This window comes from Collinsella sp. AM29-10AC (assembly GCF_003469085.1).
Taxonomy (GTDB): Bacteria; Actinomycetota; Coriobacteriia; order Coriobacteriales; family Coriobacteriaceae; genus Collinsella.
Genome location: NZ_QSKB01000001.1, coordinates 1 through 57,671, shown reverse-complemented (window position 1 = coordinate 57,671; position 57,671 = coordinate 1). Strand labels below are relative to the sequence as shown.

Annotated in this window: 48 protein-coding genes and 2 tRNA genes (1 of these 50 running past the window's edge); 7 read left to right on the top strand and 43 right to left on the bottom strand. The window is 58.8% G+C overall.

Features of this window, described 5'->3' with window-relative positions:
* Positions 1 to 4, bottom strand: partial view of an isoleucine--tRNA ligase gene (gene ileS, locus DW754_RS00265; protein WP_369832156.1) — the beginning only. The gene continues 2,774 nt to the left of window position 1, outside the view; only the first 4 of its 2,778 coding nucleotides appear in the window; its start codon is at positions 2 to 4; its stop codon lies off the left edge, out of view.
* 510 nt (positions 5 to 514) lie between these two features.
* On the opposite strand from ileS, the gene DW754_RS00260 reads away from it, so the two are divergent.
* On the top strand, positions 515 to 1,597 hold the full coding sequence (locus DW754_RS00260) for an iron-containing alcohol dehydrogenase family protein (protein WP_117758152.1): 1,083 nt from the start codon (positions 515 to 517) through the stop codon (positions 1,595 to 1,597).
* A gap of 514 nt (positions 1,598 to 2,111) precedes the next feature.
* The gene (locus DW754_RS00250; protein WP_117758153.1) at positions 2,112 to 2,714 is read left to right on the top strand and encodes a Type 1 glutamine amidotransferase-like domain-containing protein; all 603 of its coding nucleotides are present in this window, start codon (positions 2,112 to 2,114) and stop codon (positions 2,712 to 2,714) included.
* Positions 2,715 to 2,829: 115 nt separating this feature from the next.
* On the opposite strand, the gene DW754_RS00245 is transcribed toward DW754_RS00250, so the two are convergent.
* The 3 genes from DW754_RS00245 to ftsH form a co-directional block, all read right to left on the bottom strand.
* A complete protein-coding gene (locus DW754_RS00245; protein WP_099431656.1) occupies positions 2,830 to 3,018 on the bottom strand; it encodes an IS3 family transposase in 189 nt (62 codons plus the stop codon).
* 246 nt (positions 3,019 to 3,264) lie between these two features.
* Positions 3,265 to 3,726 (bottom strand): DUF523 domain-containing protein, encoded by a 462-nt coding sequence (locus DW754_RS00235; RefSeq protein WP_117758155.1) that lies wholly within the window; start codon positions 3,724 to 3,726, stop codon positions 3,265 to 3,267.
* A gap of 76 nt (positions 3,727 to 3,802) precedes the next feature.
* Positions 3,803 to 5,695 carry an ATP-dependent zinc metalloprotease FtsH gene (gene ftsH / locus DW754_RS00230; RefSeq protein WP_199411423.1) on the bottom strand — a complete coding sequence of 631 codons (1,893 nt, stop codon included), beginning with the start codon at positions 5,693 to 5,695 and terminating at the stop codon, positions 3,803 to 3,805.
* A gap of 92 nt (positions 5,696 to 5,787) precedes the next feature.
* Here ftsH and DW754_RS00225 point away from each other — a divergent pair, with 92 nt between their 5' ends.
* Positions 5,788 to 6,273 carry a cob(I)yrinic acid a,c-diamide adenosyltransferase gene (locus tag DW754_RS00225; protein WP_117758157.1) on the top strand — a complete coding sequence of 162 codons (486 nt, stop codon included), beginning with the start codon at positions 5,788 to 5,790 and terminating at the stop codon, positions 6,271 to 6,273.
* Between the two features lie 85 nt (positions 6,274 to 6,358).
* On the opposite strand, the gene DW754_RS00220 is transcribed toward DW754_RS00225, so the two are convergent.
* From DW754_RS00220 to thyA, 4 genes are all read right to left on the bottom strand, one after another.
* Positions 6,359 to 7,708 (bottom strand): MATE family efflux transporter, encoded by a 1,350-nt coding sequence (locus DW754_RS00220; protein ID WP_117564142.1) that lies wholly within the window; start codon positions 7,706 to 7,708, stop codon positions 6,359 to 6,361.
* A 125-nt stretch (positions 7,709 to 7,833) separates the two neighbouring features.
* On the bottom strand, positions 7,834 to 8,748 hold the full coding sequence (locus DW754_RS00215; RefSeq protein ID WP_117758158.1) for an RNA methyltransferase: 915 nt from the start codon (positions 8,746 to 8,748) through the stop codon (positions 7,834 to 7,836).
* Between the two features lie 109 nt (positions 8,749 to 8,857).
* Positions 8,858 to 9,376, bottom strand: coding sequence for a dihydrofolate reductase (locus DW754_RS00210; protein WP_117758159.1), 519 nt, complete (start codon positions 9,374 to 9,376; stop codon positions 8,858 to 8,860).
* A gap of 9 nt (positions 9,377 to 9,385) precedes the next feature.
* A complete protein-coding gene (thyA, locus tag DW754_RS00205; protein ID WP_117758160.1) occupies positions 9,386 to 10,234 on the bottom strand; it encodes a thymidylate synthase in 849 nt (282 codons plus the stop codon).
* 223 nt (positions 10,235 to 10,457) lie between these two features.
* Here thyA and DW754_RS00200 point away from each other — a divergent pair, with 223 nt between their 5' ends.
* Entirely contained in the window at positions 10,458 to 11,222 is a 765-nt protein-coding gene (locus tag DW754_RS00200; protein ID WP_117655406.1) for a DUF134 domain-containing protein, read from the top strand.
* Between the two features lie 120 nt (positions 11,223 to 11,342).
* Here DW754_RS00200 and ffh read toward each other — a convergent pair whose 3' ends face one another.
* The 27 genes from ffh to DW754_RS00065 form a co-directional block, all read right to left on the bottom strand.
* Positions 11,343 to 12,818 carry a signal recognition particle protein gene (ffh, locus tag DW754_RS00195; protein ID WP_117655405.1) on the bottom strand — a complete coding sequence of 492 codons (1,476 nt, stop codon included), beginning with the start codon at positions 12,816 to 12,818 and terminating at the stop codon, positions 11,343 to 11,345.
* A 10-nt stretch (positions 12,819 to 12,828) separates the two neighbouring features.
* Entirely contained in the window at positions 12,829 to 13,746 is a 918-nt protein-coding gene (gene ftsY, locus DW754_RS00190) for a signal recognition particle-docking protein FtsY (protein WP_117758161.1), read from the bottom strand.
* On the bottom strand, positions 13,746 to 17,282 hold the full coding sequence (smc, locus tag DW754_RS00185) for a chromosome segregation protein SMC (RefSeq protein ID WP_117758162.1): 3,537 nt from the start codon (positions 17,280 to 17,282) through the stop codon (positions 13,746 to 13,748). Before smc ends, ftsY begins: the two co-directional genes overlap by 1 nt.
* Positions 17,283 to 17,292: 10 nt before the next feature.
* A complete protein-coding gene (gene rnc / locus DW754_RS00180; protein ID WP_089571704.1) occupies positions 17,293 to 18,018 on the bottom strand; it encodes a ribonuclease III in 726 nt (241 codons plus the stop codon).
* A gap of 3 nt (positions 18,019 to 18,021) precedes the next feature.
* Positions 18,022 to 18,264: an acyl carrier protein gene (locus DW754_RS00175; protein WP_055309519.1), complete on the bottom strand. Its 243-nt coding sequence runs from the start codon at positions 18,262 to 18,264 to the stop codon at positions 18,022 to 18,024.
* 124 nt (positions 18,265 to 18,388) lie between these two features.
* Positions 18,389 to 19,408 carry a phosphate acyltransferase PlsX gene (plsX, locus tag DW754_RS00170; protein WP_117758163.1) on the bottom strand — a complete coding sequence of 340 codons (1,020 nt, stop codon included), beginning with the start codon at positions 19,406 to 19,408 and terminating at the stop codon, positions 18,389 to 18,391.
* An 87-nt stretch (positions 19,409 to 19,495) separates the two neighbouring features.
* Complete coding sequence (gene rpmF / locus DW754_RS00165; RefSeq protein ID WP_022094017.1) at positions 19,496 to 19,675, bottom strand: 50S ribosomal protein L32; 180 nt, start codon at positions 19,673 to 19,675, stop codon at positions 19,496 to 19,498.
* 64 nt (positions 19,676 to 19,739) lie between these two features.
* Positions 19,740 to 20,294 (bottom strand): DUF177 domain-containing protein, encoded by a 555-nt coding sequence (locus DW754_RS00160; protein WP_055309521.1) that lies wholly within the window; start codon positions 20,292 to 20,294, stop codon positions 19,740 to 19,742.
* Positions 20,294 to 20,791 carry an ATPase gene (locus tag DW754_RS00155; RefSeq protein WP_040358176.1) on the bottom strand — a complete coding sequence of 166 codons (498 nt, stop codon included), beginning with the start codon at positions 20,789 to 20,791 and terminating at the stop codon, positions 20,294 to 20,296. Before DW754_RS00155 ends, DW754_RS00160 begins: the two co-directional genes overlap by 1 nt.
* A gap of 68 nt (positions 20,792 to 20,859) precedes the next feature.
* The gene (gene coaD / locus DW754_RS00150) at positions 20,860 to 21,357 is read right to left on the bottom strand and encodes a pantetheine-phosphate adenylyltransferase (RefSeq protein WP_117564151.1); all 498 of its coding nucleotides are present in this window, start codon (positions 21,355 to 21,357) and stop codon (positions 20,860 to 20,862) included.
* A complete protein-coding gene (rsmD, locus tag DW754_RS00145; protein WP_117583420.1) occupies positions 21,350 to 21,994 on the bottom strand; it encodes a 16S rRNA (guanine(966)-N(2))-methyltransferase RsmD in 645 nt (214 codons plus the stop codon). The genes coaD and rsmD overlap by 8 nt, the downstream gene beginning before the upstream one ends.
* A complete protein-coding gene (recG, locus tag DW754_RS00140) occupies positions 21,991 to 24,168 on the bottom strand; it encodes an ATP-dependent DNA helicase RecG (RefSeq protein ID WP_117583419.1) in 2,178 nt (725 codons plus the stop codon). Before recG ends, rsmD begins: the two co-directional genes overlap by 4 nt.
* A gap of 10 nt (positions 24,169 to 24,178) precedes the next feature.
* Positions 24,179 to 25,840: a DAK2 domain-containing protein gene (locus DW754_RS00135; RefSeq protein ID WP_117583418.1), complete on the bottom strand. Its 1,662-nt coding sequence runs from the start codon at positions 25,838 to 25,840 to the stop codon at positions 24,179 to 24,181.
* 27 nt (positions 25,841 to 25,867) lie between these two features.
* Positions 25,868 to 26,257: an Asp23/Gls24 family envelope stress response protein gene (locus tag DW754_RS00130; protein WP_187361832.1), complete on the bottom strand. Its 390-nt coding sequence runs from the start codon at positions 26,255 to 26,257 to the stop codon at positions 25,868 to 25,870.
* A 161-nt stretch (positions 26,258 to 26,418) separates the two neighbouring features.
* Positions 26,419 to 26,493 (bottom strand) — tRNA-Asn (locus DW754_RS00125).
* A 34-nt stretch (positions 26,494 to 26,527) separates the two neighbouring features.
* Positions 26,528 to 26,602 (bottom strand) — tRNA-Asn (locus DW754_RS00120).
* 188 nt (positions 26,603 to 26,790) lie between these two features.
* Positions 26,791 to 28,140, bottom strand: a complete 1,350-nt coding sequence (gene rpoD / locus DW754_RS00115; RefSeq protein WP_055286388.1) for an RNA polymerase sigma factor RpoD — start codon at positions 28,138 to 28,140, stop codon at positions 26,791 to 26,793.
* A 110-nt stretch (positions 28,141 to 28,250) separates the two neighbouring features.
* Positions 28,251 to 30,359, bottom strand: coding sequence for a DNA primase (gene dnaG / locus DW754_RS00110; RefSeq protein WP_117583417.1), 2,109 nt, complete (start codon positions 30,357 to 30,359; stop codon positions 28,251 to 28,253).
* On the bottom strand, positions 30,352 to 31,359 hold the full coding sequence (gene ribF, locus DW754_RS00105; protein WP_233508815.1) for a riboflavin biosynthesis protein RibF: 1,008 nt from the start codon (positions 31,357 to 31,359) through the stop codon (positions 30,352 to 30,354). Before ribF ends, dnaG begins: the two co-directional genes overlap by 8 nt.
* Positions 31,356 to 32,288 (bottom strand): tRNA pseudouridine(55) synthase TruB, encoded by a 933-nt coding sequence (gene truB, locus DW754_RS00100; RefSeq protein ID WP_117583416.1) that lies wholly within the window; start codon positions 32,286 to 32,288, stop codon positions 31,356 to 31,358. The genes ribF and truB overlap by 4 nt, the downstream gene beginning before the upstream one ends.
* Positions 32,289 to 32,303: 15 nt before the next feature.
* A complete protein-coding gene (locus DW754_RS00095; protein ID WP_099431635.1) occupies positions 32,304 to 33,347 on the bottom strand; it encodes a bifunctional oligoribonuclease/PAP phosphatase NrnA in 1,044 nt (347 codons plus the stop codon).
* Positions 33,340 to 33,750: a 30S ribosome-binding factor RbfA gene (rbfA, locus tag DW754_RS00090; protein ID WP_117629486.1), complete on the bottom strand. Its 411-nt coding sequence runs from the start codon at positions 33,748 to 33,750 to the stop codon at positions 33,340 to 33,342. The genes DW754_RS00095 and rbfA overlap by 8 nt, the downstream gene beginning before the upstream one ends.
* 11 nt (positions 33,751 to 33,761) lie before the next feature.
* Positions 33,762 to 36,476 carry a translation initiation factor IF-2 gene (gene infB / locus DW754_RS00085; RefSeq protein ID WP_117758164.1) on the bottom strand — a complete coding sequence of 905 codons (2,715 nt, stop codon included), beginning with the start codon at positions 36,474 to 36,476 and terminating at the stop codon, positions 33,762 to 33,764.
* A 91-nt stretch (positions 36,477 to 36,567) separates the two neighbouring features.
* Positions 36,568 to 37,815 carry a transcription termination factor NusA gene (gene nusA / locus DW754_RS00080; RefSeq protein ID WP_117758165.1) on the bottom strand — a complete coding sequence of 416 codons (1,248 nt, stop codon included), beginning with the start codon at positions 37,813 to 37,815 and terminating at the stop codon, positions 36,568 to 36,570.
* Position 37,816: 1 nt separating this feature from the next.
* Positions 37,817 to 38,311 carry a ribosome maturation factor RimP gene (gene rimP / locus DW754_RS00075; protein ID WP_022094168.1) on the bottom strand — a complete coding sequence of 165 codons (495 nt, stop codon included), beginning with the start codon at positions 38,309 to 38,311 and terminating at the stop codon, positions 37,817 to 37,819.
* 256 nt (positions 38,312 to 38,567) lie between these two features.
* Positions 38,568 to 41,144 (bottom strand): leucine--tRNA ligase, encoded by a 2,577-nt coding sequence (gene leuS, locus DW754_RS00070; protein ID WP_117758166.1) that lies wholly within the window; start codon positions 41,142 to 41,144, stop codon positions 38,568 to 38,570.
* Between the two features lie 262 nt (positions 41,145 to 41,406).
* Positions 41,407 to 42,918: an IMP dehydrogenase gene (locus tag DW754_RS00065; RefSeq protein WP_117758167.1), complete on the bottom strand. Its 1,512-nt coding sequence runs from the start codon at positions 42,916 to 42,918 to the stop codon at positions 41,407 to 41,409.
* Positions 42,919 to 43,111: 193 nt separating this feature from the next.
* On the opposite strand from DW754_RS00065, the gene DW754_RS00060 reads away from it, so the two are divergent.
* Positions 43,112 to 43,459: a winged helix-turn-helix domain-containing protein gene (locus DW754_RS00060; protein WP_117758168.1), complete on the top strand. Its 348-nt coding sequence runs from the start codon at positions 43,112 to 43,114 to the stop codon at positions 43,457 to 43,459.
* A 225-nt stretch (positions 43,460 to 43,684) separates the two neighbouring features.
* Here DW754_RS00060 and DW754_RS00055 read toward each other — a convergent pair whose 3' ends face one another.
* The 7 genes from DW754_RS00055 to DW754_RS00020 all read right to left on the bottom strand — a co-directional run bounded on the left by DW754_RS00055 (position 43,685) and on the right by DW754_RS00020 (position 52,445).
* A complete protein-coding gene (locus DW754_RS00055) occupies positions 43,685 to 44,677 on the bottom strand; it encodes a PLP-dependent transferase (protein WP_158561595.1) in 993 nt (330 codons plus the stop codon).
* A gap of 147 nt (positions 44,678 to 44,824) precedes the next feature.
* On the bottom strand, positions 44,825 to 45,331 hold the full coding sequence (locus tag DW754_RS00050; protein WP_117758170.1) for a hypothetical protein: 507 nt from the start codon (positions 45,329 to 45,331) through the stop codon (positions 44,825 to 44,827).
* A gap of 478 nt (positions 45,332 to 45,809) precedes the next feature.
* Positions 45,810 to 46,118, bottom strand: a complete 309-nt coding sequence (locus tag DW754_RS00045; protein ID WP_117758171.1) for a hypothetical protein — start codon at positions 46,116 to 46,118, stop codon at positions 45,810 to 45,812.
* Positions 46,115 to 46,504, bottom strand: a complete 390-nt coding sequence (locus DW754_RS00040) for a helix-turn-helix transcriptional regulator (protein ID WP_117758172.1) — start codon at positions 46,502 to 46,504, stop codon at positions 46,115 to 46,117. Before DW754_RS00040 ends, DW754_RS00045 begins: the two co-directional genes overlap by 4 nt.
* Positions 46,505 to 47,630: 1,126 nt before the next feature.
* Positions 47,631 to 49,226 (bottom strand): SIR2 family protein, encoded by a 1,596-nt coding sequence (locus tag DW754_RS00035; RefSeq protein WP_117758173.1) that lies wholly within the window; start codon positions 49,224 to 49,226, stop codon positions 47,631 to 47,633.
* 507 nt (positions 49,227 to 49,733) lie between these two features.
* Complete coding sequence (locus DW754_RS00030; protein WP_117758174.1) at positions 49,734 to 51,143, bottom strand: hypothetical protein; 1,410 nt, start codon at positions 51,141 to 51,143, stop codon at positions 49,734 to 49,736.
* A 483-nt stretch (positions 51,144 to 51,626) separates the two neighbouring features.
* Positions 51,627 to 52,445, bottom strand: a complete 819-nt coding sequence (locus DW754_RS00020; protein ID WP_117635105.1) for a hypothetical protein — start codon at positions 52,443 to 52,445, stop codon at positions 51,627 to 51,629.
* A 208-nt stretch (positions 52,446 to 52,653) separates the two neighbouring features.
* On the opposite strand from DW754_RS00020, the gene DW754_RS11205 reads away from it, so the two are divergent.
* Positions 52,654 to 52,785 (top strand): hypothetical protein, encoded by a 132-nt coding sequence (locus DW754_RS11205; RefSeq protein WP_255413169.1) that lies wholly within the window; start codon positions 52,654 to 52,656, stop codon positions 52,783 to 52,785.
* A gap of 224 nt (positions 52,786 to 53,009) precedes the next feature.
* Here DW754_RS11205 and DW754_RS00010 read toward each other — a convergent pair whose 3' ends face one another.
* Entirely contained in the window at positions 53,010 to 54,464 is a 1,455-nt protein-coding gene (locus DW754_RS00010; RefSeq protein WP_147336405.1) for a reverse transcriptase domain-containing protein, read from the bottom strand.
* A 789-nt stretch (positions 54,465 to 55,253) separates the two neighbouring features.
* Here DW754_RS00010 and DW754_RS00005 point away from each other — a divergent pair.
* Positions 55,254 to 56,813 (top strand): transglutaminase domain-containing protein, encoded by a 1,560-nt coding sequence (locus DW754_RS00005; RefSeq protein WP_117759881.1) that lies wholly within the window; start codon positions 55,254 to 55,256, stop codon positions 56,811 to 56,813.
* The last annotated feature ends 858 nt before the right edge of the window (positions 56,814 to 57,671 follow it).

The window sequence follows — 57,671 nt, the reverse complement described above, 5'->3', positions numbered from 1 at the left end:
TCATCGTCTGCTTGTACTCGTTTGCCACGGTACCCCTTTCATGTCGTGGGCGCGCACGCCCGTTGGGCACCAAAAAAGCGCCCGTCCCTGCAAGCTGGGACGAAGCGCCACAAAACGGGCCGTGTGCCCGCAAAAGCTCTTCGCTTAACCACCCAGCTTAGATGCCCTCGCCCGCATTACAGCGCGCTCGCATCCGTTACTCGGCTGGCCTGTATCGACGACCATCTCGGCGATGTCTACTAAGACGAACCTGCGCGGCACGTCCGTTGGGACCGCAGCTCCGGGGTGATTTTCATCGGTCGCATGCACGGGCTCTCAGCGCTCCCCGTTCTCTGTAGCACACGGACGGCCGACTACTCGTCCCCATCAACGCTTATGCGCTGTATGGTAGCACGGTCAACGCCGGCGAAAAACCCTCAACATCGGTTTCATACTTTAGAAATTTCTCACGGTCGCAAGCACTCACTTGGAGCAAAATACCTGAAAGCACTTTATCGAAGGAAAGAAGGTACCTATGCGCACAATTGGAATGAGCGACTATACCGTCGGCGAAGACTGCTTTGACGAGCTACCCGGCGCGCTGGCCGAGTACGGAGCGACCAAGGTCGCGATCATCGGTGGCAAGCGGGCACTGGCCGCAGCACTTCCAGGTATCGAAGCTGCGCTGGCAGGTACCGACGTCGAGATTCTGGAGACGCGCGTCTATGGCACCAACAGTACGCGTGCCAATATCGCCAAGGTCGTGAACTCCCCTGCCTGCCAGGAAGCTGACGTGCTTATCGCATGCGGCGGCGGCAAAGCGCTCGACACCGTCAAGACGGCGGCCATCGAGCTCAAGAAGATCGTCTTTACGGTACCGACGATCTGCTCCAACTGCTCGGCCGCGACCGCCATTGCCGTTGTCTACAACGACGACGGCTCTCTCGAGGGCTATTCGTACCCCAACCGCCCCGCGCACATCTTCATCAACCCCAAGATCATCGCCGAGGCTCCGGCGGAGTACTTCTGGGCGGGCGTGGGCGATGCCCTGTCCAAGCAGCCCGAGGTCGAGTACGCCACGAGCGCCGGCAACCTGGAGCACACCGCAGGTCTTGGCCTGGCGCTCGCACACACCTGCTCCGAGCCGCTGTTTACCTATGGTGTGCAGGGTCTTGAGGACGTTCGCCAGAACCTGTCGACCGAAGCCGTCAAGCAGATCGCGCTCGATATCGTGGTCAACACGGGCTATGTCTCGAACCTGACCAACCAAAACGATTACTACTACAACTCGAGCGTGGCGCATGCGTTCTACAACGCCACCTGCAGCATTCCGCGCGAGGGCACCTACCTGCATGGCGAGGTCGTGAGCCTGGGCGTGCTGGTGCTGTTTGCCTACACGGGCGATACCGAGAACCTTGAGCGCTACGCAGCCTTTAACAAGGAGATGGGGCTGCCCGTGACGCTTGAGCAGGTCGGGCTTTCCGAGTCCGATATCCCCGCCCTGTGCGAGTATGCGCACGCCACCAACGAGTGGAAGCAGGGAAACCCCGAGCCCTTCACCGACGAGAAATTCGCCGCCGCCATCAAGGCCGCCAACGCCTACGGCCACACGCTCTAGGACTGGCCCAAAACCACCACAAAGGGGACAGGCACCTTTCTGGTGGTTTTTTATTGCTCCAGCATTCAGTTCGTACTCGAACCCGATTCTTTACGAGAAAGGGTTCGGGTACGTTTTTTGTTTATCGGAAATTCTGCGGAAGGACTACTCGGAACGGTAAACAGAAACGAACAGAGGCAGGGTATCATCGTGGTGATGGTATCCTGCCTTTTGTTTTGCGGGATCAAGGTCGCTTTATGCGAACTTGATCGCCACTTATATGGCGCATTGATGGCAATTGCTTCGTACGTGCATACCGGGAGCCTGTACACCTCTGACAAGGCGTAACACACTAGACTTTGTTCCAAAGTCCGTGTGCTAAGGGGGCAGGCCCCTTAGAATTCCTGTGGAGTGTGTACGCACGTACGCAGGAAAACGGCAAAATTTCGCTATATCAGGGCGTTCTTTCATTGGAGAGTATGGTATACACGGCTTAGTTCAACAAATAAGAATTTATATATAAAGGAGAATATTGATGAAACTGTTTTTATGTTCTCACTTTTCAAGTGTAGGAAGTCTGATAAAGGAAGAAATTGAAAATAAAAAAGTCGCATTTATTCCAACAGCTTCGCTGCGTGAAGGCTACACCGGTTATGTCGGCTCGGCTCGAAAATTATTCAAAAAGTTGGGAGCAATCGTAACTGAAATTGATATTTCAACGGAGGCTTATTCAACGATACAGTCTCTTTTTGAAGATGCGGATGTGATCTATTTTACCGGCGGAAATTCTTTTTTCCTTATAGACCAGCTCCGTAAAACGGGAACGGATGAGCTGTTGAAGAAAGAATTGGAAAAGGGAAAACTGATGATTGGTGAATCGGCAGGTGCGATTGTATGCGCTCCAAGCATCCAATATATCGAGCAAATGGATGAAAAGCCGGAGGACTACTCACAAGAAGATGATTCAGGGCTTAATTTGATTGTTTTCTATGTTCTTCCGCATTTTCTTACAGCACCATTTAAGAAAGTTACCGAGAAAATAATGACTGAGTTTTCGGATTTGAATCTATGCCCAATTAACAACCGTCAGGGAATTGTAATTGATGGTGAAGGTTCAAAGGTAATTTGCAAAGACTAATTTGAAAATTCCAGTTTGCTGTACTCGTTCCTAGCAGGGCTAGGGGCAGGCACGCCCCAACAAGAAGCTGTCCCAAAGGGGCAAGAATGGGGACTGCGGACGATTTCTTGGACCGTTACGCGGCCCTTCCCAGCGCGGAGCGGAACTCGGCCGGCGTGCGGCCACCGAGCGCATCGCTGCGCCTCTCCGTATTGTATCGACCGATCCAGCCCCCGAGCTCCTCGATGAAGCGGGCGGGGGTCCAGTCCGACCAGTCCCTGCCGTGCCAGAACTCCTTCTTGAGCAGGCCGAAGAAGCCCTCCATCGCCGCGTTGTCCGGGCTTCAGCCCTTGGCGGACTGAATTGGCTACACTGATGTGGACAGTTCCAGGAGGGGCGCAAGAGACGGGAAGGCCGTGTGCGCGTTCCTGCGCGAGGGCCGCGGGGAGGGGCTGCCTGGGTACAGCGCCTGTCAACTCGGTCTACGTCTTTGATGACCGGGTCGTACTCAATATCAACTTCACGGATGATGCCAAAACGGTCACCCGTGAGGAAGTGTTGGGTTCGAGTGCTATGGACAATGTTCCAGCATGCTGGGATCGAATTCGCTTGCCGGGATCACGCGGTAGCCGTGGCGCAGGAGCAGGTCAACGAAGACACCGTTACCCGTTGTGAGCGTGCCGCTGAAGGATCCGTCGTAGATATGGCCCACGCCGCACGACGGACTGCGATCCTGCAAAATGCACGCAGCAATCTCGGACGGGCCGCCCGCCTGTTCGCACATATCGAGCGCACGTTGGGCACCCAGGCGAAACTCGCGATCGACCGAAATGCCCTCGCAGGTACGGACCTCGCCGTTCACAATCTCGGACGGCTTGCGCGGCGTGGGCAGGCCGCCAAAGACCTCAGGGCACACCAAGAGTACCTCGGTCCCCGTGCATTCGCACGCTTCGACCAGCTCGCGATGGTAGTTATCGAGCCCGTTATACTTGCAGCTCTCGCCCATCAAGCAGGCACTTACCACGATTTTCATATTCAACTCTCCCCACGCAAAACACCCCATTTGAGATGGACACTCAAATGGGGCGATAGACACTGCGCAACCAGTATTACTGCTGCTTTGGCATCAGCGGATTCTCGCGCGTGAGGAGATTCATGAACTCCTCGCCCGTGATCGTCTCCTTCTTGTACAGATAACGAGCCAGCTCATGGAGCTTAAACTTGTTCTCCTTGAGGATCTGCAGAGCGCGGTCGTGCGCATCCTCGATCAGCTTGGCGACGATCGCGTCCACGCGTTCGGCCGTACCGGGGGCGCAGGTGAGCGACGTATCCTGGTTGAGGTACGCATTCTGAACGGTACCAAGCGCCATCATGCCAAACTCATCGGACATGCCAAAGCGCGTCACCATGTTGCGGGCGAGCTTGGTGGCCTGCTCGATATCGTTGGCGGCACCGGTCGTCATCTCGCCAAAGATAAGCTCCTCGGCTGCACGGCCACCGCAATAGACAGCGAGCTTGTCCAGGACTTCCTGGCGCGTGGTCAGGAAGCGCTCATCCTCCTCGACCTGCATGGTGTAGCCCAGAGCACCGCTCGTACGCGGCACGATGGTGATCTTGGTAACCGGCGCAGAACCCTTCTGGCGGGCGGCAACGATGGCATGGCCGATCTCGTGATAGGACACGACCTGTTTCTCGTGGTCGGACAGAACCGTGGACTTACGCTGCTGGCCGGCGATGACGACCTCCACCGACTCCTCAAAGTCATCCTGAGTCGCGCGCTTGCGACCCTCGCGGACGGCACGCAGCGCGCCCTCGTTGATGATGTTGGCCAGGTCGGCGCCCGAGGCACCGGGCGTGGCGCGGGCAATCGCGGTCAGGTCGATCGGCGGCTCCGTCTTCACGCTCTTTGCATGCAGCTCGAGGATGTTCTTACGTCCGGTCAGGTCGGGCAGCTCAACGGGGATGCGACGGTCAAAACGACCGGGGCGCAGCAGGGCCGGGTCAAGGCTGTCGGGACGGTTGGTAGCAGCAAGAACGACGATACCCTTGTGGTTATCGAAGCCGTCCATCTCGGTCAACAGCTGGTTGAGCGTCTGTTCGCGCTCGTCGTTGCCACTAAAGCCGCCGCCATCGCGCTTCTTACCGATGGTATCGATCTCGTCGATAAACACGATGCACGGGGCCTTTTCCTTGGCCTGCTTAAACAGATCGCGAACCTTAGCGGCGCCGCGGCCAACGAACATCTCAACAAACTCAGAACCAGAAATACTAAAGAACGGCACGCCCGCCTCGCCGGCCACAGCCTTGGCGAGCAGGGTTTTACCGGTACCCGGAGGGCCGACAAGGAGAGCGCCGCGTGGCAGTTTGGCGCCGATCTCCTCGTAGCGCTGCGGCTTCTCCAGAAAGTCGACGACCTCCTTGAGGGACTCCTTGGCCTCTTCCTGGCCGGCGACATCCTTAAAGGTCACGCCCACGTCCTTGGAGGCGATCACGCGCGCGCCGGACTTGCCCAGTCCACCGCCGCCAAAACCACCGCCGCCAAAGTTCATCGACGGACCGTCATCACCCATGGCCTTCTTCATGCGTCGGTTGAGCCACCAGCCAATCAGGAAGAAAATCGCCATGGGAAGAATGAGGGTGAGCAGGTAGTAGGTCATCAAACCCGAGTTCTTGTCGGGAACGACCGATTCCAGGGACGCACCGGATTCAAGCACGCGATCGGTAAAACCCGCATCATTCGGCAAACCGGTCGTCTTGTAGGCGATGTTCTCGTCCTCGCCCTTCTTGGTGTAATAAATCGTGTAATCGTCCGTGTTGTACTCGACCTTGTTGACGCTCTTCTTATCGAGCGCTTTGACAAACGTCGAGTAATCGGTCTTCGTAATCTGCTGCGTGTGACCGATGTTGGGGAACAGAACGGTCGAGAGCACGAGGTAGACGACGAAGGCGATGAGCACGTAGAGGATCATATTCCGTCTACGTTTGTTGTCATCCATCTCCATCTGCTTGAACTCCATCTACTGGGGTTGATAATGGTTTCTAGAATACCCAACCCGAGCGACGATAAACCGACGCCGGGCACGAAAGGACAGAGATGGCATCACTGGAAGTCGGCAAGGTTCAAATCTATACGGGCGACGGCAAGGGCAAGACGACGGCTGCGCTGGGGCTCGCGCTGCGCGCCACGGGCTATGGACTTAACGTACTCATGCTTCAGTTTGCCAAGAAGCTGCACTGCGCCGAACATGACGCAGCGCCTCGATTGGGGCTACGCATCGTACAAGCCGACCGCGACACGCCCGAGGCTTGCGCCGCGCAGATCATGGAGCTCGCACGCGAGCAGATATCACAGGTCGACGTTCTGATTTTGGACGAACTCGGCGAGGCCATGCGCCGAGGCTTTGTGACGCGCGATGATGTCGAGGCGCTCATTGCGACAAAGCCCGCCACCACAGAGCTCGTACTCACCGGCCGCGATCTTCTCCCGCTCGCCGATCTAGCGGACCTGGTCACCGAAATGCGCCCCGTAAAACACTACTTCGACGAAGGCCTCCTAGCCCGCCAAGGCATCGAATACTAAATGATCCGAAGGGGACGGAGGAAAACGGATCATTTTGCCTTATCGCCAGGTCAATGATCCGTTTTCCTCCGTCCCCTACGGATCATTAGGCGGTGGCGCGGCCGAGCCAGTTGCCGCTGTGGTGGTAGATGGTAAACATCGTGGCCGTGATGAGCCAGGTTACGGGGTAAACCAGCAGCAGATGCTCAAGCGACGGATCGAACGGCATAATCGCAAACACCCAGATCACCCTGAGCACGACGGTGCCAAAAATCGTGAGCATCATAGGCTGGAAGCTCACGCCAGCGCCGCGGATGGAGCCGGACGCGTTTTCGATAATCGAGAAGATCGCGTAGAACGGCGCGATGAAATGAAGAATCGTCGTGGTGTAGGCCGAAATCGAAGCATCGTCGACAAACAGACGCGACAACGGACCCGAGAACACCAGTAGCACGGCAGACAGGCCACCAATGAGCATAAACGACAGCACAAGCGACGTATGGTAGCCCTTGCGCATGCGCTCGTAGTTGCGCGCGCCAAAGTTCTGTGCCGAGAACGTGGTGATCGAAACGCCAAGCGCCTCGGTAACCATCCAGACAATGCCATCCAAACGGCCCGAAAGACCCCACGCCGTGGTGACATCGGCACCAAACGAGTTGACCGACACCTGAATCAAAACGTTGGAAATCGAATACGCAGCAGACTGAAAGCCAAGCGGCAGACCACACGAGATCATGCTCTTACAAATGCCAGGATCAATGCAGAGTTTGGACAGTGAAAGCCGCCACGCACCCGGAGCGTGCATCATACGAATCACGATCATCGTGGCGTTGGAGCAAATGGTCAGCGCCACCGCGATGCCGCAGCCCAGAGCCTCCATATGAAGCACGGCAACGAAGATGACATCCAGCACCGCATTAACAAGGCAGCCGGAAGCAATGATCACAGCAGGACCGCGTGTGTCGCCCACGGCGCGCAGCAGCGCCGTTCCCATATTGAGCAGCAGCGCCGCAACCATGGCGGCAAAATAGCAACGAGCATAGGCCACGCCCTCGGCCAATAGTTCATGCGGCGTGTTCATAAGTACCAGCATGGGCTCAACGAACACTATGCCAAGAATCGAGAAAACGATACCGCCCACCAGCGCGAGCGTCATGGCCGTATGGACCGAACGACTCAATCGCTCATCATCGTGCTGACCAAAATACTGACCGGTAATGACCGCGCAGCCAGCGCCAACGCCAACGCAAAAGCCGATGCAGAGCTCGGTGAGCACCATCGTGGCCTGAATGCCACCCAGCGCGAGCTTGCCGCCAAACTGACCGACGATATAGGTACCGATAAGCGTGTAAGCCTGCTGAAAAAACGAGCTAAAGAAGATAGGGACGCACAGCGAAAGCAGTTGCTGCCAAATGACACCCTGCGTCACATCGATAGCCGTAGATTTCTTAGCCACACGCCCTCCCCAACAGCGTACATCAAACAACAAAACGGCAATTTAAGACCAAAGCCAATACCAGCTTAGCACCGACCGGTATCGGCCGAAACGCCCCGAACCAGAGCCCAGTGCGAAATAATTGCCTAGTGATACAGCCCCGGCTGGTAGTGGTACTCGTTGCTCACATGCGGGCACAGCTGCCAAAAGGCGACAGCACTTGCCGCGGCCACGTTAAGCGAATCGACCCCGTGCGCCATCGGAATACGCACGGCGCGGTCGCAGCCCGCAATGGTCTTGGCGCCCAAGCCAGCACCCTCGGTGCCCATAAAGATTGCCAGGCGGTCAATCTCCTGCAGCGCGGGATCGTCCAGCGACACCGAATCATCCGTCAACGCCATAGCGGCACACGAAAAGCCGGCATCGTGTAGCGCCGCCAGCCCATCATGCGGCCATACGCGCGCTTCGCTGCCAATGCGTGTCCAGGGCACCTGGAACACCGTGCCCATGCTCACGCGGGCAGAACGACGATACAGCGGATCACAACACGTAGGACTGACCAAAATGCCGTCGACGTTGAGCGCGGCCGCCGAGCGGAATATTGCGCCCACATTGGTATGGTCGACAATGCCCTCGAGCACGCACACGCGCACCGGGCGCTCCCCCGCCGCCTCGACGACGCCGCCCAAGAACTCATCAACCGGAATCTGTCGCGGGCGACGAAATGCCGCGAGCGCACCGCGCGTCACGTTAAAACCCGTCAGCCGCTCCATAAGCTCCATCGAGGCAACGAACACGGGAACCGGACCCGCGCCCTCGCGTACCGCCAGGCGCTCAAACAGCGGCATCATCTGGTCGAGCCAGCGCTCGCCCAAAAGAAAGCTCACCGGCTCGTATCCGGCGCGAACCGCACGTTCGATGACCTTGGCACTCTCGGCGATAAAAATGCCCTTCTGCGGCTCCAGCACGCAGCGCAGCTCACGCTCGGTCAGTCGCACGTAGGCATCAAGCCGCTCGTCCTCGAGCGAATCGATTCGCAGCAACTCAACGGCATCAGTCATAGCAGCCAGCCCGCACCTTTCTTTACAGCGCATCTATACCAAACGAGGCGACGCTAAGCGCCGCCCCATGCATTCAAACAATCCGATGATACCGTTCACGCCGGACGATTTACGCCTCAACGCGACGATACGTTACGAACTCATAATCGACACCCTCGTCGTCCTCGCCCGAGGCAATCGTGGCAACACCGCCACGCCGCGCAATCTCCCACGCGGGATCGGCATCCAGATCGGGAAAATACGTATCCACGTCATGCACGCAATGGTTATGCGTAACCTCGGCCTCGGCGCAATACGGCAAAAACTGCCGATACACCTCGCCGCCACCGATCACCCACGCAACGGGCTCATCGGCTACCGCGGCGAGCGCTTCGTCGATGCTATGCACCACGTCGACGCCCATGGGAGCAAAGTCCCCATCGCGCGTGAGCACGATATTGCGTCGATTCTTAAGCGGGCGCCCGCCGGGAAAACTCAGCAGCGTCTTGCGTCCCATAATGACCGGACAGCCTTTGGTGCACGCCACAAAATGGCGCATATCGGAGCGATTGGACACCACCATGTCGCCCTCGCAACCAATGCCCCAGTCGTCACACACGGCGACAATGGCAGAAAGCTTACACGTCATGCGCGTCACCTACACCGCAATGGGGATGTTCTTGACCTGAGGGCCGTGCTCATAGCCCTCGACGATCAGATCATCGGTCGTAAACGCATAGAAGTCATGCACATCGGGGTTGAGCGTTACCTTGGGCGCAGCAAACTGCGGACGCTCAATAAGCTCGCGAACGATATCGACATGACGGTCGTAAATGTGGGCATCGGCAATCACATGCAGCAGCTCGCCGGGAATCATATCGACCGACTGCGCGACCATCATCAGCAAAATGGCGTACTGGCACACATTCCAGTTGTTCGCAGCCAAAATATCCTGGCTGCGCTGGTTGAGAATCATGTTGAGCGTCGGTTTGTCATCCTGCGGGCGCTGCGTGACGTTATAGGTCACGCTGTAGGCGCACGGATACAGGTGCATCTCGGACAGGTCGCTAAACACGTAGGTATTCGTCATAATGCGACGGCTATACGGCGTGTGTTTGAGGTCGTACAGCACGCGGTCCATCTGGTCGAAATCGCCCTCGGCGTAATGGCTCTTCTGACCAATCTGGTACCCGTAGGCCTTGCCGATGGAGCCGGTCTCGTCGGCCCACTCATCCCAAATATGGCTGTTGAGGTCATGCACGTTATTGGACTTCTTTTGATAAATCCACAGGATCTCATCCATGGCAGATTTGAGGGCCGTACGACGCAGGGTGAGCGCCGGGAACTCCTCGCGCAGGTCGTAGCGTGCCGTAACGCCAAAGTTTTTAATCGTATAGGCAGGGGTGCCGTCCTCCCACACCGGGCGGACCTTTTGGCCCTCGGTCGTGGTGCCATGGTACAAGATATCGCGGCACATGGTTACAAACTGTTGATCAGCTTTGCTCATTGACCCTCCTGTCAGTCGCCTATAGGCTATTTTTTATTCTAGCCCAGGCGCGCGAGTGTCGGATTGGACACTTGGGCCGGCACACGCAATGCACGGCAGCACCGCACCGCACCGCCTACGCCAACGAAACACCTTTGCTTTTTCTGACATATGCCAATAGTTCCTTGCTCTGCGGCGCACACGCGTTATTCTATTGTTGACATATGTCAGATATGGAGAGTGTATGGCAGGAAGACGTGAAAAATTGCGCCGCGTCGGGATCATCCCCGAATATCGCGGTTTTACCCCCGATGGCCTTGCCAGCGGAGAGGCCATCGACATGACGGTCGACGAACTCGAGGTCCTGCGGCTATGCGACCTGGAAGGCCTCAATCAGGAGGCCGTCGCAAAGCACATGGGCATCGCGCGCGCCACGGTGGCGGCAATTTGCAGCCGAGCGCATCGCAAGGTGGCAAATGCGCTGGTCAATGGTCGGGCGCTCATCATCGAGGGCGGCAATATCGCGTACTCCCCCATCACCACAACGACGGCCGTATGGCCAGCAAAGGAGATCGGCACCATGAGAGTGGCAACCACGTATGACAACGGCAACATCTTTATGCACTTTGGCCGCAGCGAGCAGTTCAAGATCTACGACATTCAGGACGGCAAGGTGCTCAGCGAGCAGGTCGTGGGCACCGGCGGCACCGGCCACGGTGCCCTTGCGGGCCTGCTCGCCAACGGCGGCGTGGACACGCTCATCTGCGGCGGCATCGGCGGTGGCGCTATCAACGCGCTTGCCCAAGCCGGCATCACGGTATACGCGGGTGCCCAAGGCAGCTGCGACGCTTGCGTCGAGGCCCTTATCGCCGGCACGCTCGCACAGAACGGCGAGGCCACGTGCGGCTGCCACGGCCACGACCACGAGCACACTCACGAGCATGGCGATTCCTGCGGCTGCCACGGCCATCACGAGCACGAGGGCCACGAGGGCTGCGGCTGCCACTAACGGCACGGCACCGCGAGCTCGGGGCGCGACGCCAAACGCAACCCAACAAACAAAGCCAACAGCAAAGGCCACCCGGTAGCTTCCGAGCGGCCTTTGCCATATCAAGATGGAATTACAGCTCTATTTCTTATTGCGCATCTGCGCTTCCATCTGGCGCAGCAGCTCCATATCGGACTTGGGACCGCCCATTCCCAAGCCGCCCATGCCGCCCAGACCCATAGCATCCAGGCCGGGGATATTGGGCATGCGCATCTTCTTGCCCTTCTTACCCTTTTTGCCCTTTTTGCCGCCGGCCTGTGCCTGATTGGCCATCGTGCGCATGCGGCCCATCATCTTATTCATCTCGCCCCACTGCTTCATAAGGCCGTTGACCTCGGTGGGGGTTACGCCGGCTCCCTTAGCAATGCGGGCGCGGCGCTGGCCGTTGATGATGGAGGGGCGCAGGCGTTCCTCCTTGGTCATCGACATAATGATGGCCTCGTTCTTGTCGAAGATGCCCTCGTCCAGGTTGCCGCCCATCTGGTTGAGCGCGCGCTGGCCACCGGGGAGCATGCCGAGAATGCCCTTCATGCCGCCCATCTTCTTAACGGCTTTCATCTGGTCGAGCATGTCGTTCATGGTAAAGCCCTCGCGCAGCATGCGCTCGGCGGCCTCGAGCTGCTCGGCATCGGCGGCCTCCTGGGCCTTCTCGATGATGCCGACGACGTCGCCCATGCCCAAGATTCGCTTGGCCATACGGTCGGGGTAGAACGGCTCCAGCGAATCGGGCTTCTCGCCCATGCTCACGAACTTGATGGGCTTGCCGGTCACCTGGCGCACGGAAAGCGCGCCGCCACCACGGGCATCGCCGTCGAGCTTGGAGATGATCACGCCGTCAAAGTCGGTGCGCTCGGCGAAGGTCGAGACGACGTTGACGATATCCTGGCCGGTCATGGCATCGACGACCATCAGCACCTGATCGGGCTTGACGGCCTTCTTGATGTCCACGGCTTCCTGCATCATCTGCTCGTCGATCTGCAAACGACCGGCGGTATCGACGATGACCACGTCACGCAGGTGATCGACGGCCTCCTGAATAGCGCCCTTGGCGATGTCGACCGGGTGTGCACCGTCGCCACGGAAGACCGGCACGCCGATCTCTCCGCCAAGCGTGGCTAGCTGGTCGGCTGCAGCGGGACGGTAGACGTCGCACGCGGCGAGCAGCGGCGAGCGGCCCTGCTTCTTGAGCAGGTAGGCCAGCTTTACGGCCGCCGTGGTCTTACCGGAGCCCTGCAGGCCCACGAGCATGATGACGTTGGGGATACGGTTGCTAAAGACGAGCTTACTCTCGGTGGAGCCGAGCATCTCGGTGAGCTCGTCGAGCACGATCTTGACGACGTTTTGCGCCGGCGACAGCGACTCCATGACCTCTGCGGTCATGCAGCGCTCCTTGGTCTTGGCGACGAACTCCTTGACAACCTTAAAGTTGACGTCGGCTTCGAGCAGCGCCATGCGAATATCGCGCATGGCCGAGGTGATGTCGGCCTCGGTCAGCTTACCCTTGCCGCGCAGGCGGTCAAATGTGTCGTTGAGGCGATCGCTCAGAGAATCAAACACTAGTCACTCCTTAATTGGACTCGCCCACCAGGGCGCGGCAGAAATCTTTGGCGTTAAACTCCTGCAGGTCATCGACCTGCTCGCCCACGCCGATGCGAAGGATCGGGAGCTTGAGCTTCTCGGCCACGGCCATGGCGATGCCGCCCTTAGCCGTGCCGTCGAGCTTTGTCATGATAATACCGTCCAGGCCAAGCGCCTCATTAAACTCGAGCGCCTGGTTCAGGCCGTTTTGGCCCGTTGCGGCATCGATCACGAGGACGACCGAGACGGGCATGGGGCCGGCGGCCATATTGGTGGCGCGCTTACGCGTCACGTTGACCACCTTGGCAAGCTCGCGCATGAGCTCGGGGCTCGTGTGCAGACGGCCAGCAGTATCGATAAGCACCAGGTCGCTGCCGCGCTTGTCGGCCTCGTCGAGCACGTCGTAGCAAACGCTTGCCGGGTCGGAGCCGCGGTCGCGCTTGATGACGGGGACGCCGGCGCGCTGGCCCCACACATCGAGCTGCTCGATGGCGGCGGCGCGGAAGGTATCGGCCGAGCCGATCATGACATTCTTGCCGCGGGCAGCCATGGCGCTCGCGATCTTGCCGACCGTCGTAGTTTTGCCGGCACCATTAATGCCCACAAACAGCACGCAGCTCGGCGTGTCGGCGAACGGATCGCGCTCGGCGGGCACAAAATGCTGCTCGAGCTGCTCAGCCAGGGCGCGACGGAGCTGCGGGGCGGTCTTGAGGTTCTTCTTGGCTGCGGCATCGCGCAGGTCATCGGAGACCTGAATGGCGACCTCGGCACCCATGTCACCCATAACGAGGGTGTCCTCAAGGTCCTCCCAAAAGTCCTCGTCGACCTCGCCGCCAAAGTAGAAGACCTCGTTGAGGGCCTCGCGGCTGCGCTCAAGTCCGCGCGAGAGAGCGTCAAAGAATCCCATTATGCATTCACGACCTTTCCGGTTTCGCGATCGAGTTTTTGCGAGACGACGCGGCTGACGCCGTCGGCTTGCATCGAGACGCCATAGAGAACGTCAGCGTCCTCCATAGTACGGCGCTGATGCGAAATGACCAAGAGCTGCGTATCGGAACGCAACACGTCGAGCGCGCCGATGAGCTTGGACAGGTTGGCGTCGTCGAGCGCGGCCTCGACCTCGTCCAGCACATAGAACGGCACCGTGCGCGTGCGATACACGGCAAAGAGCAGGGCGAGCGCCGTCAGGCTCTTCTCGCCACCCGACATGAGCATCATCTTGGTGATGCGCTTGCCGCGCGGCTGCGCCACGACCTCGATACCCGTCTCGGCCGGATGCTCGGGATCGGTCATCTCCAGATGAGCCTGGCCACCCGGGAACAGCATAGCGAAGATCTCGCGGAAGTTCGCGTCGACCTTCTCAAACGTCACAAGGAACGCCTTGCGCATCTTGCGATCAATAGCCACCGTGATCTTGGTGAGCGCCTTACGCGCGCTCTCCAGATCGGCCAGCTGCTCCTCGATGTAGTCAGCGCGGCGCTTGAGCTGCTCGTATTCCTCCATGGCAACTTGGTTCACGGGACCAAGGTTGTTGATCTGGCGCACAAGCTGGTTGAGCTCGCGCTCGGCGGCATCGCGGTCCGTGGGCGCAGGAAGCATAAGCGCTTCCTCGAGTACCGTGTTGCCATCGGCGGTAATGGCCTTAATGGCGGCCTCTACCTGCACCTCGAGCTTGCCACGCGCGACCTTAAACTCGTTTTGCGTGGCGGTGGCGGTATCGACCTTCTCCTTAGCGCGGGCAACCTCTGCCTTGGCATCCTCGATGGTCTTCTTGAGCGAAGCGGAGTCCGCCTCCTCCAGAGAGGCCTGGTCACGCAGACGCGCTGCCCAATCCGACGCGCGCTCCAGCAGGGCCGAATAGCGCTCGTGCATGGGATCGACGCGCAGGCGCAGCAGCTCGAGTGAGCGCGAGGCCTGGCGTGTTCCGCGGATACGGCGGTCGATGCCCTCCAGGCGATGCTCCAGATCGGGTACTCGGCCTTTCAGAGAACGAAGGCGCTCGCTCGTCTGGGCCAGGCGGACCTTGGCATCGGCGAGCTTGCCGGCGGCCTCGGAATCGTCACGGCGAACGCGGTCGAGTTCGTCGTTGGCTTCGGCAATCTGAAGGCCAAGATCGCTTGCCTGCGCTCGGGCCTCGTCACGCGAGCGGGTGAGCTCGTCCACGCGCGGGCGCGCAGCGCGAACGGCCTCGGCGGCCTGCTCGCGGCGCTTGGAGATGCGCACGCGCTCGACCTCGGCGTTGTTGGCGCTTTGCTCCAGGCGGCCAATCTCGGAGAGCAGCGAGCGGCGCTCGCCCTCAAGACGGGCGATCTCGCCGGCGGCATCGCCCTCAGCGGCACGCGCCTCTTCGACGGCCGCATTGGCCTCGACGACCTGATCCGACACATGCTCAAACACAGCAGCCAGATCGGGTTCCAGGCCCTCGAGCTCACGGATGCGACGCTTGCGCTCCAAAGCACCCGAAGCCTCGCCGGCGTCGAGCCCCACACGCACCAGGCCGCCGCAGGCGACGCGGGCGCCATCGGGGGTCACGTAAGTCACGCCGTCAACGACAGGCGCGGCCAGCGCAGCCGCCAAGTCGTCGACAACGTAATAGCCGCCGAGAAGGGCCTCGACAACCGGGCCATAGCCGGCGCGTACGGACAGGCGATCGACCAGGCGGGAACCGGCAGCGGCCTTAGCGGCAGCAGAGGCGCTCACACCGCGCGCGACCAGCAGCGCCTCGCCCGAGGCCTTCTTCTGGTCCAGAGCGGCACGACCGGCACGCTCAAGCGCGGACGCATCGTCGAACAGCAGCGCATCGATATCGCCGGCGAGCAATTGCTCAACCAGGCCCTCAAGCTCACGCGGGGCCTCGAGCACGTCGCCCAGACGACCCGAGACATCGTCGCCCAGCGCACCCATCAGACGGCTCACCAGCGGCGAGCTGTCAGCCATGCGGGCATCGAGCTTCTTTTGGCTGGCAAGCTCCGAGCGCACCTCGGACAGTTTGTTGCGCGCCTCGCTCTCGCGGGCACGCAGGTCCTTAAGGGCTGCACGGGCGACCTCGGTAGCCTCGCGAGCATCAATCTGGGCTTGACGGGCCTGATCAAGTGCACTGTCGAGCTCCTCGGCGCGGTCGCGACGGCTCTCGAGTGAGGCCGTGACTTCCTCGAGCTGCTCGTCGATCTGCTCCAGGCGTGAGGCGTACATGTTGTCCTCGACCTCGGCGTTGCTCAGCGAGTCCTTCACCTTGGCGAGTTCGAGCGCCGCGTTATCGGCCACACGCTGCACATCGCGTTGCTCACGCGCAAGCTGCGAAATCTGATTGTCGAGCGCCACGCGCCGCTCGTGGAGCTGAGCGGCGGCAGGACCAGCGGCGTCAACGTCCTCCTGGGCCTGCATGTGCGCGCCGGTCACTTCCTCAAGCTGCGCACGCGCGTCCTCGAGCTCCTCTACCACGCGACGACGCTGATGCTCGGAGCTCGAGATCTGGCCGCGCATGTCGGACAGGCGCGACACCATGTTGTGGCCCTTTTCCTCGAGCAGGCGCATATCGGAGTTAATGCGGCCGACCACGTCTTGCATATGGCGGCGCTGCTCGCCCAGATCGCCCACAAACAGGCCCTTTTCCTCGAGCATGACCTGGAGCTTCTCGAGCTCGCGTTCCTTTTCGCCCAAGCGGTACTGCGCAAGCTCCAGCTCGGCGGCACCTTCCTTGGAGCGGCTCTCCAAGTCGTTCCACTGCGACTGCAGCGAACGCAGCTCGTCGACGGCTAGCATCTGCGTAAGCTCGTTCGCGCGCGAGGACAGCTCTTTGTACTTGCGCGCACGATCGACCTGACGCTCCAGCGGTCGCAGCTGACGGGCGATTTCCTTATTGATGTCGCGGGCACGCGTCAGGTGCTCGTCCATCGACTTAATCTTTTTGAGCGCACGCTCCTTGCGGCGTTTGTGCTTGGAAATGCCGGCGGCCTCCTCGATGAGGGCGCGGCGCTCCTCGGGGCGGCTCTGCAAAATGGCGTCGAGCTTGCCCTGGCTGATGATGGAATGCGTATCCTTGCCCAAGCCCGAATCGTGCAGGATGTCCTGAATGTCCATCAGGCGGCACGGACTCGAGTTGATGAGGTACTCGCTTTCGCCCGAGCGATACATACGACGGGTGATGGCGACCTCGTCAAAGTCGACGGGCAGCATATGGTCCGAGTTATCGAGCACCAGCGTGACCTCGGCGACACCCACCGGCTTGCGCGCTGACGAGCCCGAGAAGATGACATCCTCCATGGCCTGGCCGCGCAGCTGCTTGGCGCTCTGCTCGCCCAGGACCCACAGAATCGAGTCAGAGATGTTCGATTTTCCCGAGCCGTTGGGACCGACGATGACGGTCAGGCCCGGCTCAAACGTCATATGGGCGCGGTCGGCAAACGACTTGAACCCTTTGAGCGTGAGGGACTTGAGATACACGGTTCCTCGCTTAAACAGGCTTCTTGTTGAGAATCACGCCGTTGGTGGTGTAGCCCATGCGGTCAAGTGCCTCGAGTGCAGCGGCTCCCTCGGCTTCCTTCTTTGAGGAGCCGGAGCCGCGACCCTGGCGAATACCATCGATCAACACCACGGCGGTAAAGGTGGGCGCATGCGCAGGGCCCTCGGAGCCGACCAGCTTGTACGCGGGAGGCTCGTGGCCGTCGGCCTGCACGCACTCCTGCAAATACGACTTGGGGTTCGCAGGGTGCTCGGCACGCTCGGATGCCAAATGTGGCTTAAGCGTACGGTGGATAAACTCCGCCGCGGCATCCCAGCCGGCGTCCAGATACAGCGCGCCCACGAGCGACTCGTAGACGTTCTCGAGCGCCGAGTGCAGGCCGCGCGCGCCGGTACCGGTCTCGGAGGCACCAAAGATGATGATGTCATCGATACCCAGCTCGTGCGACACCTCGGACAGCGTGGCGCCCGAGACAAGGGACACCTTCAGGCGCGTGAGCTTGCCCTCGTCAAACTCCGGATAGGACACAAACAGGGAGCGTGCAACAACGGCGCCCAAAATGGAATCACCCAAGAACTCAAGGCGCTCGTAGCTTGCCGAGACTGGCTGGCCTTCGACGGCCGAAGGATGCGTAAGGGCCGCGCGCAGCAGCACCTTGTCATTGAACTCGTGGCCCAGAATCTCCTGGGCGCGCGTAAGTCGTTCGGATAAAGCCAAGACCTAAGCCTCCCTGGCGTTTTCGATCGCGTCGACGGCGTCGGCGACAGAGTTGAGCGAGAGCAGGGTCTCGTCATCGATCTCGAGATTGAACTCGTCCTCGATAGCCGTAACCAGTTGCAGGCGCTCGAGCGAGTTGGCATCGAGGTCGTCAAAGGTGGTCTCATCGCTAATTTCGGCAACATCGACGCCCAGAACGTCAGCAGCGACCTCGGCGATCTTGTCGAAGATTTCGGAGCGGTCCATAGCGCTTCCTCTCATAGTGCATGAATACCAAAAGAATGGTACCGCCCGGGCGGTACCAAGACACGGTTCTGATTCTACCCCACGAAGCAGGCCGCGAGGCACATAACAGCGCTCTAACTCGCTCTTACAAAACGATGCCGTCCATGGAGTTGGCGACGTTCTCGACCAGCCCCGCGCGCACGGCTTCGGCCGCCGCAAGCGTACCGTTTTTAACAGCCTCGACCGAGGTGGCGCCATGGCCGATCAGGACCACGCCACGCAGGCCCAAAAGAATCGCGCCGCCCTTGGCATCACCAGAGAGCTTGGCCTTAATCTCGCGCATCTGCTTTTTGATGAGCAGCGCGGCGATCTTGGTGCCGAGCGAGGCCATAAAGGCGCCCTTGAGCTCCTGCAGCAAAAACTTGGCAGCGCCCTCGGTAGCCTTGAGAGCGATATTGCCCGACATGCCGTCGGCAACAACGACATCGAAATTGCCCGAGGTGAGGTCGGTGCCTTCGCAGTTGCCCACAAAGCCCGGAACTGCGGCCTTCATAGCAGGGAAGCAGGCCTTGGTAAAGTTAGAACCCTTCTCGTCCTCGGTGCCGTTACCAAGCAGGCCCACGCGAGGATGTTCGATGCCCAGGACGACGCGGGCATAGGCGCTACCCATCTGGGCAAAACGCACCATGTCATCGACCTCGACATCGGGGTTGGCGCCCATATCGCACAGCACCGTCAGACCGCCGGCGCGATTGGGCAACGCATTGGTCAGACAGGGGCGCACCGGCTGCTTCTTGCCTTCGGCCTGATACCTAAACGGCGTCACGTATGCGGTAGCAGCGGCGGTCATGGCGCCGGTGGAGCCGGCGGAGAAGAACGCGTCCGCGTTGCCCTTTTTGATGGCGCGGCAGGCAAGCACGATCGAGGACTTGCGCTTGGTCATCACGGCGCGAATAGGATCGTCATCCATGGCGATAACGTCGGGTGCCTCAAGGGCCTCAACACGTGCATGGGAAGCAGCAAAGGGATTGACGATTTCAGAGGGGCCAGCTGCCAAGACCTCGATATCGGGATCGGCGGCAAGCGCAGCCTCGATACCATCGAGAACAACCTGAGGTTTCTCGTCTCCGCCCACAACGTCTACACAAACGCGAACGTTACTCATATACATGCTCCTTATACAAAAATGGCCGACTCATTGAGCCGGCCATTGTGGTTCCATTTGGAACGGCATCGCATCCAGAGTATACCGTTACTCGGTAACGATAACCTCGCGGTCCTTGTAGAAACCGCAGCTGGGGCACACGTGGTGCGGAAGCTTGACAGCGCCGCAACGGGGGCACGTGGACTGAGCCGCAGCCGAGATCTTCATGTTGGCGGAACGACGGGTGTGAGTGCGGATACGACCCTGCTTTTGTTTAGGTACGGGCATAGTGACCTTCCTTATGAACTATCCAGTGTGGCGATTACGCGCAAGTAGCGATACTACCACAGTTTTACTCATCGAGCTTGAGATTCTTCAATGCTGCAAATGGATTTTCCGTGGCAGCAGCCCATTCTGCCTCTGCCTGGGCGGCGCAATCGCATTGCTCGACGTTGAGATTGCAACCGCAAGTGGGACACAGACCGCGGCAATCGGGCTTGCAGAGCACCACAAACGGCGTGTCCATAACGACCGCGTCATTGATGGGCTCACCCAGATCGACGATGCGGTCCTCACCCAGGAGCTCGTAGCCGTCCTCGTAGGCCTCGGGATCCTCGGGCTCCTCAAAGAGGTAGAACTCCTCGATCTCGCCGGCGATATCAAACGAGGCGGGCTCCAGGCAACGGTCGCACTCGCCGGTGGCGTGCGCGCGGACCATGCCCGTGAGCAAGACACCGGTACCGGCATTGGTAAAGACAACGTCGTAGTCGATGCCGTCCTGTAGCTGGTACTCCTTCTCGCCCACCGTGTAGGTGGCGACATCGACCTTACCGGTCAGCGGATACGAATCTCCAGGAAACTCGAGCTGCTCAGAAAGATCGACGGTAACGCTCGGGAACTCAGCCATTACCACTGACCATTCTGCTGGGCGGCACCCTCGTTGAGCTGCTGACGGCAACGGGTAACGGTGCCGGTCAGGCTCTTGAGGTTCTCCTCCAGGTGCGTAAAGACCTGCTCTGCGTAGTCCTCGGCAGCATAACGCGTCTCGCGCTCGTACTGCTGGGCACGATCACGGATGTCGTCGGCCTGCTGCTGCGCTAAGCGGACGATCTCCTGCTCACCGGCAATGGTGAGGGCCTGCTGCTGAGCGTCGGCGATGATGGAATCGGCCTGGGCGGCGGCGGAAGCCATAAGCTCCTCGCGCTCCTTAAGGATACGGCGGGACTTCTGCCACTCCTCGGGATAGCTCATGCGGATCTCGTCGAGGATGTTGAAGAACACGTCGGCGTCGATGACCTTGAACTGAGCGTTCTTGCCGAAAGGCGGCTTGGCTTCCTCGATCAGCCCTTCGAGCTCATCGACCAAGCTGACGATCCTATCGCCAGGAAAATTCTCGCCCGGCATCCGGTCTCCTTTCATAGGTAACATATCATCGTGCTAGTTTACCACATGCCACCAGGCAATAAAAAACGTCACGAAAAGCGGTGTCTGAGCGCTTCGACCACGTTGGGCGGGACAAACGTCGATACATCGCTGCCGAGCGAGGCGATCTGGCGAACGACCGAACTCGAGATATAGCCGTACTGCGGCGCACTCATGACAAAGATGGACTCCAGCTCGTTATCCAAGCGATAGTTGAGGTCTGCCTGCTGCAGCTCGTACTCAAAGTCGGTCATGGCGCGCAGGCCCTTGACCACGGCCCCCGCCCCCTGCTCGCGAGCGAAGTCGACCAAGAGGCCGGTAAAGGGCAGGACCTCGACGCCGTCGATATCACCGAGCGCCTCGCGAGCCAGCGCCACGCGCTCATCGAGCATAAACGTGGTGCCCACGCCGTTTTTACCCTGCGACTCGGCAACAGCGACGATCACGCTGGGAAAGATGCGACGGGCGCGGCGGATCACATCGATATGGCCAAACGTGATGGGATCGAAGGTGCCCGGGACGATCACGCGGTTGATGGTGTCATTCATGGGCGTCCTCCCAAGGCGCTTCCTCGTTATTTTCGTTCTTGTCAGCAAGGTCGTTCTCGTCCTCGGCCACCCAGCGCAGCAAGTCAACCGAGGTTATGCCGTAGCGCTTCTCTCGCACGGTCTCAAAACCGGTCGGGTGAGCGCCCGCGTCGGCGGCAGCGTGCTCAAACAGCGCATAGGCACCCTGTGCCAGCAAGCCTTGCTGAGCTAGGTTTTGCAGCAGCTCCTCGACCGGCTCGGCGCCAAAGGCATAGGGCGGATCGAGCAGGACCAGATCAAAGGGGCCACCCGGCACACGGCCGCGCGAGGCGCTCGCCAACACATCGCCGGTAACGACGCGCCAACGCGAGCGGTCGCCGCACAGCGACTCGATATTCTTGGTGATCAGACGGGCGGCATTGCGATCGATCTCGAACGTGGTGAGCGAGCGGGCGCCACGCGAGAGCATCTCGATTCCCAGGGCACCGGAGCCGCCAAAGGCATCCAGCACGCGGACCTCGTCCAAATCGAAATCGAACGCCGACATGACCATGGATGCACATGCCTCGCGCACGCGATCGGTCGTAGGACGGGTGACATCGCGTCCACGCGGCTCTTCGATCTTGCGGCCGCGCCATTCACCGCCGATGATTCTCATCCTCCGCTGACCTCCTTAAAGATATGTCGATAACGCATGGCGACCGCGTCGCGCAAGGGGCGCGTCGCCACGGAGTCAAGGTTGCAAGCATACCGCAAGAGCTCGACCGCGTCCAAATGGGCCCATTCGATAAGATCCTCGTCGGCGTCCAGGTCCACAAAGCGCAAGGTAATGCCGCCGTGTTGACGATAACCCAGAATCTCGCCCTCGTGGCGCAGACGCAGGTCCATCTGGGCGAGCGTAAAGCCGTCCGAGGTCTTTTCGAGCGACTGGAGGCGGTCTTGTGCCGCCGAGGCGCCGCCATTGCCCTTGGAGTGCGTCATGACCAGGCAGGTGCCCGACACGCTGCCGCGGCCCACGCGACCGCGCAGCTGGTGCAGGGCCGCCAAGCCAAAGCGCTCACCGTTCTCGATGACCATGACGGTGGCGTTGGGCACGTCGACGCCCACCTCGACCACCGTAGTCGAGACGAGCACGTCGATCTCGCCACGCTTAAAGGCATCGATAACCTGGTCCTTCTCCCCCGCTGGCATGCGGCCGTGAAGGCGCTCGATGGCAAGACCCGGCAACGCCAGACGCAGGCGATCGAGCTCGGTCGCCGTATCGTGCAGCGGCACGGGGACCGTCACGCGGCCCTCGTCGTCGCGGGCGATACCGGGCACGTCCTCCAGATCATCGGCCGAGTCACTCGGCTCCACGAGCGGGCAAATCACGTAGGCCTGCTGACCCTTTTCATGCGCCTCGCGGATGGCGCCATAGGCAAGGTCGCGGCTCGACTCGGTAAGCACGCGTGTCGTCACGCCAGCGCCAGGGACGGGCCGATGGCGGATGATGCTCGTGTCCAGATCGCCGTAGACCGAAAGCGCCAGCGTACGTGGGATGGGCGTTGCCGTCATAACGAGCAGATCGGCACCAGGGCCCTTCGCACGCAGGGCGTTGCGTTGGCCGACGCCAAACCGGTGCTGCTCATCGATGACCACGAGCGACAGATGCTTGAACGCCACGTTATCCGAAAGCACCGCGTGGGTGCCAAAGAGGACATCGAGCTCGCCCGATTCCAGCTGGGCATGGATCCGCTCGCGCTCGGCCGCTGGCGTGGCGCCCGTCAGGAGCGCCCAGGTCATGCCAGCCTGCGAGAGCAAGGGGCCGGTCTTATCGGCATATTGACGCGCCAGCACGCCCGTGGGCGCCATAACGCAGGCCTGCGTGCCGCTATCGGTAGCCACAGCCAGCGCGCAGGCGGCAACGGCGGTCTTACCGGTACCGACATCGCCCAGCAGCAGGCGGTTCATCACGCGCCCGCCATCGCACATATCGCGCAGGATATCTTGGAACGCGGCCTCCTGCTCGTCGCTCAGCGAAAATGGCAGGGCCTGCTTGAGCGCGGCCAGGTGCTCGCCCGCGGCGTGGGCGTAGGGCACCACATCGACCAGGCTGCCGTCGTTGCGCAGGCGCAGCGCCAGCTGCAGGTAAAGGCACTCCTCGTAGGCAAGCCGTGCGCGCGCGATATCGCGCTCAGCCATGCTCGAGGGAAAGTGAATTGATCGAAGCGCACGAGCATTGCTCATCAGGCGACGCTTAACGCGCAAGCGTGCGGGAATCGGGTCGAAGGGATTGCCGACGACCTCGAGCGCGCCACTTACGATGCGGCGCATCCATGCCTGGCTCACGCCGTCACTCACATAATGGACCGGCAAAATGGTGCCCGCAGCACGCCCGTCATCGAGCTTTTCAAAGTGCGGCGAGGCCATCTGCTTAAAACCGTAGGCAAACTCGACCTTGCCCATCACGGCCAGGCGGTCGCCCTGCTTAAGCTGCTGGGCAATCCAAGGCTGACGGAAAAAGGCGACCTGCAGCACGCCCGTCTCGTCAACGAGTGAGACCTCGGTCACCTGCATGCGCGGACGCGGCTTCTTTTGAACGATACGGTCGACCGTGGCGATGATGGTGCACACGGTACCGATGGGCGCCATCTCGATGGACCAGGAGCGCGTAAAGTCCAGGTATCGATGAGGGATATGCAGAAGGAGGTCCCCCACCGTCCGAATTCCCAGACGGCGAAGGGCCTCCTCACGTTTACCCGAAACATATTTGAGTCGCGCGATATCCTCGTCGAGCGCATTGCTCTGGGCAAAGCGATCCGAGACGCGCGGCACGGAGCAGAGCTCAGACATGGGCAGATGCCTACTCGATCGAGAAGATCACGGGATAGAGCGGCTGCTCGCCACGATGGGCGTCGATCTCCAGGTCGGGCTGAGCCTCCTCGATAGCGTCGACGATCTCCTGGAAGGCTTCATCGGACAGCTCCTCGCCGGCCAGAATCGTCAGCGCGTCGCCCTCCTCTTCCTCCTGCATACGGTTGATACAATCGAGCGTGACCTGTTTCACATCGGAGCCGACCACATCGATGGAACCGGCAATGATACCCATGACGTCACCGGAGTGAATCGGGGAGCCGTCCGAGGCGCTGGAGTCGCGCACGGCGCGGGTGACCTCGCCATCGCGGACCTCGCTGATGGCGTCAACCATAGCGGCGACGGCGTCCTCGAGATCGGAATCGGGCAGGACCGCGAACAGCGCGGAGAAGGCCTGCGGAACGGTCTTGGTGGGAACGACGGCGACCTTCTTGTCGGTGCAGGCAGAGGCGGCGGCCTCGGCAGCCATGCGGATGTTACCGTTGTTGGGCAGGATGATAACCGAGGTCGCGTTGACCTGGTCGACAGCGCCCAGCAGGTCTGCAGTCGAGGGGTTCATGGTCTGACCACCCGACACGATCACGTCGACGCCGAGGGACTTGAGGATGTCGGCCTCGCCCGAACCGGCGGCAACGGCGACAAAGCCCAGCGCCTTGGCGGGCTCGGCAGCCTTCTCCTGGTCCTCATGAATCTTGGCGGTACGGTCGTGGGCCTCCATCTCCATGTTGTGGATAAAGACCTCGTAGATCTGACCGAGCTGCAGCATGTGCTCGAGCACCAGGTTGGGGGTGTTGGAGTGCACGTGGATCTTGTAGTCGGGGTAGGCGCCCACGAGCAACTCACAGTCACCCATGGAGCCCAGGAACTTGAGGCACTCGTCCTCGTCAAAAGGAGCGTCGGCCTTAAAGAGGAACTCGTTGCAGTAGCGGAACTCCGAGCCCTCCCAGTCGTCGTTGGCCTCGATCTCAACACGACCAAGGGCCGCGTCGCGGGCAGAGCCAGCGGAATCAAACGTGGCAGAGAAATCCTCGACAACGGTGCTGCGGCCAAGCGCAGCGGCAACAAAGTTCTCAAGGAAAATAGCAAAGCCGAAGGCGCCGGAGTCGACCACGCCGTTCTCCTTCAGAACGGGCAGCAGGTCGGGCGTGCGGGCGACGGACTGGTAGGCCTCGACGACGATAGCGTCGAGCGCATCCTCGGCCGAGAACTTCTTCTTTTCGCACTCGTCGGCCTTGGTCGAGACATCGCGCAGCACCGTGAGGATCGTGCCCTCGATGGGCTTACGGACGGCCTGGAAGGCGACCTTGACGGCTCGGCGGAACGCATAGGCAATGTTGGCGGACGTAATGGGCTCGTCGGCAGAGACAAGACCCTCGGCCACGCCGCGCAGGATCTGCGAAGTGATGACGCCGGAGTTGCCGCGGGCGCCCATCAGGGAGCCGTGGGTGATGGCGCCGGCAATGGCCTCCATGTCGGCATCGGCGGGAAGGGCAGAAAGCTCCTTGGTCACCGAGGCGAGCGTGAGCGACATGTTGGTGCCGGTGTCGCCGTCGGGCACGGGAAAGACGTTGAGCTTGTTGATCTCCTCGGCCTTGTCGGAAACGGCAGCCGCAGCGATCGGAAAACAGGTGCGAATGGTCTTTGCAATCATGGGTATTTGAATCTCCGTTTTCGGATGCTAGTTCAGACGGCTCTTGAGCGCGTCGATATGGATGCCGATCTTAAGGCTGGCGGGATCGATCTGGGCGATCTCCTGCAGGGTGAAGGCAACGGAGCTCGAAAGATTGTGGCAGACGGACTTCATGTTGACGCCGTTCTCGAGCACGACGTGAAGATCGACCGTAAGGCCGTTCTCGTCGGCGGAGACAAGCACGCCCTTGCGGAGGCGCTGGCCGGCAAGCAGGCGCACGCTCTCGGCGCCCTGGAGCTGCTCAGCCATACCGACGACGCCATAGCACGTCATCGCGGCATAACCGGCAATATCGGCAATAACGTCGTTCGAGACGCTCAGGCTGCCGTTAATGGTCTCAGACACAAGAATCTCCTTATCTGGTGCTCGCGGCACCATGTCGTGGGAGCAATCATTGCAATATTTTACAACGACCGCGCCATGTTGAGGTGGTGGGTCGCGGGATTACATCCTCGACACGAAATGTTGATATGGCAACGTTCGAGTCAAGTGGTCGCGGCATGAAAAAACCCGCCGCTTAAGCGACGGGTTTTACAACCTGGCTCCCCGGGTAGGACTCGAACCTACAACAGCGCGGTTAACAGCCGCGTGCTCTACCATTGAGCTACCGAGGAATTAAAAAGCCCAGCGAAATGGGCTGAGAAATTCTGGCTCCCCGGGTAGGACTCGAACCTACAACAGCGCGGTTAACAGCCGCGTGCTCTACCATTGAGCTACCGAGGAATAGGTGCGTGCTCTCAAGCAACGAAGTTTATTATACGGACGAATCAGCTTAGGGCAAGAACTTTTTTGAGAATTTTTCCGACCTAGTCATTGGGGACGTTCTTGAATGACTAGTCATTCAAGAACGTCCCCAATGACTACATGAAAGCGCCCCCAGGCGGATGTGCTTGAGGGCGCTTCTTGCTTGACTAGCTTTCGATATAGTCCTTCAGCTTGCTCGAACGGCTGGGGTGGCGGAGCTTGGCCAAGGTCTTGGACTCGATCTGGCGGATACGCTCGCGCGTGACGCCAAACTCGCGGCCGACTTCCTCGAGCGTACGGGGATGTCCGTCGACAAGGCCAAAGCGCAGCTCGATAACCTTGCGCTCACGATCGGCAAGCGAGTCGAGCACCTGAGTGAGCTGCTCCTGCAGCATGGAGAAGCTGGCGGCATCGGGCGGAACGATTGCCTGGGAGTCCTCGATGAAGTCGCCCAGCTGGGAATCCTCTTCCTCGCCGATGGGGGTCTCGAGCGACACGGGCTCCTGCGAGATCTTCTGGATCTCGCGGACGCGGTCGGCGCTCATGTCCATCTCGGCACCGATCTCCTCGGGGGTCGGGTCGCGACCCAGGTCCTGAAGGAGCTGGCGCTGCACGCGGACGAGCTTGTTGATAGTCTCGACCATATGCACGGGAATACGGATGGTACGGGCCTGGTCGGCGATAGCGCGCGTAATGGCCTGACGGATCCACCACGTGGCGTACGTGGAGAACTTGAAGCCCTTCTGGTAGTCGAACTTCTCGACGGCGCGAATCAGACCGAGGTTGCCCTCTTGGATCAGGTCCAGGAACAGCATGCCGCGGCCGACATAGCGCTTGGCGATGGAGACAACCAGACGCAGGTTTGCGCTGATGAGTGCCTGCTTGGCTTCGAGGCCCACGTTCTCAATGCGCGTAAGACGACGCATCTCGGCACGCGTGAGCTCGAGCTCGCCGGCATCGGCAGCCTCGAGCTTCTCGGTGGCCTCGAGACCGGCCTCGATCTTCATGGCCAGATCGACCTCTTCGGAGGCGGTCAGCAGGTCGACCTTGCCGATCTCCTTGAGGTACATACGAACCGGGTCGCCGGTCAGCATCACCGTGGAGGCATCGATGCCACGCACGCGGGAGCGTGAACGGGACGTGCGCACGGTGCGCTTCTTCTTGCTCTTGGAAGAACCCATCTCGGCATCGGCCTGACGGGCCATCTTGAGCTCGTGATCGTCAAGCGAGCCGGAATCGTGCTCGTCGTCATCATCGAAATCGTCAGTATCGGTATCGTTATCGTCATCGTCGACGTCCATGGGGGCGTCGTCGTTACCGCTCGCGGAGATAATCTGGATGCCGCTGTTGCGCAGCGCGGAATACACCGCGGTGAGCTGCTCGTCAGAAACATCGATATCCTTCAGGGCGACCTGAATCTCGTCCTCGGTTACCGAAGTCCTGTTTGAGCCGTTGCCCATGAGCTTTGCAACGTAGGATTCCAGCCCAGTACCCGTGCTCTCAGTCTTTTTTGGCACAGATTCTCCCTTCATAGTCCACAGGACTCAATACTTTAGCACACACATTGACGTCTATACCCAAAAAGAGGACTGGATATAGGCAAGAATACGCTGGTTGACCACAACATCTAGGCCTGTTCGGTGCCTGCGGCCTCCAGACCGATCAAACGGAACGGGTCCGCCACGCCGCCGATCGACTTTTGCAGTTCGCGTTGACGCTGCGAATCCTGCGCGGCCTGCACGGTCAGCGCGCGACGGGCCTCATCGTCGAGCGAACGGTCCTGGCGCAGCTTGGCCTGTGCGGCACGCATGCGGCGCTTGATGGTGTAGAGCTCGAGCGTATCGAGCATAAACACGATGTTCGTCTCGGTGGGGTGCTTGCTCGTCGCCGAGATGCGCCCGGCACTCACAAGCGTTGCCGCCTCGGGACACACCGAGCGCGCCGCATCCATGCAGGCTGCAGGATCGGTTCCCGGCGGAGTTGCCAGAACGGCCCATGCGATGGACTCGTGACGTGGGTCAACCCACTCGATAGAGCAGATGCGGTCGGCATACGTGCGGAACAGGTCGGGGTAGCTCGTGAGCATGGTCAGCAGCTCACGCTCCCCTGCCAAGGACTTACGCTCAAGATCAGTAAGAACCATCGGCGCCGCCGCAGCCGGAGCGCCCGAACCATCAGTCACAGGTGCAGCACCCATACCATCAGGCACGTCGATCGGCGGCAGGTCGTCGACGACCTCCACGGGCGCGGCACCGTAGGCATCGAGCGGGACATAGTCGTACGGCTCTTCCTCGACCGGCGCCGCTACTGCCGGCGTCGCGCCCGACGCCCAAGCACCGCGACCGGCATCGCGAGAACCCGACGCCCGACCGCCCGCGCTACCGGACCGCTCAGCCTGCGCCCGCTGGCGCTCATAGTTCTGTTCGCGGCGGCGCTCGGCATCCTCGCGCTTGGCGACATCGCGAAACACACGGCCCGAGCTCGCACGAACTGTCTCCAGATCCAAACCCAACAGGTCGGCAATTTGAATAAAGTACGTGTCGATCATATAGCTGTCGCGCAGCGGATAGATAAGCGTCAGCGCATCCTCCAGCGCCTTGGCGCGACCGCCCGGCGTGGAGATGTCGCTCGACTCCTGAAGCGAACGGTACACGAAGTCCATGAGCGGCTCCGCGGCGTCAATGCGTTTCTGCAGCTCCCCTCCGCCGTGCGCCGTGATGAACTCCATGGGATCGTTACCGTCGGGCAGTACCACGCAGCGCAGGTCCATAGAATCCTGCTCGATAAACTGAATCGCACGGCGAGCGGCCTTTTGACCGGCAGCATCGCCGTCAAACATATACACGATGCGCTTGGCAAAGCGGGTGAGCGTCTTGACGTGATGCTCCGTGAGCGCGGTGCCCAGCGTGGCGACAACGTTTTTAATCCCCGCTTCCCAACAGGCGATGCAGTCGGTATAGCCCTCCACCACGATGGCGGTATCCTGCGCGACGATAAACTCCTTGGCCCAATTAAAGCCGTAGAGGTTTCGCTTTTTATGAAACACGCTCGTTTCGGCGGTATTGAGGTACTTGGGTTGGCCGTCACCCATGATGCGACCACCAAAGGCAATGTTGTGACCCTGCTCGTCAAAGATGGGGAACATCACGCGGTCGTAGAAGCGGTCAGCAAGCTGCCCGCGCCCGCGGCTCACGGCAACGTTGGCATCGATCATCTCCTGCGGGGTAAAACCCGCCTGGGACAGGTGCGACACCAGCGCGTTGCGGCCAGGCGCAAAGCCCAGGCAGTAGCGGCGGCAGACGTCGCCACCCATGCCGCGGCTGGCAAAGTACTCGCGCGGACGGCCGTCCTTACCGCGCATAAGCATGGTGTGGTAGAACTGGGCGGCCTCGGCGCACAGATCGTAGATTCGGGCACGCTTGGTACCGCGCTCGCGGCGATCTCCGGTGTCATGCAGCTCAATACCCGCGCGATCGGCCAAATATCGGATTGACTCGGGAAAGCTCAGGTTCTCGCGCTTCATGATATAGGTGAAGACATCGCCGCCTTCGCCGCAGCCAAAGCAATGCCACACCTGCGTGGCAGGGATTATGTGGAAGGACGGCGTCTTTTCGCCATGAAAGGGGCAGCAGCCCCAAAACTCATGGCCGCGGGGCTTGAGCTCAACCGTTTCCTGCACGATGGCAACTAGGTCGGACGCAGCGCGGACCTGGTCTTTTTCCTCATCGCTAATCACGGACGCTCACCCCCTGCTCGCCCAAGTTGTGACGAATATCTTCGATATTACCCTCGACGGTCGCGATCAACTCATCCAGCGAATCGAACACGCGCGACGGACGCAGCCAGCGCGTAAACGCCAGCGAAACGGAAGCGCCATACAGGTCGCCCGTATAACCAATTAAATTGGCCTCGAGATGCGCAGATGCCGCATCGTCAGCATACGTCGGCGGCAGTCCGACGTTAACGGCAGCGGGCCACACGATGTCGTTGACCAGCACCAGGCCCTCATACACGCCATCGGCAGGCACCTGAATGCCGTCGGGAACATGTAGGTTTGCCGTGGGAAAGCCCATGCCAGAACCCTCGTGACGGCCGCGAATAACACCGCCGCGCACCATATACGGGCGGCCGAGCAACTCAGCAGCAAGCTCCACATGGCCCTGTCCCAGCTCATGACGAATGCGGGTGGCGCAAATGGCCTCACCGCCCTCGCAAAGCAAGTCGTGCCCGTATACGTCAACGCCGCGCTCGACACCCCAGGCGCGCATCTCGGCAACACCAGAAGCACCGCCACAACCCAGCCTAAAGTCGCTGCCAACGCGAATCGATCGAATGTCGACCAGACGCGACACCAGCGAGAGAAAATCAACATGGTCAAGCGCCGCAACCTCAGGCGTAAAGGGAACGGCCACCACCGCATCGACCCCGGTTTGAGCCAGGGCATGTAGACGGTCGGCCGTCGTCATCAATTTTTGAGCGGGCGAAGGACTCACCACAACGTCCGGATCGGGATCGAAAGTGACCACGACAGCCTTGCAGTCATGGGCACGGGCATCACGGACAAGCGCTTCGATGAGTTCCCGGTGTCCACGGTGAACGCCATCGAACACGCCGATGGCAATCGATGCAGCACCCAAGTGCTCGCACTCATCAAACGCATCGGCAGTGACGATGCGGGCCTCGTCCGACTCGCCCTCGAAAAAGATACGCGCGAGCTCACGAGCGGACAACATCATCGAACACCGCCGATTGCCTGCGGAAACACGTGCTCCATGACAAAGCGGCCACTCTCAATGCGGGCAAGCGCCTTGAGTCCCCCATCGAGCACCAACGCAAAAGGCGCCTTCGCGGAATCGAAATCGGCAAGCGCACGCTCAACGGGAATGCGTCGGCCGTAGAGCAGGTCGTCGGCAAGATTGCCCGGCAAGTCAACACGCGTGGCGCCCAAGGCCGCAATGGGATCCAGGGCAAAGCCAGCCGCGGACTCGGGAGAAAGCTCCTCGACCGCATGACAAGCGCCAATGGAAACAACACCGGAGGCCGTGCGGCGCAGCGCGGAAATGTGCGCGGCGCTCTCGCAGGCGCGGCCCAAATCGCGAGCGAGCGCACGGATATAGGTACCCTTGCTCACTGAGAACGCCACGGTCCACACACACGTATCACCTTCGCCTCCCACGGCGATCAGGTCGGCGGCATAGACCTCGACGGGGCGCGGAGGTAGGTCCACCGCATTGCCCTCGCGAGCAGACTTGTAGGCGCGAACGCCATTGACCGAGATAGCCGAAAACGCCGGCGGCACCTGCATCTGCGGACCCAGCATAGCGGCCAAGCGCTCACGGGCATAGGCAGGATCGCGGAGCTCGTTGGCAACAGCCACCGTGCGGACCGCCTCGCCCTCCGCATCATCGGTATTGGTCTCGGCGCCAAACGAGATGTCGGCGACATAGCTTTTGGTATCGAGCGTGAGCATGCCCAGCAGACGGGTGGCCTGGCCCACACCCACCACCATGACACCCGATGCCATGGGGTCGAGCGTGCCGGCATGGCCGACGCGTCGCTCATGGAGGGCGCGCCGGCATTGCGAAACCACATCGTGGGACGTGCAGCCCACCGGCTTATCGACGGCGAGCAGCATATTCAGTTGAGAAGGCGTACGACGAGCCATGTACCATCCAAAAAGTTAAAGCTCGACGGTCACCGAAGCGGGATCCTCCCCTACCAGTTCGGCCAGCATGGGAAGTGCCACGGTGAGCGTCTCGAGAATCGTTCCGTTGTTGGAGAAACCGGCGGCAGCAGGATGTCCGCCTCCGCCAAAGGCAGCAGCGATCTCGGACACGTTGAGGTCACCCTTGGAGCGCAGGTTGCCGCGCACCTTGGTATCGCCCTCAATGCCCTTCAGGAACAGGCAGACCTCGACGCCCATCACCGAGCGCACCACGTCAACCAGACCGTCGCACTCATCCGAGGTGACACCGCACGCCTCAAGGTCACTCTGGTACGCGTAGCTATACGCGACGCGCCCGTGGGCCACCGTCTTAATGCGGCCCATAACGATGGACTTGAGGTGCAAAAACTCAACGCGCATGCTCTGGTAGACCTCGAGTGCCACACGCGCCGGATCGGCACCGTGGGCAACCAGACGCGAGGCTGCATGGAACGCGGCTGCATCGGCGTTTTGGTACTGAAAACGGCCGGTATCGGTAACCAAACCACACAGCAGGCAGGTCGCAACGCCATCACGTGCGACAATGCCGCAATTGTCCAAGAAGCGGTCGATGATCATGGCGCAGGCTGCAGCTTCGACGCGCCTCAGGCTGAGCTCGGCAAACTCCTCGCGCGCCGGATGGTGATCGAAGCACACCACATGCTTGGAGCGACGAAGCACCTCGGCGGAATTATTGAGACGCTCGACGACCGGCACGTCCACCGAGATGAACAGGTCCGGATTGCCGGTATACGCAGATGCCGGAACCAGGCGATCGGAGCCTTCCATAAAGCGGTAGATGCGCGGAACCGGATCATCGTCTGCCAGCAGCAGGGCAATGTCCTTGTTAGGGAAAAACTTCATAAGCGAGAGGCCCAGACCCAACACGGAGCCCAGGGCGTCGCCATCGGGAGAAGTGTGTCCCGAAATCGCAATGGAGGACGCACCCTCGATGAGCTCGAGGATGCGTCGCTGAATATCTGCAGACTCGCACGAGGCGAGGTCGGCGGAATTAGTCATCTAAAGCTGCCTCCTGGGCGGCATCCGCTATCGGATAGCCGTCCTCGTCCTTTTCGATCGCAAGCGTGGCGGGAACGTTTTCCAGCGCACGCGTGATGCGCTCGGCCTCATCGGTCGAGCGATCGATGCGAAAATCGAGCTCGGGCGTAACACGCCAATCGAGCGAGCGAGCCAACAAGCTGCGAATACGGCCCTTAGCGCTTGCGAGCGCCTCCATGACCTCGTCGTAGCGGCTCGCATCGCACGACACGAACACACGCGCGAACGAACGGTCCACCGCGACCTCGACCGCGGTCAAAGTAACCAGGTCAAGACGCGGATCGGAAACCTCAAAGAGCAGGATATAACCGAGCTTCTCGCGAAGCTGCTCGCCCAGACGACGGGTTGCCTGCGTTTGCTTCATAGCGCCACCCCCTACTCGGTACGGGCAACCTGGTCGATGCGGTAACCCTCGATCTGGTCGCCGGGCTTGATGTCCTGGAAGTTCTCCAGGCCAATGCCGCCCTCGGAACCGCTCTTGAGGCTCTTGGCCTCGTCCTTGTAGTGGCGCATCGAGGCGATCTTGCCGTTGAAGACCACGATGCCGTCGCGCACCAGACGCACGGAATCGGTCGCGGCGATCTCGCCCTCTTCGACACGGACACCGGCGGCGATACCGACTTTGGGCACCTTGAAGGTGTCCAGGACGGTCGCGGTACCCGTGGAGACCTCGACCTCGGTGGGCTTAAGCATGCCGATACGGGCAGCGTCGAGTTCCTCGAGGCACTTGTAGATGACGTCGTAGCAACGGATCTCGACGCCCTCGCGCTCGGCAGCGGAGCGGGCCTTACCGTCGGGACGGACACCAAAGCCGATGATGATGGCGTTGGAGGCGTCGGCCAGGACGACGTCGGTCTCGTTGATGGCACCAACGGCGGAGTGGATCGTGTTGATACGAACCTCGGACTGATCCATCTTGTCGAGCGAATCCTGAAGGGCCTCGATGGAACCCTGGACGTCGGCCTTGATGATCAGGTTGAGCTCCTTGACCTCGGCGTCTGCAATGGTCTCGAAGAGGTTCTCGAGCGTGACGTGCTTGACGCGGCTCTGCTCCTCGATACGGGCCTTGAGCGAACGCTCGTCGGCAAGGGCGCGAGCCTCGCGCTCGTCCTCGAACACGCGGAACTCGTCACCGGCGTTGGGCACGGACTGCAGGCCCAGGATCTCGACGGCGTCGGAGGGACCGGCCTCGGTGACGGTGCGGCCCTTGGGGTCGAGCATGGCGCGGACGCGGCCGTAGGTGAGGCCGGCGACCAGCGTATCGCCCACGTGCAGGGTACCGCGGGTCACGAGCACGGTAGCGACCGAGCCGCGGCCCTTGTCGAGCTTGGCCTCGAGGACGTTGCCGGAGGCAAAGGTGTCCGGGTTGGCCTTGAGCTCGAGTACATCGGCCTGGAGCAGCACGGTCTCGAGAAGATCGTCGATACCGATCTTCTGCTTCGCCGAGATGTTGACGAACATGTTCTGTCCGCCCCACTCCTCGGGGATGACACCGTACTCGGTGAGCTCCTGGCGCACGCGGTCGGGGTTGGCACCCGGCTTATCGATCTTGTTGACGGCGACGACGATGGGTACGCCGGCAGCCTTGGCGTGGTTGATCGACTCGACCGTCTGGGGCATGACGCCGTCGTCGGCGGCGACGATCAGAATGACGATGTCGGTCACCTTGGCACCACGGGCACGCATAGCCGTAAAGGTGGCGTGACCCGGGGTATCGATGAAGGTGATCTTGCGGTCGTTGATCATAACCTGCGAAGCGCCGATTGCCTGGGTAATGCCGCCCGCCTCGCCGGCAGCGACGCCGGTGTGACGGATGGCGTCGAGGAGGCTCGTCTTGCCGTGGTCGACGTGGCCCATGACGGTGACGACCGGGGCGCGCGGCTTAAGGTCGGCGGGATCGTCGTAGAACGAGAAGGTGTTCTCCTCCTCGGGGGTGATGATCTTGATCTGACGGCCCAGGTCGTCGGCAACGAGCTCGACGAGGTCGTCGGACATGGACTGCGTCATGGTGAGCGGCGTACCCAGCAGGAACAGGCGCTTGATGATGTCGTTGGCCGGAACGTCGAGCGCCTCGGCAAGCTCCTGGACGGTAACGCCCTGGGAGACCTTGATGGCGTCGAGCTCCTCGGGGTTCACGCCCTGGGCCAACGCCTCCTCTATCTTGCGCTCCTCCTGAGCCTTGGCAGCCTCGCGCTCGCGCTTCTCCTTGCGCTTCTTGCGGCGACCGGTGGACTCACGAGAGGCCTCCTCGACGGCAGCACGAGCCTCCTCGAGCACCTTCTCGCGGCTGTACTCCTCGGCCTCGCGAGCCATGCGGCTATAGCGGTCCTCTTCGTTGTTGTGACCGCCCTTGCGCTTCTTGCCCTTGCCCTGCTTATCGGGGTTGGGGAAGTCCATGCCGCCAGCAACGTTGTTGCTGGCGTTGGTGCGATGGCTGTGCGGATGACTCTCGGAGGCGTTGCGCTCGGAGTTGTTGTCGGAGGCGTTACGATCGTTACGACGGCCACCGCGGCGGTCGTTGTTGCCGCCACGACGGTTACCGCGCTCGGCGGCGCGCTCGGCCTTGGCCTTCTGCTCGGCGTCCTTCTTCTCCTTGAGCACAGTCTCCTGTGCGGCGATCTGGTCAAGCAGAGAGCGGAAACGCGAACCGGAGTCGGAAGCGGGAACGGCGCGGCGCTGGGCCTCGCGGGCGGCCTCCTCCTTCTCGCGAGCAAGACGCTCCTGCTCGGCCTTCTTCTTGGCCTCGGCCTCGGCACGGGCGGCCTCCTCGGCAGCCTGGGCGGCGGCGAACTGACGGCGCTCCTCCTCGCGTGCCTTCTCGGCGGCGATGCGCTCGCGCTCGGCCTCGGCAGCGCGTGCTGCCTCCTCGGCGGCAGCGGCCTGCTCCTCGGCCTGCTTGGCGGCCTCGACTTCCTGGGCGCGGGCCTCGATCACCGAGGCGAGCTGCTTGCGGACCATGGCGACGTAGGCGTCCTCCAGAGCGGAGGAAGCGGACTTAGCGGGAATCTTCATTTCGGCGAGATGACCCATCAGTTCCTTAGAGGTCATGCCGAACTCTTTGGCCAGGGTGGACACACGGACTTTTGCCATATGACTTCACCTACCCTTTCTGGCACCTTGGGTGCCTAGAGACTGAACGAGCGTGGGGTATGCGCTGGGACCTGCCCGGCGCGACCGCGCGCTAGATCAGGTCCTCCGCATCATCGAAGGCGTCGGTGTCGTGGACACCGCAGAAACGGGAGCCGGGACGGGCCTGGTTGCGGCACTGGATGCCGTCCTCGGACACGAACTCGCAGCGACGGACGTCCTCGTCCTCCTCGTCACCGATCAGGTCGGCGGCGGGCTCCTCGTGAACGGGAACGTTCTTGAGGATGTCGGCGGCAAGGGTCTCGGACTTGATGTCGATGTGCCAGCCGGTCAGGCGCGCGGCGAGGCGGGCGTTCTGGCCCTCCTTGCCGATGGCGAGGGACAGCTGGTCGTCGGGCACGATAACGCCGGCGTAGGCCTTCTCCTCGTCGATAAGGACGCGGGTGACCTTGGCGGGCGACAGGGCGTTGGCGACGTAGACGGCCGGATCGGCATCCCACAGGATGACGTCGACGCGCTCGCCACGGAGCTCGCCCACGACGGCGCGAACACGGCTGCCCTTGGGGCCGACGCAGGCGCCAACGGGATCCAGGCGATCGTCGAGCGAGTGGACGGCGACCTTGGAGCGCTGGCCGGGCTCGCGGGCGATCGACTTGATCTGAACGGTGCCCTCATAGATCTCGGGCACCTCCTGCTCAAACAGACGACGCATAAGCTCGGGGTGGGTACGGGAGATGACAATCGGCGGACGGCTGTGCTCGCCACGAACCGGCTGCAGGTTGGAGTTGGGGTCGCGAACGTCGATGATCACGGCCTTGATGTGCTGATTGTGCAGATAACGCTCGCCCATCGGACGCTCGTTGCGCTCGTTCTCGTAACGGCGCTGGTCGAAGTGCGGAAGCTCGGCCTCGACGCCCTCGCGGATCTTGACGATCGTGAAGTCGGGCGTGGACTGCAGCACGGTACCGCTGATGAGGTCACCGATGCGGCCGGCGAACTCCTCGTAGATCTGCTCGCGGGCGGAGTTGCGCACGATGGCGTTGATCTCGGCCTTGGCGTGCTGGGCGGCGATGCGGCTCGTGTTCTTGGGGGTGACGTCGATCTCCTCGAACTCGGTGAAGTTGCCTTCCTCGTCCATGGAATCGTCGATCGGCTCCAGGCGGTAGACGTAGATCTTGCCGGTGGTGCGGTCGATGGTCACCTTGGCGCCCCACTCAAGATGCAGGATCTCGGCATAGCTCTTGGCGAGCGACTGCTCCAGGCGGTCGATCAGGTAGAGCTGGTCGATGTGCCTTTCCTGGCAAAGCTCCATCAGGGCGGTCATCATGTCGGATGCTGCCATCTTACTTTCCTTCCTTCGCGGGCTTGAAGTCGTAGGTGGGCTTCAACTTGCACTTTTTAACATCAGAGAAATCGAGGGTGACGGACTCGCCGTCCTCGAGCTCGAGGGTCACGTTCGTCTCGGTGGCGGCGGCAATCTTGCCGGCGTACTTGCGACGGCCCTCGGTGGCGGTGGAGGTGAGCTCGCAGTTCTCGCCCACAAAACGGGCAAAGTCACGCGGGCGGCGCAGCGGGCGCGCCATACCCGGGCTCGACACCTCGAGCGTATAGCTCGAAGAGATGGGGTCGAGCTCCTCAATCACATCGCCGACCCATTTGGTGTTGGCCGTGACGTCATTGAGCGACAGGCTCTGACCCTCGGCACCCTCGATACGCACACGCACGCAGGGGGCCTTGGTGGCACCCACGAGCTCAACGTCGACGATGTCGACATCGTGCTGGGGAGCAACGGCCTCGAGCGCGTCGATGATCGCCTGTTCGGTCTTGGTCTTGACCATTGCGGCACCTCCATCCATACAAAAAAGAAGCGGGGCCGAAACCCCACTTCTTTCAATTACAACTTCATTTGCAAGCAAACTATACCAATACCTGCACAAACGTGCAACCACAACACAAACCCGCAGGTCAGCGTGAGCACAGGTTCTCCACAAGAAATGGATAATTGGGTGTTGTCGCAAGTGTCCATAACCAAACCGAGGGGCGACTCCCTACGGAATCGCCCCTCGGTTTTGATGTCAGCTATGCGCGCAGCGCTTACTTGACCACCAGGTTAACCAGCTTGCCGGGCACGCAGATGGCCTTGACGACCGTCTTGCCCTCAAGCCACTTGGCAACGGCGACCTCGGCGGCAGCCTGCATCTCCTCGTTGGAGGCGTCGCGGGCGACGTCGATGCGGCCACGGACCTTGCCGAGCACCTGTACGACGATTTGCACCGTGTCCTCGATGGACTCGGCCAGGTCAAACTCGGGCCAGGCGGCGGTGTAGGCATTACCCTCGCAGCCGAGTGCCTCATGCCACAGCTCGTCGGCCCAGAACGGGCAGATGGGGGCAAGGACGCTCACGATATCCTTGGCCACGCCGTAGCACAGGGCCTTGTCACGGGAAGCGCCCTCGGTAGCGTTGAGGTAGGCGCTCGCGGCGTTGACGAGTTCCATGACAGCCGAGATCGCGGTGTTGAACTGGCCGCGGTCGAAGTCCTCGGTGCACTTGGCGATGGTGCGGTGACGCTCGCGATAGAGCTTCATCGCGACCTCGTCGAGCGCGGACTTGTCGAAGGACAAGTTGGCGTCACCGGACTGGACGAGCTGCCACACGATACGCCAGGCGCGCTTAATGAAGCGGTTAGCGCCCTCGACGGCCTTGGGATCCCAGTCGAAGTCCTTCTCTGGCGGGGCGATAAACAGGATCGCCAGACGCATGGTGTCGGCACCGTAGGGCTCAATAACCGAGCTCGGGGGCACAACATTGCCCTTGGACTTGGACATGGTGTCGCCGTTCTCGTCCTTGACCATGCCCTGACACAGCAGGTTGGTGAAGGGCTCGTCAACGGTCAGCAGGCCCAGGTCGCGCAGCGCCTTGGTAAAGAAGCGGCTGTAGAGCAGGTGCAGAATGGCGTGCTCGATGCCACCGATGTAGTTATCGACGGGCATCCAACGATCGGCAGCCTCTCGGGAGAAGGGCAGCTCGGTGTTGTGCGGATCGGTATAGCGCAGGTAGTACCAGCTGGAGCAGGTGAAGGTGTCCATGGTATCGGTCTCGCGCTTGGCCGGGCGACCGCAGACCGGGCAGGTGGTCTCGTAGAACTCCTTGCACTCGGCGAGGGTCTCGCCGGCACCTAGGTCCAGGTTCTCGGGCAGCGTCACCGGCAGCTGGTCCTCGGGCACGGGCACGATGCCGCAGTGCTCGCAGTGGATGGCCGGGATGGGGTTTCCCCAATAACGCTGGCGGCTGATGAGCCAGTCGCGCAGACGGAACTCGACCTTGCGGCGGCCGCAGCCCATGGCCTCGAGGTCGGCCACGATTGCAGCCTCGCCCTCGGAGTGCTTGCCACCGCGCATGCCGGTGTACTTGCCGGACTGGACGAGCGTGCCCTCGGCAGCGTGGGCGCAATCCCAGTCGACGGTCTCGGCATGGAAGGTGTCGATGGTCTCGCCGCTAGCCTCGACGGCAGCGCGATCCTCATCGTCCAGGATGATCGGCACAATAGGCAGGTCATACTTACGGGCGAACTCAAAGTCGCGCTGGTCGCCGCAAGGAACAGCCATGACGGCACCGGTGCCGTAGTCGGACACGACGTAGTCGGCAACCCACACGGGGACCTTCTCGCCGTTGACGGGGTTCACCACGTAGCGGCCGGTAAAGGCACCGTGCTTCTCGAGGGTGCCCTGGGCACGCTCGACGGCAGAGATATGCTTGGAGTCCTCGACGATCTTAGTCACGGCCTCCTCGTACTCCGTACCCTCGACGAGCTCGTGCAGGCGCGCGTACTCGGGAGCCAGGACAAAGAAGGAGACACCGAAGAGCGTGTCGGCTCGCGTGGTGAAGACGGTGATCTTACCCTCGTCGCCCTCGATGGGCTCGCCATCCTTGTCGCACAGGGTAAAGTCGACCTCGGCGCCCTCGGAGCGGCCGATCCAGTTGGCCTGCATCTGCTTAACGCGCTCGGGCCAGCCGGGGAGCTTCTCCAGATCGTCGAGCAGCTCCTGGGAGTACTCGGTAATCTTGTAGTACCACTGCTCAAGATCGCGCTTCTCGGGCTCGGTGCCGCAGCGCCAGCATTTACCCTCGGTCACCTGCTCGTTAGCAAGAACGGTCTTGCAGGTGGGGCACCAGTTGACCGGATTCTTCTTGCGGTAGACCAGGCCCTTTTCCCACATCTTCTCAAAGATCCACTGACCCCAGCGGTAGTAGTCGGGGCTGCAGGTCTTAACGGTGCGATCCAGGTCGTAGGAGAAGCCCATGCGCTTCATCGTGGCAAGCGCCTGATCCATATTCTTATACGTCCAGGCGGCAGCCTGCGTGTTGTGCTTGATGGCGGCGTTCTCGGCGGGCAGGCCAAAGGCATCGAAGCCGATGGGATGCAGCACGTCGTAGCCGCGCATGCGGGCCTGACGGGCCATGGCATCGCCGATGGTATAGTTGCGCGCGTGGCCCATGTGCAGGTCGCCCGACGGATACGGGAACATCTCGAGCACATACTTCTTGGGCTTGCTGTCGTCGGTGTCGACGGCAAAGAGGTTGGAGTCCTCCCAGGCCTTCATCCACCGGGACTCAATGGCCTGCGCGTCGTAGGCAGGGATCTCGTCCTTATGATCTGTGCAATCGCACATATCAGCTCCTTTGTTAGCTGGGTTGGGGCGGGGCGCTCTTACCTTTACTCGCTGCTGCGGACAGTCCTGCTCGCACGAAGAGCACATTAAGTGCTCTTCGGCTCGTGCGGAACTTGCAGCGAGCAAAGGTAAGAGCGCCCCGCCACATCGTTAACTCGCATGATGATAGCAAATACGACAAGCGAGATGTCTGCGACTTGCAGGCATCTCGCTTTATCTAAATAACGTGGTTGAGGCTCAACCTTTATGTGCAGGTCTTATCTTATCGATACGTTACGCTCTGTTGGGAGTCCTTGACTACGACGTCGTGGGCTCCGCCTTCGACGATCGAGGTCGAGGAGACCAGGGTCAGACGTGCCTTTTCCTGGAGCTCGGGGATCGAGAGGGCGCCGCAGTTGCACATCGTGGACTTAACCTTGTAAAGCGTGCCGCCCACGCCGTCCTTGAGGGAGCCGGCGTACGGGACGTAGGAGTCGACACCCTCGACGAAGCTGAGCTTCGCGGCACCGCCCAGGTCGTAGCGCTGCCAGTTGCGGGCGCGCGCGGAACCCTCGCCCCAGTACTCCTTCATGTACTGGCCATTAACGTTAACGCGCTCGGTCGGGCTCTCGTCGAAGCGGGCGAAGTAGCGGCCCAGCATCATAAAGTCGGCACCCATGGCAAGAGCAAGCGTCATGTGGTAGTCGTAGACGATACCGCCGTCGGAGCACACGGGCACGTAGACGCCGGTCTCCTCGTAGTACTCGTCGCGAGCGCGGCAGACATCGATCAGCGCGGTGGCCTGACCACGGCCGATACCCTTGGTCTCACGGGTGATGCAGATGGAACCGCCGCCGATACCGACCTTGATGAAGTCGGCACCGCAGTCTGCCAAAAAGCGGAAGCCCTCGGCGTCGACGACGTTACCGGCACCGACCTTGACATCCTCGCCGTAGTTGGCGCGGATCCACTCGATGGTGCGCTTCTGCCACTCGCTGAAGCCCTCGGAAGAGTCGATGCACAGGACATCGGCGCCGGCCTCGATGAGCAGCGGCACGCGCTCGGCATAGTCGCGGGTGTTGATACCGGCGCCGACCATGTAGCGCTTATCGCCGTCGAGCAGCTCGTTGGGGTTGGTCTTATGGCTGTCGTAGTCCTTGCGGAAGACGATGCCCATGAGGTGATCGTTGTCGTCGACGATCGGCAGGGCGTTGAGCTTGTTGTCCCAGATCACGTCGTTGGCAACCTTGAGGCTGATGTTCTTGTCGCCCACGATGAGCTGCTCACGCGGGGTCATGAACTCGGAGACCTTCTTCTGGTGATCATCGCGGCTGGGGCGATAGTCACGGCTGGTGACGATACCCACGAGCTTGCCCTTGGGGGTGCCATCGTCGGTAACCGGCATGGTGGAGTGACCGGTCTTCTCCTTGAGGGCGATAACCTGCTCCATGGTCATGTCGGGGGTCAGCGTGGAATCGGACTGCACAAAACCGGCCTTGTGATCCTTAACGGCCTTGACCATAGCGGCCTCGGACTCGGGGGTCTGGGAACCGTAAATGAAGGACAGGCCACCCTCGGTAGCGAGCGCGACACCCATGTCGACGCCCGAGACGGACTGCATGATGGCGGAAACCATGGGGATGTTCAGGGTGATTGCCGGCTTCTCACCGCGCTTAAAGCGGGTCAGCGGCGTCTTAAGAGAGACGTTGTTGGGGATGCACTGCGAGGACGAGTAGCCAGGGACCAGCAGATACTCCGAAAACGTGTGGGACTCACCGGGAAAGAACGTAGCCATGTTTCTCCTTTTTCCATGCGACCGGTCGGCTGCAGGCCTCGTAGGACCCAGCCCAACCTTGGGCGCCCAATACTGGGGAAGTATCTTAACGCACTTTGACTGCTACAATGCATGATTTAAGAAGAGCACACGAGGGTTTGACGCAGGCTTTGCGTTTGCCCAGCAAACACTTTAGCGGGGAGACGTGGGGCGTATGAAGTACAGGACGACGGCAAAGTTGGTCATTCAAGCGTGCGACAAGGATCTGCCGGGCGTGTTTGGTCACGGCTGCGTCTTGCTGCTGCAGGGTATTGCCCACGAACACTCGCTCAACCGTGCCGCCAAGAGCATGGGCATGGCGTATTCCAAGGCCTGGCGCATCGTAAACGAGGCCGAAGGCCAGCTGGGCTGCAAGCTCATCGAGCGCGACGGAGCCCGCGGATCATCGCTCACCCCCGCCGGCGAGCGCGCCATAGCGGCCTACGAGGAGCTGCAGGCCGACATCAACAACGTCATCGCCACCAAAGCCAACGACCTCATCGCCAGCATCAATGCAGAGTAGTCCTTTTGGGACTGAATTGTTGTCCACCGTGCCCTCGGATTGAGGCTCGTGCCACAAAACGGGCCCATCTACTACGTTTAGCTGAATACCCTCGACCATACCGGACATTATGAAAATAAAACCGCTGGTAGACAGCTTGGCATTTTTCGAAATAGGCGGGTATGGTCGACCCCTATGGCTTAAACGTAGAAAATAGGCCGTTTTCGTGACACACACCCCGATTAGTTACTTTCGGAGCGCGTTGTCCAGGGTGGACGCTACAACCAGGGGGTCGTCGGTACCGGCGAAGAGGCGAATGGTGCTCCCCTGCTTGCCGCGCGGAGCAGAGAGTCGCGTCGTTGCGCCGCCGGCGGGCGATGTGCGAAACTCCCCCGGCAAAGCATCGAACAAATCGCCCGCACTGCGCTCGATAAGGTCAAACTCAACTGCCGGACCAAAGCCGTGCTCGAGGATTCCAGTTGCAACCGCATGGTCGGGATGCGAGCTCAGTCCAGGATAGCGCACGGCGTGCACCATCTCATTGGCAGCCAAGTACTCGGCCAGCGCACGTGCGCGGTCGAAATGTGCCTGCATGCGGGCATCGAGCGAGTCCAGCCCGCGCTCCAGCACACCGGCCTCATCAGCAGGCAAATCAAGTTTGACCAAGCCACAGCCCTCAAGCAGAGCATGCGCGCACTCGGCAGCAGCATCCACACGATGGCGCTTGAGCTGCGAGCGCGCGACCGATATGGCAACCAACTTGTGCGGAGCCTCACCGGCGCACACGCGGTCAAGTGCCTCGAGCGACAGCACGGCACCCAAGCGCAACGGATCGCACCCAAAGACACCAGCCACGGTGTTATCCACCACGAGCAGCGCATGAGCCTCACGCGCGGCACGTCCTAACGCGCGCAGATCGGGCACGCGCAATCCAAACCCACCAATAGAGTTGACGAACCACCACAGGTGCGGCCCCTCGACCTCAAACGAAGCATCAAAGCCCTCGGACGCAGCAGTAAACGCCGCAACCGACGGCTCCTCCACCATAGCCACGTCGCAGCACTCAAAGCCGCGCGCAAACGCATCGGCAAAGTCATCGGCAAACGCAACCAGGCGATCGCCGGGACGTACAATCCCCAACAGAGACAGCGCCGCCGGCACATGCGGCGCTGCAGCAAGACGCGCCTCACGCGCGCCGGCCCTTGCAGCCCAGGCCTCTTCTAGCTGCTGTACGTCCACGCGGCACCGTCCCTTCATAAGCAAAAAACCCACGATGCGGGTGTTCCCCGCATCGTGGGCAACGGCTGCAGTATAGCGCCGATAGGCGACGAAACGCCTAGATGCTGAGCGTGTGATAGGTCACGCTCGCACCCGGAGCGTCAACGGTCACGCCATAGGCCTCGGGTGGCCAAAAGCGTCTGCAACGTCGAGCATCTCAAAGTTGGCATCCCAGCTGTCAAAGATACGATGCACCAACACCGCGAGTTCCTCGGCACACAGCAGGGGAAACGGCGCATCTGCCGCACTCTGAAGCGCGACCGACCCGCCCGAGCATGCCTCGAACAACGGCATCAAAAATGGGTCGGTTAATGCCGGCGATGCGGTATACAGATACGGCACGCGCAGGACTTTGGCTTGGATGCCGTCGCGCGATGCATAGTAACGGCACAGGTCGTTGGCAGCGCGGGCGATAATGCCCTTGCCCGTCTGGGCCCCACTGGCGGCCGTGGCGTCGTCGTCACATCCGCCAGTGGTGCCCTCTGCACCCGCGGGCCCCGCAATAAACAGCAGCTGCACATTGCGTCCCATACAGGCACGAAACACCGAGCGCAGCAGCCCAATGTCGCCAAAAGTCACGGTATGCGGGGTGAGGTAGGTAGAAAGGTAGACCACGCGCTCAAACTCGTAGGCCTGGTCCAGGTGCTGGAGGAGCTCTTTCCACGAAGCATGGGGCGACGACTCATCGCGGCGCGCGTCCTGCGCGGCTACGACCTACACATGGTCGCCGGGGAACGCCTTGGAGCAAAAGTCATCGTCAACATATGCGGTGTTGCCAACAACCAGCACTTCCACGGCGTTCCCCCTCCCCAAAAATCTACTTTTGCCATAGTCAAACATGCGTATTGTACGCTGTAAAAGCGAGCCAAGGCGCCTTTAAGGCTGTTTTAAGAACTTTTAGAGGATGTGAGAGCGGCAACTCATTCGACTTAGATTCATCGAGGAAATGCTATTCGCTCTGAAAAGGCACATCGCAATCTGCTGACAGCTCTGCAGGGAGAATGGCAGGCAATGTAAGCGCTCCCATGGGTGAAAGTCCAGTAACAACCATCAAATAGCTCTTTGCATGGGCATATGCCATCGAAATAGCATTTTAAAGAAGGTAGTGACGCGCCTCGTCATCGGGAGAGTTCATTGGCATTTGCGCTGAAACCGAGATGGATACTGTAACGCCAGCGTGCATCTTCTCCTGTGCACCTTCGTCTCTGTCAAGGAGGCTGCCAATTACGCACATCTTTAGACTTGCGCGTGCATCATTACCTTTTTTCGAAAGATGGACATCTTGGTAGCTAACGTCAACTTTTAATTCCATGTTATCCGAGGGCGAATCCTCGATATGGAAATCGGAGTCAACGACGAACAAATGAACGACTTGAATCGGAGCAATAAAATCCCCACTCATGCTGCCAAACCTCCGGAAATCATCTCGAGATTCACATGCGAGGACGGACGCTCGTTCCTAAAAGACCATTGCTCTCGCACGAAATTGTTGGATGAAAGAAACGGTAGCTCTTTAGAATAGCTAACGGTAACCTTAGGAACGATATTGATACCCAAAGCAAGCTCGAACCTAGCGATCGTCTTCAGCGTCATATTGGGCTGAGAATTCAACAGCTTCGAAAGCGACTGAAGGCTCACGCCCATACGCTTTGCCAAATCGCTTTTGCTTAAACCCAGACGCTTCATCTCGCGATGAACAATAAACTCGATATCTAGCGCGTGTTCATAAGCGCGTGTTTCGCTGGTTTCTGTATCGGCGTAAAAATCAGATAAATCTACTTTATTCATTGTGTTCTCCGTTTCGAAAGCCAAGTATAAAAGTCAAGGCTCAGATTCCAGAAGTTGACGTGCTATTCTGGCCGATCATTGTTCGAGCGGTTAATTTCCGCTTAGGGTCTGACAACATTTTCTGGAATTGAGAGTTGTCGGGAGAAGCCGTCAATTCCCAAAACGGTCGACCCTTGAGGTCTCTATATTCGACAAGATCATATCCTTCTGCCAAAGGGCACCTCCCATTTCTAGATGAACTTAACTTATAGGTTAAGTTCATCCATTTAAATACATATAACGAGGTCCAGACAAGATTCCTCTGCCCCAATCGATAAACAAACCAGTCGAGCTTATGCAAAATCCGGAAGTGTGCGGCATATTCTAGACACGTCAACCACACTGGATAGTGGCAACGCTTCTACCTGCGGGTTCCTTTCATGAAAAGGACGATGTGCTCGAGGGTTCCAAAATTTGCCGCATGCTTCCGTCGGGCGTTTCCGGAAGTGCGGTGAAAAACCGAGATCGACAGACCAGACCCCTGTTTTAGCCTTCCGCGACCTGCGGTTTTGTTGCCGAAATTCGGTTTATGCTCGGAGGTTTCCGATTTTTCCCCGCACTTCCGAAAAGCACCCTTAAACCGCGCGTCCCGAAGCGGAAAACCGCCGGATATTTGTTCTCCCCAAATGAGATCCTTGTTTTGCCTGGCCGAATCTTACATCCAAACAAAAAAAGAGGACCGACGCATCAACCCTCTTCAGGTGTCGCCCGAAGGCTTCCAGCGCAATTGATTTAATTCTAATCGATATCACTTGTTTGACCACGATCACGTCAACCAGTAGAAGCCGCCCATGCTCGATCATTCCATTGCCGGGATGGTGCTTGGCTAGTACGTCACACATTGCATACATGAAAAAAGGGCAACACTCTCAATTTGAAAGCGTCACCCTTAAAGCTCCCAAAGAGCTTTTGTATTGCAGGAAGATACTCTACACTATCTTCCCTTGATTGGCGGGTCGAAACAGACACCATTGTGATTTCAAGCAGAAAGCGTTATATTAAGTATGCATTTGCACGTGGTGTTCGCACTATACGCTCAGATGCCATAGTTTACAAAGATGGCCTTCTTCATAGACGCTAGGTGGGATTACTCACTAGTAGCCGATATGTCGAAGGCCTTCTTGTACTTAAGGAAATCATACATTCTAATAAGCCGTTTCAGCTCGCTATTACCGTGGATTATCTTGCGATCGTCCGTGATGAGCGCCCTCAGATATTCAAGCAACTTATTTAGATCGATCTCATCTTCTTCAAGTAGCACAAGCTTTTTAAATGCTTCCTCAAAGCATTCGTTAGCTATAACAGACTGAACCGAGTGTCTAATTCCCGAATGATGATAGCTACCTTTTGCCTTTCGTAGGCTGTTGTTTAGAAAAGCATCTAAATCCTTCTTCTCATCTATTTCCTTTAGCATCCTTGGATTAAGAACTTCCCCTGAATACGCGCTTAAATACTTATACATGGGCAAACCACCCGAGTTAGAAGCAAGCAGCGAAGGAAGGTATTCCTCGACGGCAAGCTTAGGAGCAACATGTTCGTCATCAAACACAACATCACGATATAGAAGTTCGGCTTTGACCATATGCCCGTGCCCTAAAGAAGCATTCGCAACACCGATACCCAGCACAAGATGCTGTCCCTCCGGAAGTCTCTCGAGGTCGCTAAAACTCGCTTCAACTACCAGAGAGTCATTCGGATCGCCCTCATCAGCCAAGGCGTAGATGCTCCTGCGAAGCTCACGAATGATCCTGGGCGAGAAGGAGCATTTGGATTGTCCAATTGCTTCATACACTGCACCAAAATCGTTCGTCCTAATCTCGGTCATGCTTATCTCGCCAATACCTGGAAAGGTAAACGAATGAGTTGAGGTTGCGTTTTCTCCCCTAGTAAGGAAGATAAAGCGCTTTCTAAGCAACGCAAGATTGTTAGAACCGAGGCAGCGCGAAATCGACATGAGGATAGCTTGGATATCGGGGTCGTTAAGGGAATAACCGATAAAAATAATTGGGTATTCCATAAAAATAGTTAACAACTTGGCAGCCAAGTAATCCTGTGTTTCGGCGAGTTTTGCGTAATCTGCCTCCTCAAGAACCATAGATTCAGGATTATCCATAGAACCGTGGATCTTATAGATTTCACCCATTTCAAAAGTTCTGTGAAAGACGAGATCGTCTTGGCCAACAAAAACTTTAAACTCGGGAAATAGCGACTCCAGGAGACAGTCATAGTTGGTTGTTATAACTCCAGAGATACGCCGCCTGCCAACCTCTCTCAAGATATCAAGCTCATGCGTCATATATTCAGGTTTGAACGAGGATAACCTCTCGGCCGCCATGATCTTTAAAATAGATTTACGCTGACGAATGTCCTCTACATGATCGTTTCTAAAAGAAGCGAAGCGAGGGTCCTCAAGAACAGCTATGCGCATATCCTTATCAAGCATCGTCGCGGCAGAGGGCAATGCGCTATTGTCAGACTCATCTGGACAACGTGCCAGGTACGAGTCAAGCCGAAAGGGATCATCGGAAAGACGGGAACAGAGGTGCCTTAACAAACCAACCCAATCGTCGGTACCCATGTATCTACGGGAAAAGCCCGAGCCGACGAATAAATATGGGCTACGCCCCACCCCATTTATCAAACGTACAACGCTTTCTACAATGTCATCTCTTCCGACTTCCATCTAGCGCCTCCAAACAAGCTACTTCCATAAGTATAGAACATATGTTTGGATTTTACTAGAATTGCAAGACTTCATCGGAGACAAAGCTGCTCGACAATTGAAAATTCGAACCGCACAGGTGACCCAATATTCAGCAGTGTTCCGACGAGCAAATATTCATTTCGCGCCTCAGGCAATCTAGCGCAGCGGCATCAGTTAGAACGCCATGACTCTCTAGGAGTTCGATAAGTTGAGCGAAAGTCTAAAATTCCATCGCCAAAGTAACTCCTAAAATCAAAGGGCCGTTGCCGATAACAACCAAACAACGACCCTCCTTTGTCATCGCCTCACGTAGAGCCCACGACAACTGCATCACTAACTGGATGTTAACCTAGATGCGCAGTAATTGCGCATCCAAAAAAGTTAATCATGTAGCAAATACTCTTCGCGTTGAAACTAATGCGAAGCATTTTCGCGTCCGTGCACGAGAATGCGCAATCAATATGCGGAAAGGCAAAGATGATTCACCTAGCTAACAACCATCCAGTCACTACCGACAGTACTCGAAATCTTCGAGGAATCGCCGATGCACACGATGGTCGCCGAAGCGCCGGGCACATACTTGGCCTCAAGAACGGAAACACCTTGCTCCTTAAGCCTTAAGGTCGTCTCGGTTATCTGGGTTTTATTCACATCATTTTTGCTGACCAGTTTAACGCCATTGCCATCATTTTCATTCAGGCAGGATACAACCGTATTGTAATCGGCCCAATAACAGTACTCCCCAGAAAGCCATCCAAGCTCAGTGGCGCATATCGATCCAGTCGCAGAAACCGTCTTTGGAAGCAATCCGTAGCGCTGCCTTTCCTCAAATTCAAGAACATCGCAAAATACGCGATTAGCATTAAGTAATCTCGTTCCACAATAGTCCCCGTAAAACGGCGCAAAATGATTGCGGATAGTCCGCGACAACATACAGTAATCGTAGGTGTAGTAACACTTGAAGATTCGTAGGGCGTCTCCCCCTGCCCCTTCGGCAGAACGGGCGAATTCAACAAGAAACTGGTCCCACATGCGCTCAATATAGGGAATTGCGAGTTTAACGCTATCCATATCAGACAAAGGAGCATCGCTCGTCTGCTGCATTATTCCAGTGGTTTTTGCCAAATGGAAATGAGCTGCCATGCGCTCGATCGTTCGGATAAACTCGGGCCGATTCCCGTCCTCAATCGCCATAATTGCAAAGAAAACACTTCTCAACAGAAGATCACTTGAAAATCGCTGAGGTAAGAGATCGCCATATTCGCGCTCGTATGAGAAGAGCCTGGCCTCACCCGTATCGATTGAAGAGTAACCAAATACGGAGTCCGAAGGAACGACATATGATGGAGCGGCATTTGAGTACACACGGCTAAACTTAATTTGATATCGCTTAAAAAAGGTTGAAATCCAAAAGGTCACAACACCAAATAATGCCAGCTCAAACTCAAAGGCAATACTCGAAGTATCAAGCACATCTAGCCCCTGGCCTCCGAGATAGCCATCGATAACAAAGTGATCGAATGCGACGGACAGCAAAAGGGACATGAACGCCTCAAATGAGAAAGGAAGAGTCCGGTACCGCAATTTACCCCTTGCATGCTTGATTACCCCAAGAAACAACCAATAGAAAAGGGTAGGCATGTATCGCAGCGAAGGACCTGGAACTGAAAACGCATCGCAAATCGCAGCCATAATAAACACCGGGAGCTGGCAACAAATTGTTGGAGCGAGAATTCGGTAGGCAACGTTCAGCCTGCCCGACTCATCGGAGGGATACAGTTCTTCGACGGTGTATTGCCCTCCGATCGCCGAGGGCCCAGCAAAGCGGACAAGCTGAACGCTCGACAAACCGATAAAGACATAAAAGACAATCCAATGAATAGTGACCGATTCCACCTGTAAACAATCTCCTCAGGTCATACGCTTGCGATTAATTGTAGATAGACAGAATTGAACAGGAAGCAACAATATTTGAAACTGTTGTTTTGCGCACCCCGGATCAACCAACATACCCCAGAAAGGTCGCTGATGTTGACTGGGGTTCCCGTAAAACCCCAACAAAAAATGTGCGGAGTGCCGGCCTGAAACTGCCTTCGGACCCTATTGGCTGCACACCGAGAGGCTCCGCTATGAAACGCCCCCTTTACCACCCGCTCTGTGCGACCGCGTGCACGTCCATGGTCAACGCGACGATGCCTATGGCAGCCATTGCAGAGGGGGTTCAGCCTCAGAAGGCCGCCGAGCAGCAGGCGCAAGCCGTGAGGTCGAGCTCAGCGTTGCTTTTGAATGCAGAAAAACGAGTCCGAACGCAGCGGCGTCCGGTCCTCTTGGCAGGTCCCATCTTGGGTTGATGTCCACAAAACTAGCCCTTGCGGTCGGTTAAACAAGTTTCAGCAGCCTTTGATACTCTCCGGGATCACGCATACGCATAATATCCATGTATGTTCTGCTTTTTGCGACCATGATATCGTCGAACTTGGATAGGCCGTGCCCGCTCGCTCTTGTGACAACCATGCGGTCGTCGCAAAAATATGAAAGGAAGGTGTCCTTGCCGGGATGGTGTATCCGTCGGACGTCGAGCACGTTCCGGAAGTCATAGTAAAGTGCGGCGTTGGCGGTTTCCTCAAGTTCAGGCAGTCTGTCGATGCCTTCAAAGCGGCAAGGATAAATTAGCAGCAAGTTTTTCGAATGACTGATTGAGCGAAGAAGTCCTCGGGCCTCACGGTCTTCTTCGCTCAATTGTTTATTACTCTCAGTTTTTAGAAGCTCGTCAAGCTTGGCGAGGCTGTAATCCCTGAGAATTGCATGCAGGCGTAAGCCTCTCTGTTCTTTTACATGACTTCTGCAAAGTTGTTCTAAAGTTATTCCGCGGTCTGAAACTCGCCTTGACGAAGTGAGACTTACGGCGCGCATCATGGATTTTCCGAAGATGAGCTTGAAATCTAACTGATACGCGTCTGATACCGCATCACACTCCCCATTTGCCTCGGATACGGGCGCATGAAACTCCGCACCTCTGGTCAGTTCCTTGAAAGCGTTAGAGTGGTTGATGAGCTCGCGCGTCCATTCCTCGTATGTATATAACGGACGCCCAGAATAGTCTTGCATGAGGTCCTTAACAAACAATTCTGGGGTAATCATTGCGGATTTAAGTCTCTCGGCTCCGGGAACGGCTTCAATAAGCCTCTTATCTATCACTGTGGCCTCCTCTTTGCGGTAGTTTTACGGATGTTGACGGAAGCCGTTCCAGCAGGGTACGCCAAAGTTGGCCGAGCGAGCGGCCCGTCCTGGCTCGGAAGGGTCCGTGCCTTCGCCTAGAATACGCGCACCATGGCGCGTTCAGGCCGCTTTCGGGGTTATCCTGGCCGTTTCCATGGCAACCTCGCGCTACTTCTCGGAGAGGAAGATGGCCGAGTTGCACGACGCGGCGCTGCGAAGGGGAGCATCGTGCTGTCATGACTGGGCCGAGCTGGAAAAGACTGCCGGGAAGATGGTCGAATCCAGCCTTGAGCTTGCCGACAGAGTGGAGTCGGCCTAGGATATCGATAGATTCCGGATCCTGGACACAGGGGCCAAGGAGTCCATTACACCAACTTTCGCGACACTACCGTTCTTGTCATATCATTCTGATGTTCGGCTCGAGTTTCAGAGGCATCGTTCCGCGACCGCGTGAAGGCACATCAATTGTTACCTAGTGATCGGAATTGGCCGATATCGATTTAGTATTTATGGCTATGAATAATCCAGCGCTAAAGCCATCGTTTACCGAGCACTCAAGCGTTTAATCTTCCTATAAATCTTAGCCTCGTCGGGGGCAATCGGATCATTTGGAAACGCCTTTTGGGCTCTCGCTACGTAGGAAAGAAAGTTCCCATAGCGAGAAAATGCAGAAGGGTCAGCATCACCCGAGGGGCATAGCCTTCTTCCCTTAATACCGAGTGGTGAATAATGTTGATATAGAGCGGAGACGCGCTTTTTTGATGCGTGTCTCCCCTCTCCCTCATTAGAACGCGCAATCGCAGTGGCCGCCTCACGGAGACGTTTGTGGTACTTTCCAACCGTAGACTGTCGAAGTCTTACAATGCGCCCGTCAAAGTCAAACCCCAGGAAACTGACTTTCTGCGCCGGATGTGCACCGGAATACGAAAGAACCTCACCCGCGCAAATGCTTTCAAAATCAAGCTGAGCAACTCCGTTGCCATCAACCCGGAACACCTTGGTTTTCTCAGATTGCAGTTTAACGGAATCGACATCGGCCATTAGATTGATTGCCTCTACAAGTGCATCAAAGCCAGATTTTGGAACGGCAATAATAAAGTCATCGCAATAACGAAGATACAAGCCACCAACCCGTTCAACGGCAAGCCTGACCTTCATATCGATATCGGTCATATAGATGTTAGCGAGCACTCCACTTGCAGCAAGACCCTGAGGAATGCCGAGATCAATACCCGTTCGCCGCCACGGCCTGGTGATGACTTTACTTTTGTTTGCAAGAAACTCAGACCTTGGCAAGATAACATCCAGCTTATTAAGTTCACGAATAGACTTGAACCGAAGTTCGATAGCCGCTTCATTGATCATTTTCTCCCGAGTAGGATCGATTACTGGCCATGGAAATTCATGTCGAGCAGCCAAATCAGCAATAGGCCAGCACGAATAGCGAAGGATATTTTTAATAACTTGATAGTGATCGTCCGGCAAGCGTCCACTGGGAAACAACGAACGCAACGACGCTATTAGATGGGCATGATTTAGGTTGTCGAAGAAGCTCTCGAAATCACCCGTAAGCACAAAAGCCGAATCTTGCTCACGCATATAGTCGAATACCTTTTTAGCTGAGGAAATATTGCTGCCAGCAGTTACGGCGCTGTCTGATGAAAGCGAAGAGCGGTACGCTACGGCAACCTCATTAAACTCTTCGGCAATAGCCTTCTTGTTATATAAGTCCGACCACAGATAAGAGTAGTACTGGAAGACGCGGTGATCGAAATGCGAGGCATAAGCGATATTGCGAACTTTGCAGCTTCGCTTACCTCCACGATACCGAACAGTAATGATCTCGTTGGAAATAAGAGGGTAGAACGCATGATGAGAAACGTACCCTGAATCTAAAATCTTGGCCTGAACTTCGGCAAAAGAGGCCCTATGATCGAAATGGGCATATGAACTTTTGGAACTATATCGAGGAATACGAGCGATATCGAACTCGGCCAAAATACCCCCCAAATAAATCAACCTGTCCGGATCAACAAGCGGCGGCTAACCCTCCCCGGACAGGCTAATCAAAGGCGCAGCAAGTGCAACCAACGCTTTCGCGGCCACCTAAAACAATGCTTGCCTATGGCATACTAGACGAAAGCGAGGAATTGGTACTTATGACCATCGAGGCTCTTATCCAGCTAGCAGCAGGCAACGCTGGTGTCAATGTTGCGAACGTCGGAATTTCGTCGTTTGCGATATTGACGGCAGTAGCGTACCCCATCGCCAGTTCGCGATGGGCAGTTAGCTTTATTCCCCATTCTTGCTTTGCTTAAACAGGATATAAGAAATCGGCTCATGCAGTTAACAGCGCCTTGATGCACACCCAATTGTCTTGACGGCGGTCGCATCGAAAATGCTGGTGCGCCTCTACGGATACAAGGACTCCTCCATCTAATGCATGCACGCTAATGCATGCACACGGTCCGCGAGACAATATCACCGACAAGACCGTGAAAATCCCGATGTGCATAATCCAGGAGTTTGGATGCACAGACGGGTGGATTGTCATTGTTCAGATTGGTCGCTTCGCGCTCCTCGCCGACGGGCACATCGTTGAGGGCAAAGACATCAGCGCACAGCGAGGCCGAGGACCAACTCCCTCCCCCTCCCCCCAACATTCCCCAGAAAGTTCGCTGATGTTGACTGGGGGTTCCCGTAAAATAAACTCCAACAAAATATGTGCGGAGTGCTGGCCTGGAGCTGCCTTCGGACCCTATTGGCTGCTCACCGAGAGGCTCCGCTATGAAACGACCCCTTTACTACCTGCTCTGCGTGATCGCGTGCTCGTCCATGGTCAGCGCGACGATGCCTATGGCAGCCATTGCGGAAGCCATCCAGCCTCGAGCAACAGCCGAGCAGCAGGCGCAAGCCGACGCCACGAGCAGCGGCACAGGCAAGGTCGAAGACGGCACCGACACAAATGCGACAGCGGGTACCGTAGAGGACAGCACCGCAACATCCACCGGCGCCAGCGCAGCCAACACGGAAAGCGCTGACGGCACCCCCACCGCGACCGGCACCGCCGCCACATCCGGCAGCACCACCGCCGCAACCAGCACCCCCACCCCATCCCTCCGAGCCCAAGCCAACGTCACGCCCGAGGCGATCTCCGTCGCGGCGGAAACCGGCTATGCCCACTCCGCCACCGCAAGTCAAAACGGCGTCACCTTCACCGTCTCGTGGAATGACGCCCCCGCGGGCGCCGCGACGACCTTCCACGTAACCCAGGCCAACGGCTCGTCCCAGGCCAAGGCGCGCATGGACGTGCCCACCTACTGGGACGGCGGCAGCCATGAAAGCGTCTGCGACCCGTCGCGCCCGGCATGGGCCAGCTACTACAGCCTTGGCACCGCGGGCCACGACTTTACCTTTGACTTCACGGCATCGGGCACGTATCGCATCTACTTCTACTTTATGGACAACGACAGAAACGACCCCCAAAACGACAAGGGGATCTACTACCTGCGCACCACGGCGGAGGTGACCGTAAACGACGCCGCCCGCCCGAGCGTTACGCAGATCGTCAACAACGCCGTGGACCTATGCAGGCAACAGACAGACGGCTTGGAATATGACATGGCGCTGTGGCTCCACGACTGGACGCTCGACCAGCTGGAGTACGACCACAGCCTTAACTGGTGCTCGGCCGAAAGCGGCCTCACGCGCCACCAGGGCACCTGCGAGAGCTACCAGCGCATCTACTCCAAGCTCCTTGACGCCGCGGGCATCGCCAACGGCCGCATCACCGGCAACGGCCACACCTGGAACGCCGTAAAGATCGACGGCAAATGGTGCCAGATGGACCTAACCTGGGACGATACCGGCGACAACTGGTACGGAGACCTGGACCAGCGCCATCTGTACTTTGGCCTGACCGCCGAGCTCATGGCAATCGCCCACTCCGACCACACGGCAAACTACCAAAAGGGCGACTACGCCTACCGCTCAACCGACCTATCCAACAATTATTTTGTGCGAAACGGAAAGGCCGATGAATGGGCCGAGAAGTATGCCGGCCGCATTCAGCAGCACTTGAATGCCAAGGAAGAGAGCATTTCCATTGATGCTGATAACCAGTCCTTCCCGCCGAGCATCTCGGGGATTCAGAACGGGATTGTTGCGTACGCGATGAATCTGAGGGAGTGGAAAACAGGGAAAAGTAATGCAGCGATACAAGCAGTATCGAATTTCAAAACATGCTCTAGTACCTCATGGGAAGTCACTTTCGATTTCACAGTTAAATACACCAATGAAAAGAGGACGGTTGGACAAAGCAGGCAAACGGCTCGCTTCTCTATTTAATTAACGGATAACCGGCCCATGACGAGCAGCGGATCGAGGGGACGGTGGTACTTCTTCGACCCGGAAACGGGGCAGACGCTGAACGAGAATTGATAGCGATTTATCAGACATAATCACGTTGTGCATTTGCTCGTTAGGGCACTGCTGAATATCACGAAACAGTACCGCCGATATTACGCTTGGGAAACAGGGCCGATATGGGTCTCGGTGCCTGTCTATTGCTAGCGTTCGGCATCGTGACGTCACCTTAAATTGGAATTGCATGAAGGTATAGAGCAATGCGAGTCCTGCGACAAAATTTAAGTGAACGTGCAGCCACAGAACATGTTAGCCCGCATCGCCTGCGCCACTCGAATTACAACATTCAAGACATGCTCGCGCACGCGCGAATGAACCTCCTAGGGGACAACGTTGGATTGTTCGAGGTTTCGGTCTAGATTGCGTGCGCCGCCCAGGGGACAACCCCGGGGCGGCGCACGCCGAACCCGAATGCGTTCGCGCGCGCCGTGAGCTCACAATAACCTCTGGCGGGAAAGCGGAGTCCGGTCAGGTGTCGACCGCAAGCCCGTCCTCAAGTATGGAGCATTCAACCTGCTCGTAGTTGAAGAGTATTTACCAGCAGACCAGGCACGGATTTAAAAACAATGCCGCCGAAACTGATAGAGTTGAAGTAAAGAACGATCTCCGCCGTCCTCAGCACGAAGATGAAAGAAGGGAGGGCGCCCGAGAGCCAGCAGCGGTACTGGAAGTTGCGAGGCTCGATGTTAGCGCCGAGCGATTTTAGCCGCTATTAGTCAAATGATTTGGCTCTGTTAGACCAGGATTGACATTCCGCCCCATCATCTTCTTGCGATTGCA

What these genes read in the sequence shown, in the direction of transcription:
- DW754_RS00095 (WP_099431635.1), bottom strand. Translation starts at nt 33,347, where the DNA reads ATGACTAATTCCGCCGACCTCGCCTCGTGCGAGTCTGCAGATATTCAG.
- coaD (WP_117564151.1), bottom strand. Translation starts at nt 21,357, where the DNA reads ATGAATGACACCATCAACCGCGTGATCGTCCCGGGCACCTTCGATCCC.
- DW754_RS00065 (WP_117758167.1), bottom strand. Translation starts at nt 42,918, where the DNA reads ATGGCTACGTTCTTTCCCGGTGAGTCCCACACGTTTTCGGAGTATCTG.
- ribF (WP_233508815.1), bottom strand. Translation starts at nt 31,359, where the DNA reads ATGATGTTGTCCGCTCGTGAGCTCGCGCGTATCTTTTTCGAGGGCGAG.
- rbfA (WP_117629486.1), bottom strand. Translation starts at nt 33,750, where the DNA reads ATGAAGCAAACGCAGGCAACCCGTCGTCTGGGCGAGCAGCTTCGCGAG.
- ftsH (WP_199411423.1), bottom strand. Translation starts at nt 5,695, where the DNA reads ATGGAGATGGATGACAACAAACGTAGACGGAATATGATCCTCTACGTG.
- truB (WP_117583416.1), bottom strand. Translation starts at nt 32,288, where the DNA reads ATGGCTCGTCGTACGCCTTCTCAACTGAATATGCTGCTCGCCGTCGAT.
- DW754_RS00060 (WP_117758168.1), top strand. Translation starts at nt 43,112, where the DNA reads ATGAAGTACAGGACGACGGCAAAGTTGGTCATTCAAGCGTGCGACAAG.
- nusA (WP_117758165.1), bottom strand. Translation starts at nt 37,815, where the DNA reads ATGGCAGCATCCGACATGATGACCGCCCTGATGGAGCTTTGCCAGGAA.
- ftsY (WP_117758161.1), bottom strand. Translation starts at nt 13,746, where the DNA reads ATGGGATTCTTTGACGCTCTCTCGCGCGGACTTGAGCGCAGCCGCGAG.
- DW754_RS11205 (WP_255413169.1), top strand. Translation starts at nt 52,654, where the DNA reads ATGGCCGAGTTGCACGACGCGGCGCTGCGAAGGGGAGCATCGTGCTGT.
- DW754_RS00245 (WP_099431656.1), bottom strand. Translation starts at nt 3,018, where the DNA reads ATGGAGGGCTTCTTCGGCCTGCTCAAGAAGGAGTTCTGGCACGGCAGG.
- rsmD (WP_117583420.1), bottom strand. Translation starts at nt 21,994, where the DNA reads ATGAGAATCATCGGCGGTGAATGGCGCGGCCGCAAGATCGAAGAGCCG.
- DW754_RS00155 (WP_040358176.1), bottom strand. Translation starts at nt 20,791, where the DNA reads ATGCCGGGCGAGAATTTTCCTGGCGATAGGATCGTCAGCTTGGTCGAT.
- DW754_RS00235 (WP_117758155.1), bottom strand. Translation starts at nt 3,726, where the DNA reads ATGAAAATCGTGGTAAGTGCCTGCTTGATGGGCGAGAGCTGCAAGTAT.
- rimP (WP_022094168.1), bottom strand. Translation starts at nt 38,311, where the DNA reads ATGGTCAAGACCAAGACCGAACAGGCGATCATCGACGCGCTCGAGGCC.
- plsX (WP_117758163.1), bottom strand. Translation starts at nt 19,408, where the DNA reads ATGAGTAACGTTCGCGTTTGTGTAGACGTTGTGGGCGGAGACGAGAAA.
- thyA (WP_117758160.1), bottom strand. Translation starts at nt 10,234, where the DNA reads ATGAGCAAAGCTGATCAACAGTTTGTAACCATGTGCCGCGATATCTTG.
- DW754_RS00210 (WP_117758159.1), bottom strand. Translation starts at nt 9,376, where the DNA reads ATGACGTGTAAGCTTTCTGCCATTGTCGCCGTGTGTGACGACTGGGGC.
- DW754_RS00260 (WP_117758152.1), top strand. Translation starts at nt 515, where the DNA reads ATGCGCACAATTGGAATGAGCGACTATACCGTCGGCGAAGACTGCTTT.
- infB (WP_117758164.1), bottom strand. Translation starts at nt 36,476, where the DNA reads ATGGCAAAAGTCCGTGTGTCCACCCTGGCCAAAGAGTTCGGCATGACC.
- DW754_RS00045 (WP_117758171.1), bottom strand. Translation starts at nt 46,118, where the DNA reads ATGAGTGGGGATTTTATTGCTCCGATTCAAGTCGTTCATTTGTTCGTC.
- DW754_RS00160 (WP_055309521.1), bottom strand. Translation starts at nt 20,294, where the DNA reads ATGGCTGAGTTCCCGAGCGTTACCGTCGATCTTTCTGAGCAGCTCGAG.
- DW754_RS00040 (WP_117758172.1), bottom strand. Translation starts at nt 46,504, where the DNA reads ATGAATAAAGTAGATTTATCTGATTTTTACGCCGATACAGAAACCAGC.
- DW754_RS00215 (WP_117758158.1), bottom strand. Translation starts at nt 8,748, where the DNA reads ATGACTGATGCCGTTGAGTTGCTGCGAATCGATTCGCTCGAGGACGAG.
- recG (WP_117583419.1), bottom strand. Translation starts at nt 24,168, where the DNA reads ATGTCTGAGCTCTGCTCCGTGCCGCGCGTCTCGGATCGCTTTGCCCAG.
- DW754_RS00250 (WP_117758153.1), top strand. Translation starts at nt 2,112, where the DNA reads ATGAAACTGTTTTTATGTTCTCACTTTTCAAGTGTAGGAAGTCTGATA.
- DW754_RS00225 (WP_117758157.1), top strand. Translation starts at nt 5,788, where the DNA reads ATGGCATCACTGGAAGTCGGCAAGGTTCAAATCTATACGGGCGACGGC.
- DW754_RS00135 (WP_117583418.1), bottom strand. Translation starts at nt 25,840, where the DNA reads ATGATTGCAAAGACCATTCGCACCTGTTTTCCGATCGCTGCGGCTGCC.
- DW754_RS00175 (WP_055309519.1), bottom strand. Translation starts at nt 18,264, where the DNA reads ATGGACCGCTCCGAAATCTTCGACAAGATCGCCGAGGTCGCTGCTGAC.
- DW754_RS00035 (WP_117758173.1), bottom strand. Translation starts at nt 49,226, where the DNA reads ATGGAAGTCGGAAGAGATGACATTGTAGAAAGCGTTGTACGTTTGATA.
- DW754_RS00200 (WP_117655406.1), top strand. Translation starts at nt 10,458, where the DNA reads ATGGCAGGAAGACGTGAAAAATTGCGCCGCGTCGGGATCATCCCCGAA.
- DW754_RS00005 (WP_117759881.1), top strand. Translation starts at nt 55,254, where the DNA reads ATGAAACGACCCCTTTACTACCTGCTCTGCGTGATCGCGTGCTCGTCC.
- DW754_RS00130 (WP_187361832.1), bottom strand. Translation starts at nt 26,257, where the DNA reads ATGGTGCCGCGAGCACCAGATAAGGAGATTCTTGTGTCTGAGACCATT.
- leuS (WP_117758166.1), bottom strand. Translation starts at nt 41,144, where the DNA reads ATGTGCGATTGCACAGATCATAAGGACGAGATCCCTGCCTACGACGCG.
- rpmF (WP_022094017.1), bottom strand. Translation starts at nt 19,675, where the DNA reads ATGCCCGTACCTAAACAAAAGCAGGGTCGTATCCGCACTCACACCCGT.